Below are 43,081 nucleotides of genomic sequence, written 5' to 3' on the forward strand. Positions count from 1 at the left end.
TCAATTTCAGGTTCTTCAACAGTTTGTTCTATGGTTGGCGTTTCTTCTACCACAGGCGAAGGCAAATCAATAACTTGACGTTCCCCAATTGGAATAGGTTCTTCACCTTTAAGCAATTGCCATGCAGCAACGCTAATTACTACAACCACCAGCACGAGGCCAATTAAATACGGTAATTTACTTTGAGATTGTGTTGTCATATTTTTCACTGCTTAAATATTTATTTTAGATCTAAAGTGCTCTAAATTAAGAATAAAGGGAGAATACAAAGTATCTGATGAATAGTAGCGGTAATAGTTCAAAACATAAAACAAAAATTGCGTTGCTTCTAACCGGAGGCGGTGCGCGGGCTGCATATCAAGTAGGCGTTTTAAAAGCCATTGCACAAAATTTACCACGCAATCAAATAACGCCGTTTGCAATAATTAATGGCACCTCAGCAGGCGCAATAAATGCCACAGCGCTTGGTTGTTATGCCTCGTGTTATCAATTAGCAATTAAAAAGCTCGAATATGTGTGGAAGAACTTTCGCACAGAGCAAGTTTACCACACCAACTTTTCTTCTGTTTTTGGCCATATTTTTGCCAATATGCTGCGCAGTTTTCAGTCCGATTATGAAAACCACCCACCAGCAAGTTTATTTAACAACCAACCACTTAGAAACTTATTACGCTCTGTTCTCGATTTAAAGCGGATTGATAATAATATCCGAAACGATTATTTAGAGGCCCTGTCGATTACTGCTTCAAGTTATTCAAGTGGCGACTCCGTTGCATTTTTTCAGGCAAAACACTCTGAATCATGGCAACGAGCAAAACGGCGCGGTGAAAAAACCACCATTAATATCGAACACTTAATGGCATCGAGTGCGATTCCGATGGTGTTCCCAAGCACTAAAATCCGCCAAGGTTATTTTGGTGATGGTTCAGTACACCAACACGCTCCACTTAGCCCGGCTATTCATTTAGGGGCTGAAAAGATATTTGTAATTGGGGTTGAGCAACCAATTGACAACAAATACTTTGGTTTTCAACCTCATTACCCTGGTATTTCAACAATTGCTGGCCATTTACTTGATACCATTTTTTCTGACACATTACGTGCTGATATCGAGCGCCTAGAACGTATCAACCGTACCCTATCGCTCATTCCAGCACGTGATAAACATAAAGAACTTAAACGTATTGCACACTTCGTTATCAACCCGTCGCAAAACTTTAACGCTATTGCTACCGAATATTACGATTTAATGCCAACCCCAATAAAAATGCTACTGCGTGGCATCGGTGTTAAAAAGCATTCAGAATCATCTTTGGTTAGTTATCTACTTTTCGAAAAAGAATATACCCAACATTTAATTGAAATTGGGTATCAGGATGGTCTTGCTCAACTTGATGAAATTATGGCGTTCCTCGAATTCACCAATATGCAATAGAGCAAAAGGGGTTGATCGTGCTAGCGCCCTTCGAGTAAGTAGCGCTCAGCACGTTCAACTCTTCTAGGTTTACCACGCACAATTAATATATCTTGCGCTAATAGCAGTGTATCTAAGCCTGGTGAACTTATCTCTTTGCCATCGCGCCGCAAGCCGGTAACATCCACTCTTCGTTTGGCTAAATTCAGTTCATTAAGCGATTTCCCCTTGGCAAACGCATCTTCGGTGATTGCGATTGCATGAAGAAATTCGAGGTGCTCTGATGAATCCGGTGATAAGGGGGTGCTGTCCCCAGGGAAATAGCCATGAAGCAAGCCATATCGGTTGCGCCGTTCTGTTTGTACTCGCCTTAAAATACGCCTTACTGGAACGCCTGTTAAAAAAAGTACATGAGACACTAGCATTAAACTGGCTTCTAATTTTTCAGGAACAACTTCAGTAACACCATGTGCCTTTAGTTCAGCTAAATGCCTGTCATCCCGCATGCGAATGAGTACTTTAACGTCAGGTGCCAGCTGTTTTATTGATTTTACGATGGTCAGTGCACTGTCTTTATCTGAAATAGTGATAATTACCAAACGGCTATTCGCTATATTAGCGCCTTTTAATACCTCTTTTTGCTTGGCTTGACCGAAATAAATATTCTCCCCTGCCGCTTGTGCTTCTTTCACACGAATTGTATCGCTGTCAATCGCAACAAAAGGAATGGCTTCGGTTTTCAAAAATCGGGCGATAATCTGCCCTACACGACCATAACCGCAAATCACTACATGTTGGCTTAAACCTTCAAAACGACTGTCGCTGCTATCAATACTCGGTTGTTTATTGTTGAGGTGATTTGGTGCAACAAAGTTAAGAATTTTTAATGCAAGCACCCCGCCGTTATCAACGAGATAAGGGGTAATTGCCATACTCAACACACCAATCGATAACAACAAAGAAGCATTCGCTGAATTTACCAATGAGAATTTAAGCGCTAATGAAATAAGCACAAAGCTAAATTCTCCCATTTGGCAAAGCATTAGCGCGGTAGCGAGCGCATTTTCATGACTTTCACCCACTACTTTGGTAACAAAATAAGTAATGATAACTTTGAGTGTCAATAAACCGACTAAGCCAAGTGCAATCCACTGAGCATTGGTCAGCACAAACGTCATATCAAGCTGCATACCAATAGTGATAAAGAAAAGACCCATTAAAATATCGCGAAATGGGCGAATATCAGCTTCTAGTTGATGGCGATATTCACTTTCACCAAGCATCATACCCGCTAAAAATGCACCTAGCGCCATTGATAAACCAAATGCAGATGTTAAAGCAGCGGCTATCAGCGCAACTAAAATAGTGGTTAACACAAACAATTCGTCGCTGCGAGTTTGCGCAATTTCACTGAAGACTTTAGGTAAAACCCATTTTCCCACTGCCATTAATAGGGCAATAACCACCGCACCTTTAGCTAGTGCAGTTAAAATTGTTAACCATAACGATTGCTCAGTGCCACCAGCTAAGAGGGGCAACGCAATAAGCAGCGGTACAACGGCAATATCTTGAAATAGCAGCACACCAATAGCGAGCTGCCCTTGCCTCGAGCGCAATAAAGGTGAGCCACTTACCTGCTTTACAACAATGGCTGTAGATGACAATGCCACTACACTGCCTATACTAAACGCGGCCACCAATGAAATGCCTGCAGCCCACAGTAATACCATCGCAACTAATGTAGTAAGTACCACTTGCATTACCCCAACGCCAAACACAATATGGCGCATAGCAAGTAATCTAGGAATGGAAAATTCGAGGCCTAAGCTGAACAATAGAAAAACCACACCAAGCTCTGCAATAAAATGGATTTGTTCGCTTTGTTCAAGCCAAAAAAAACCATCTTTGCCAGCTAATATTCCAACGGCCAGATATGCCAAAATAGGCGGTAAATTCAACCTTTTAAACAGCCAAATTAATACCACCGCGGCAATTAAAATATAAAAATAAACACCAAACGAATGCTGCAAATACCACCTCGGTATAAAGTTTAAGAAACGCGACAAGAAAATGTCATCGCATTGGCTAATGCAATTGAGCGTTAAATTAACTATAGCAAGTGGTTGTTTTTCTGCCACTTAGTAATAATGGCTTAGTTTTTGCTTTATCACTGTGTACTTTATATTTTGCGGTAGTATGAGGGTATTAAAGTGGAAAACGTACATGTATTAACGCGCCAACAAGACAATAGCGGCGATTATTTGCCGTATGGGCAACTTTATTCCGACAATAATGAGGTTAGTCAAACCCATGCGTTGGTTACACAATTACAGAAAACGCTTGAATTAACCAAGTTGATTAATATGTTTTCGGTTGAAGCATCACGTCTTGTGCAATTTGCAGGCCTGCAGTTTCATAGCACCGAAGGCGTTATAGAAATGACTGGTAGTAAACCTGAAGGCAAAAATTACGCGTTTGATTTAGTAGCAGACGGCGAACGTCTTGGTCAATTAATCTATTTTTCGCAAAATCTAACACACTACGCAAAACAAAAATTAGCGAAGTTACATACTGTGCTTGTATACCCTCTGCGCAATGCACTGATGTTTTCTCGCGTCAAAAAATTAGCAACCAAGGATGCTTTAACAGGTTTAAACAACCGCAGCATGTTTGATGATAGCCTTTACCGTAAACTTGAGCGCAGCCGTCGTCACCATAGAAGTTTTGGATTGATGTTATTGGATTTAGATAACTTTAAGCAAGTTAACGACAGCCATGGTCACCAAATTGGCGATCAAGTATTAATTGATTTCTCAAATATTTTGACTGACTGTGTTCGTGGTACAGACACTGTATTTCGTTTCGGTGGTGATGAATTTGCTATTCTAATCGACGATGATAATTTCGACGTAAGCCATATTTTGGCTAACCGCATTAAAAAGCGTGTACATAACCACCAACTACTTAAGACCCATGGGGTAACAACCAGTATTGGTTTTTCGTTAAGTAACGCAAAAGATATTCCTTGTAGTATCTTTGAGCGAGCGGATAAAGCACTTTATGCAGCCAAAAAAGACGGGCGGGATTGCTGTAAAACCCTCTAAAAAAAGGAAGCTTAGCTTCCTTTTTTTAATCGATAAACCGTTAAGATAAAACAAAGCCCAACAAAGAAAGCACCGAGTACATTGGCTATTTCAAAAAAGCTGGTTATCGGTGTCACAACAATGCACACCAAAGGGCACATAACTGCCAATACAAAGAATTTACCGCCTTTACCAAGCCAATATACTAAAAGTAACAATGCAGTAACAGCACCAAAAAGGGCGCCATAAGTGACGACAGTTAAATTAAGCGACAGCACAAGGCTAATTGCCAAAACAACTGCAAACACGATTAATCCAATATGTGCCTGCCCAATTAAAGAAAACCCGACTGCTTGACTAGTTTTCATTTTGCTCCTTTTCAATCCAAAGCACGCCATTTTGTGCATATGCGTGTTTATCAACACCAAGACCAATTACTTGCACAAGTTTATCATTATAAAAAACCCCAGCAACATAAGGGCGCAGCCAAGGCGGTACCTTTTCTTCTTTAAGCCACGTATTTACTGACTTAGTGCAGTTACGCTTTTTCAAAGTAAACTGCTCGCTGCCAATATTAAATCGTAAGCTGACACTCTCATTCTCATAAGGTAAACGAATACCATGGTGTGATTGTACGCGTTTATATTTACGCCCTGCCGTGTCAATTTCATCTAGAGAAATATTGATCGCTTCTTTTACGGCAGATGCTTTAGGAAAAACCACATAAAGCGCAGATTGATAGCGGCAAACAAAAAAATCGCCGCAATGTATTTGCACTTGAGCATCCGCTTTTGCATTTAACCCCTGCTCCACAATTTGATTTAATATTTTTTGTGAAGGTAATTGGAGGTGCTGATTTTTAAGCCAAAAACGAATGAGATTTTCAATGCGAGTGCGCGAAAAAGAGTGCAGGTTTTCAAAGCAAATTTTGTTACCTTGCACACACAATTTGGCATCTTCAGCAATATACTCATCCAGTAACTGCTGCTGTGATTGCAATAATTGTGTGACACGTAAAACGGTACGATTAAACCCTTGAAAACGCCCATTCAATAAAGGTAATACCTGATTGCGTAAAAAGTTGCGGTCAAAGCGATCATCGGTATTGGATTCATCAGTAATATGCGACAACGCGTGATCAGTTGCATATTGCTCAATTTCGTTTCGCGTAAAGTCTAATAACGGTCTTACAATAAATAACCCAAAATCATTAGTACTTTCACGTGCCATTGCGCCAAGCCCAAGTAATCCTGCACCGCGTTTTAATCTGATAAAAAACGTTTCTACTTGGTCGTCGATATGCTGCCCAACCAATAAACACGAATCTGCCAGCATACTGTGTTTAATGGCTTGGTATCTTGCATCACGGGCTATGGCTTCAAGGCTTTGCCGTGGGCTAAGATTAAGTGACACTTCTGATGCTTCAAATGGGATTTGCCAACTTTGGCAAAGTGTTTGACAGAACTTTTGCCAATCTGGGGCATTATCACTTAAGCCATGGTTAACGTGCACCGCTTTAAGCTCTATAGTGCCTAATTCATCGCGAAAGCGCTTGGCAAGATGTAGTAATACCACCGAGTCAACTCCGCCCGAAAGCGCAACTGTAAATTTGGTAAACTTGTTTTCAAGTAGGTAGTGTTTAAACGTTTGATACATATCTTTCATAAACAAAAAAAGCCGCAAAATGCGGCTTTTTCCTTAATCTTGAGGTTAACAGTAACCAAAAGACATTAAACGCTCATAGCGCTGCTCTAACATTTCATCTAATGATAAAGCTTTCAGTTCGCTTAAGTCACGCTTAATTTGTGCTTTAAGCGACTTAGCCATCGCATCGTAGTTACGATGTGCACCACCTAGCGGCTCATCAACAATTGAGTTGATTAAGTCTAAGCTCTTAACGCGATCAGCACTTACACCCATTGCTTCTGCAGCTAGTGGTGCTTTTTCTGCACTCTTCCAAAGAATAGAAGCACAGCCCTCAGGTGAAATTACTGAGTATGTGCTGTACTGAAGCATATTAACACGGTCACCCACGCCAATTGCTAATGCACCACCTGAACCACCTTCACCAATTACCGTACAGATCACCGGTACTTTTAGGCCGGCCATCACTTTAAGGTTTTTAGCGATAGCTTCACTTTGACCACGTTCTTCAGCACCAACACCCGGGTATGCTCCTGGCGTGTCGATAAACGTGATGATTGGCATATTAAAACGCTCAGCCATTTCCATTAAGCGCAATGCTTTACGGTAGCCTTCTGGCTTTGGCATACCAAAGTTACGTTTGATTTTTTCAGCTGTATCACGGCCTTTTTGTTGACCGATAACCATTACTGGTTCGCCATCTAAACGCGCAATACCACCAACAATCGCCGGATCGTTAGCAAATGCGCGGTCGCCTGCTAATTCGTCGAACTCGGTGAAAATACGTTCGATATAATCTTTGGTATACGGACGTAATGGGTGACGAGCAAGCTGCGAAACCTGCCATGGACCTAGATCAGAGAAAATTTTATTGGTCAACTCTACGCTCTTATCTTTAAGGCGTGAAACTTCTTCTTCTAGACTCAGATCCAGTTCACCACCGCGACCTACGTTTTTAAGTTCTTCAATTTTTGCTTCCAACTCTGCGATTGGAAGTTCAAAATCAAGATAATTGAGACTCATGCTCTAAACTACCTAATTAAATTCTAGTTCAATATTCTGTGCTACTAAGCGTGAGAGATTAGCAAGTAACTCGTCACTGGGTGTAACACACCACTGTGTTCCTAATGAAAGCTCAGTTGTTGCATCTGGGCGTTCATATTGAATTCTTATCGGGCAAGTACCAAATTTGTACGGGGTGATGGCATGCTCTAAACGAGACAAGAAGTTATCATTCACTTCCTGCATTTTCACCGTCATTTTTATGTTTTTAACCCGTTTTTCGCGAACAGATTCGATACTTGCAACTTCGCGAGCGGTCATTGTAATACCACCCGAGAAGTTATCAAAGCTGACCACACCAGATATCACCAAGATATTGTTCATTTGCAGCAGTTCTTGGTAAGTTTCGAACTGTTCAGGAAATAAACGAATATCAATTCGGGCACTTTTATCATCTAAAGTGAGTAGGCCCCAACGCTTTCCTTTTTTATTAATTAAAGTACGCGCATTAATAACCAAACCAGCCGCAGTTGACGTTACATCACGTTCCGTCGGTTGTAAATCGACTAGGCGCCCTGAAACATAGTTTTTGAGTTCACTACGATACTGATTAATTGGATGGCCAGTTAAATACAGTCCCAGCGTTTCGCGCTCACCTTCTAACCATTCGTTATCGGTAAACTTAGGCGCTTGAACAAACGCAGCTGCGACTTCTTCAGGCTCTGTTGCCAACAAGCCAAATAAGTCACTTTGACCAAGTGCTTCAGCTTTGTTGTGTTGATCAGCTGATTTAAGCGCATCAGGTAAACTAGCAATAAGAACAGAGCGCGCACTTTGCGTTTGCTCTGGCCCTAATTTATCCATTGCACCGGCCATAATGAGCTTTTCAATGACACGTTTATTTAAACGTTTAATATCAACACGCGCACAAAAATCGAATAAATCTTTAAATGGACCACCCGCTTGTCGCGCTTCTAAAATCGCTTCTACCGGGCCTTCACCTACGCCTTTAATTGCACCGATACCGTAGACAATTTCACCTTGCTGATTAACTGTGAATTTATACAAACCCGAATTTACATCAGGTGGAAGCAATGTGAGTTTCATATTCTCACATTCATCAACTAGGGTCACAATCTTATCGGTGTTATCCATATCAGCCGACATTACTGCCGCCATAAACTCTGCTGGATAATGGGTTTTCATCCACAGGGTTTGGTAGGATACTAGCGCGTATGCTGCCGAGTGTGATTTGTTAAAGCCGTAACCTGCGAATTTTTCAACCAAGTCGAAGATCTTCATCGCAAGTTCGCCATCTACACCATTTTGCTTCGCGCCATCTTCAAACGTTGAACGCTGCTTGGCCATTTCTTCTGGCTTTTTCTTACCCATTGCACGACGAAGTAAGTCAGCGCCACCGAGGCTATAGCCTGCGAGTACCTGAGCAATCTGCATTACCTGTTCTTGATACAGAATAATACCGTAGGTTGGTTCCAAAATTGGCTGTAGGCTTTCGTGCTGATACTGCGCATCTGGGTAGGACACTTCTTCACGTCCGTGCTTACGGTCGATAAAGTTATCTACCATGCCCGATTGAAGAGGACCTGGACGGAAAAGTGCAACCAGTGCGATCATATCCTCAAAGCAGTCAGGCTTTAAGCGACGAATAAGATCTTTCATACCGCGCGATTCAAGCTGGAATACTGCGGTTGTTTCGGCGCGCAGTAATAATTCAAAACTCGGTGGATCATCAAGCGGAATAGCGGCGATATCGATATGTTCTTTTTGCTCACGCGTTAAGCGCTCATTGGCCATATCGATAGCCCATTGTAAAATGGTTAAGGTACGTAACCCTAAGAAGTCAAACTTAACAAGGCCTGCTGTTTCTACATCGTTTTTATCAAACTGCGTAACCGGGAATTTACCCTCGTCATCACAATAAAGTGCAGCAAAATCGGTAATGGTTGTTGGTGAAATAACAACACCACCGGCGTGTTTACCCGCGTTACGTGTACAGCCTTCCAAAATACGGCACATATCGATAAGTTCTTTCACTTCATCGTCAGTGTCGTAGGCCTCTGGCAAGCGCGGTTCAACATCAAATGCTTTTGCCAAAGTCATGCCCGGATCGCCCGGAACTAATTTTGAAATACGGTCAACAAAACCATACGGATGACCAAGCACACGCCCTACATCCCGTATTACCGCTTTAGCCGCCATAGTACCAAAGGTAATGATCTGTGATACTGCATCACGGCCATAGAGCTTAGCAACATGGTCAATTACTTCATCGCGGCGATCCATACAGAAATCGACGTCGAAATCGGGCATTGATACACGTTCTGGGTTCAAGAAACGTTCGAAAAGTAAGTCAAATTGTAAGGGATCTAAATCGGTGATTTTAAGTGCATAGGCGACTAATGAACCTGCACCCGAGCCTCGCCCTGGTCCGACGGGAATAATGTTATCTTTACTCCACTGGATAAATTCCATTACAATCAAGAAGTAACCAGGGAAACCCATTTGGTTGATTACATCAAGTTCGATTTTTAGGCGGTCATCATATTCGACACGTTTGACTTTGCGTTCTTCTTCATCTGGGAATAAAAACTGTAAACGTTCTTCAAGACCGTCTTCCGATACTTTTACTAAGAAATCTTCAATCGACAGCGAACCTGTTGGGTAATCCGGTAAGAAATATGTACCTAACTGAATGGTTACATTACAACGTTTGGCAATTTCTACCGAGTTTTCCAGTGCTTCTGGAATATCCGAGAACAACTCACACATTTGCTCTTCGGTTTTTAAATATTGTTGCTCTGAAAAACGTTTTGGTCTGCGTTTATCGTCAAGGGTAAAACCATCGTGAATAGCAACGCGAATCTCATGGGCTTCAAAGTCTTCTTTATTGAGAAACACGACTTCATTGGTGGCAACAACCGGCAAACCTGAATATTGGGCATAAGCAACTGCACTATGAAGGTAATCTTCTTCTTGCTCGCGTTCAGTTCGCGTTAGCTCAATATAGTAATGATCTTTAAAGTGTTCTAAATAGAAGTTACCAATAGATTTTGTAAGGTCGTTATTACCTTTTAATAAGGCTTTACCTAAATCACCATCTTTCGCGCCAGAGAGTAAAATTAACCCTTCTTTATGCTCAACAAGCCAATCTCTATCAACCATTGGGCGTTGCATTATATGACCACGCTTAAACGCTTTAGAAATTAACAGGGTTAAATTTTTGTAGCCTTGATTATCTTTGGCAAGCACTACAAGACGACAAGGTTCATCGGGAAACTCAGGACTGTGTAGCCACAGATCAGCGCCAACGATAGGTTTGATACCAGCACCATGCGCCGCACCGTAGAAGCGCACTAAACCGCACAAATTCATTTGATCAGTAATGGCAAATGCAGGCATTTTTTGCTCTGCAATTTTACCGACAATAGGCTTAGTTTTTGCTAAGCCGTCCACCATTGAATAATCACTGTGAACACGTAAGTGTATAAATTTAGGGTCTTGCATTATCTGCCTAACTTGATTGACCAAGTATTGATTAGCAATTATTGGTCTGTTCTATTATTGTTTTTACGGGCTTAAAGCTTTGTCTATGATGCGGCGTAACACCATGAAGTGCAAGTGCCTCTAGATGTGCTTTGGTTGGGTAACCTTTATGACCTGCAAAGCCATATTGCGGGTATTCTACATCTAGCGCCTTCATTTCATTATCGCGAGTCACTTTTGCTAAAATTGATGCTGCACTTATTTCAGCAACCAAACTATCGCCTTTAACAACAGCTTGTGCTGGTACATTAATATCTGGCAAGCGATTACCATCAATAAACACAAATTCCGCAGGGATTAATAACCCTTCCACTGCGCGTTTCATGGCAAGCATAGTGGCATGTAGAATATTAAGCTCATCTATTTCTGGCACTGTTGCTCTCGCAATATTAAAACACAATGCTTTTTCGATAATTTCATCATAAAGCGCTAAACGTTTTTTTTCTGTGAGCTTTTTAGAATCTGCAAGTCCAGCAATTGGCTTGTTTGGATCTAAAATAACTGCTGCAGTTACCACATCACCAACCAGTGGACCACGGCCTACTTCATCAACACCGGCAACTAACTGTGTATTAGGGCGAATAATCTCAGTCATTTTTATTCTCTATAACGTTACTAACAGCAAGTGCTGCTTGTTTACTTGCATCGAGCCTTAATGCTTTATGCATTTCAAAAAAAGTCTCTTTAAGTGCAGTTTGATCATTCTCAAGTAGTGGTAACAAGGTACTGGCCAAATTTTCAGGTGTCAGATCATTTTGCAGTAGCTCAGGAACTAATTGCTTGCCCGCTAATAAATTAGGAAGTGAAAAATGTTCGATGTTAAATTTAAATAAGCGTGTCACTAAGTGGTATGTCAGGGCTTTTAACTTATAGCCAACCACCATTGGGCGTTTTAATAGCATACATTCAAGCGCAGCTGTACCCGACGCTAATAGTACAGCATCAGCTGCAGTCATTACTTCACGCGATTTGCCATCGACAAGTGTAAATAAATCTTCAGCTTGGTATTGTTTAGCTACTGATAAAAACTCGTCTTTTCGTTTTTCATTGACGAGAGGTACCAGCACTTTTAATTCAGGAAGCTGCTTTTTAACAAGTAATACAGCTTGAATGTATGGCTCGCTCAGTAATGTCACTTCTGAGCCGCGGCTACCAGGCAGTACCGCTAAAACCTTGTCATTTGCCGTTAAATTAAAAAGTGCCCTGCTCGCGTCTTTATCATCTTCAAGTGGTAATTCATCAGCCAAGGTATGACCGACAAATTCGCACGGAATATTGTGTTTATCGTAAAACGCTTTTTCAAATGGCAGGAGTGCAAGCACTAAGTTAGTCGCTTCAGCCACTTTAAAAACACGTTTCTCACGCCACGCCCAGACCGATGGACTGACATAATGCACGGTTTTGATTCCCGCCGCTTTCAGTGGCTTTTCAACACGCAAATTAAAATCAGGCGCATCTATACCAATAAAGATATCGGGCGGATTAGCAATAAAGCGTTCAACAATTTGCTTTTTAATACTCAGTAAGCGAAATAGCTTAGGCAGTACTTCAAATACGCCCATCACCGCCAACTCTTCCATTTGAAAATGGGTTTTAAAGCCTTCAGCCAACATGCGTGGACCACCAATACCTTCAAACGAGGCATTTGGATAATGTTGTTTTAGTGCTTTAATTAATCCTGCACCTAAAATATCGCCGGAGTGTTCCCCGGCGATAAGTGCAATTCGTAATGGCTTATCCGATATCATTATCGGATAAGTCCACGACTTGATGATTTAGCGAAATCGATCATGGTTTGCACTGCTTTAAACTGCTCTGCTTCTTTTTCCATTTCAGCAAGGGCAACATCTAGCTTATGACCTTTACGGTAAAGCAACTTATAAGCACGGCGTAATGCCATAATTTCGTCTGATTCAAAACCGCGACGTTTTAAGCCTTCGGTGTTGATTGCTACAGGGCGTGCAGGTGTACCAATGGTAGTTACAAAAGGTGGCACATCTTGGTTTACACCTGAGTACATACCAACAAACGCATGTGAGCCAATATGACAGAATTGGTGAATACCCGAGTTACCAGCTAGGATAACCCAATCTCCAACATGCACATGTCCCGCTGCACTTGCGTTATTTGCAAAAATACAGTTGTTGCCAATCACACAATCGTGCGCAACATGCGTATATGCCATAAATAAGTTATTTGAGCCAATTTTGGTAATGCCTTCATCTTGAATGGTACCACGGTGAATCGTGGCACATTCGCGGATCACGTTATTGTCACCAATAATCAGCTTGGTCGGTTCATCCTTGTACTTTTTGTCTTGGCACGCTTCACCCACTGAAGCGAATTGGAATATATGGTTACCTGTGCCAATCACAGAAGGCCCTTTGATAACAACATGCGATTCAATGATACAGTCATCACCAATCACAACATCGTTGCCAATATAACTGTAAGGACCAACTTTTACGTTGTTGCCAAGTTGAGCACCAGGCTCAATAATTGCAGTAGGATGGATCACGTATTATAACTCTCTTCTTGCACACATTAACTCAGCTGAACATACAACTTTACCGTCAACTTTCGCTTCACCGTAAAATTTCCACATATTGCGACGCTCTTTTAAGAACTCAACATGGAGGTGCATCGTATCACCTGGTAATACTGGTTGCTTAAAACGTGCATTATCAATGGCTGCAAATAAATATAGTTCATTATCGCCACGATTTTCGGTTGTTTTAAAACCGAGTAAACCAGTTGCTTGCGCTAATGCTTCTAAAATCATTACGCCAGGGAAAATTGGCTGCCCAGGGAAGTGGCCTGTAAAAATTGGCTCATTTGCTGTGACATTTTTAATCGCATGAAGCGTTTTTCCCGGTTCAAAGTCAACTACTTTATCAACCAATAGCATTGGGTAACGATGCGGTAATAGCTTTAGGATTTCTTGAATATCAAAGCTGTTTAATTGTTCTGCCAAAATCTTTTTCCTTAACCTAACTTATATCCTCGTCTCAGCTTTACACTGAAACGATCAATAACACATGACGAAGGTTATTCATCACGCTCCGGCAGTGATTTTTCAACTGCCTTTAATCGCTTATTAATTGCCGATAGTTGACGAAGCTGAGCCATATTGCGACGCCAGTCTTTATTCTCACTGTGCGGCACGCCTGAAGAGTAAACGCCAGGCTTATCAATGCCACTAATCACCATTGACATACCCGTTAACACAACACCGTCGACAATTTCAATATGCCCTGCAATACCCGACAAACCACCTATTTGGCAGTATTTGCCAATCGTGGTACTTCCTGCAATCACAGTACACCCCGCAATAGCAGTTCCCTCTTTAACAATTACGTTATGGGCAATTTGTACTTGGTTATCAATGATCACATTACGTTCGATAATAGTATTATCAATTGCGCCACGGTCGATTGTGGTGCTTGCACCAATTTCAACTTTATCGCCAATAATTACCGAACCCAACTGTGGGATTTTAACCCACTGACCTTGTTCATTTGCATAACCAAAACCATCAGCGCCAATTACAGTATTGGCATGTACTAAGCAAGATTCACCAATCTCAACTTGATGATAAATCGTTACATTAGCCCAAATCTTTGTGTTGGCACCTATTTTAGCACCCTTACCAAGAAAGCTACCAGCACCAATTGATGAGCCTTCGGCAATTTCTACACCCGCTTCAATCACTGCATTTGCACCAATTGTCACGTTATTGCCGATTTTTGCTGTAGCATCTACGACCGCTGTCGCATGAATATCGCTTGCAGGAGATGGCGTTGTATCCATTGCTTGCGCCAATAAGGCATAAGCTAAATAGGGATTTGCAACAATGATTTTGTTACCCGAAAAATGTTCAGCATCTTTCGCTGACAAAATGACAGCACCTGCATTAGTAGATGCTAATTGTGCGCGGTATTTTTTATTGGCAAGAAAACTAATTTCATCGCCTTTTGCATTTTCTAGGGTTGCTATACGAGAAATGCTGAGCGAGTCATCACCGACCAGCTCAGCATTTAAAATCTCAGCAATTTGCTGTAATTTCATAAATTTTATTAGTTAGCCTTTGCTACACGCTCTGCAACTTTATCAGTGATATTATCTACTTTTTTCTCGTTTACATAAAGACTTGCTGCAGCAGGTTTAACTTCGTCATATTTACCTGCTTTAGCTTCTGCTTCAATTGCTTGGAAAATAATTGACTCAAGTTTTTTAGTTTCTTGCGCTTGGCGCATTTGCATTTCTTGTTGTAAAGGCTGACCTTTCTCTTGTAATGCTTTTTGTAACTCTTGAATTTTCTTTTGATGCGCTTCTTTTTGTGCTTTGCTCATCGTCGCGTTTTCACGCTGGTATTTTTCAACTTCAAAACGAATGTCGCCTTGCAGTTTTTCAAGCTCTTGTCTGCGCTCACGGAACTCAGACTCTAGCGTTGCTTTAATTGCAGCCGCTTGAGGAGCACCAGAAAATACTTGCTGTACATTTACAATCGCTACTTTGTGAGCAAAAGAGCTTGCTGAAGCACCCATTAGAAAAGTAGCTAACAAAGTCATGGCGCTTGTTTTAATCATTTTATTCACGAATTTATTCCTTTTAGAATGTGTTACTTATGTTAAAACTAATACCCTTAGTTTTATCATCTTCTTCTTTCTTAAGTGGATAGGCAAAACTAATTACCATAGGGCCCATTGGCGAAATCCACTGAATTGATAAACCTGTTGAAACACGGAAACGACTTGGATCCGAGTAATCTTCAAGTAATGCTTGTTCATCTGGCGTTAGGTTAGCGTAACGATCTACATCGAACTCAGTATCCCATACGTTCGCCGCATCAACAAATAAACTAGTACGAACAGAACTACTGTTCTCATCGTCTAAAAATGGTGTTGGTACAATCATTTCAAGTCCAGCAACAGCCTTTACGTTACCACCAATACGACCATACGGTTCAACATTATCAAACTTAGGATCACTACCAATTTGACCTTGTGAACCATCACCACCTGGTGTGCCTGGAAGCCATGTAGGCCCTACAACGATTGCGCGTGGTAAAATAGTATTTCGCTCAAAACCGCGTAAATCCATTTCTGAAATACGGAAGAACTCTTGTACCGGAAGAATTTGGTCATAGCCATTAGTTTCGCCGTAACCATTACCATAACCAAGCGCGGCTTTAGCAGAAAATGCCCACTTATGATTTGTGCTCAATGGCCAGTAGAAACGTGAATCATAATTAACTTTAAAGTAATTCAGATCCGAATTAGGTGTTGTTGCTTTAAGTGTTAAGCTTTGTTTCGAACCCGCTGTTGGGAACATACCACGGTTAAGCGTTACACGTGACCAACCTGCACTTAATTCAAGCTTTAAGAATTCAAAACCCGCATCTGGATTCTCAGGGTCTAAGAACGTCTCACGCATAATACGTGTTTGTTCGTACTCTGAAAGTTCTGATAAGTATTCTTTTGAAACCGTTGCACCAAAATTTATTCGGTTATTTGCATTAACCGGAATACCTAAGCTTGAGCCAACACCATATTTTTTACTCTTGTAGTCAATTAAGCTGTACTTACTTGCATCAAAGTTCTGGAAGAATACCGAGTTACCTAAGCTAATACCGTCTTTTGTAAAGTATGGGTCAGTATGCGATAAGCTCACATTCTGTGAACCTGTTGCTGTACTGATATTAAACGCAACTTGGTCACCAGTACCTAAGAAGTTAGACTCACTAATACCAATATTAAACTGCAGTTTGTTATACGAGCCATAAGCAAGACCGGCATTAAAGCTACCCGCTGATTGCTCTTTTACAGTGAAATCCACATCTACTTGATCATCTTTACCCGGTACAGGCGACACTTCAAATTCAACGTTTTCCATATACATTAAACGTTGAATTTGTAACTTAGAGCGTTCAAGCGTGCTGTTCGAAAGCCATGCACCTTCAAGCTGAGTTACTTCACGACGAATTACTTCATCAGAAGTGATCTCATTACCACCGATGTTAATACGACGAACGTAAATACGTTTACCAGGGTCAACCGATAGCGTTAGTTTTACTTCTTTGTTTTCTTCGTCAATATCTGGAATCGTGCGCACTTCAGCATTAGCATAACCAAAGCGAGCTAAGTAGTTTTTAATAAACTCTTCAGACGCTGTTACAACAGAACCGTTGTATAACTTGCCCGTTTTAAGTGGAATAACCGCGCGAATAAGCTCTTCACGACCAAGCAAGTCACCCATAAAATCAAATTCTTTAACAGTAAACTGCTCACCTTCGGTAACGTTCACAGTTACGTATACAGATTCTTTATCTGGACTTACTGATACCTGGGTAGAATCTATATTAAATTTAAGGTAACCACGGTCAAGGTAGTAACTACGTACTTTCTCTAAATCTCCTTGTACCGTTTGCTTTTGGTATCTGTCGTTTGACATAAACATATACCAAGGCAAATCTTGACGTGATTCAGCAAGTGCTAACAGCTCTTCATCAGAGAATAATTCGTTACCAACAATGTTGATTTGACGAATTGAAGCTGCCTCACCTTCTTTAAATTCAAGCTTCAGCTTTACTCGGTTACGCGGTAAGCGTGTAACTGAAACATCAATCGCTGCATTGTATTTACCAATGCCGTGGAAAAACTCGATTAGCCCTTTTTCTAAACCATCGACAACAACCATATCGAGCGGCTCACCTTTACGGATACCTTGCCCTTCTAAACTTTCGTTTAGTTGCTCGTCTTTAATATCTTTGTTGCCTTCAAATTCGATTATGCTAATGGTTGGCCTTTCCGTCACTTGGAAAATAACCGTATCACCATCACGTACCACTTTGATGTTATCAAAATGGCCCGAACCATAGAGAGCTTTAATCGTTTTTGAAATTGTGTAACTGTCGAGGTTATCACCAATGTTAATAGGAATGTGTGTTAATGCAGCACCTAGTGCAACACGTTGCAATCCTTCAACTCTTAAATCTTCTACAATAAAGGAGTCTTGTTGGCCGAGAGCTGCAAAGCTTGCTCCCAATAAACTTATTACAGCCAATTGTTTTCTTATAGCCATGTTATTATTTGATTTCCTTTATAACCGCGTAAAATCGTTAAACAGCGCAAGGCAAGTTAACAATATAAGGATTAGCGCACCAATCCTAAAACCTAATTCTTGTGTCTTTTCAGAGACTGGCTTTTTTCTGATAAGTTCAATGATGTAATACATTAAATGGCCGCCATCTAAAATTGGCAGCGGTAACAAATTGAAAAAACCAATGCTCACACTAACAAATACTAAGAATTCCAATAATGGCATGATGCCACTACTGGTGCTGGCTCCGGCGCCGATTGCCACCCCTACCGGACCACTTAAGTTAGCAACAGAAACTTGTCCTGTTATCAAATTTACTACTGTTGCAAAACTTACTTTTATTAATTGAATTGTTTTATCAACACCCAAAACAATTGCATCAAAGACACCGTATTGTTGTGTCGAAATCATCCACGATGGCCAATTTTCAACAAAGGGTATCACACCTAAGTAGCCTTGATTAAGCCCTTGCTCATTTTTTTTGCTGCCCGGCGTAACTTCAATATTGAGCTTTTCTTCACCGCGGCTAATAGTAAGTAATAATGGTCTATTTGGCGAGCGTTGAATTCTGCTTACAAAACTTTGCCAAGAAGTCACTTGGTCACCATCAACAAGATGAATTTTGTCTTCAACTTGAAGTCCAGCATATGCTGCGGGACTGCCCTTTTGTACATGACCGAGGCGCATAGTTTCTGATGGTCTAAATGGTTTGATACCAATATCTACAATTGGATTACCATCATCTTTTAATTGCCAGTCTGATAGGTTGAGGTAGGTTTGTTGATAGCCTAAATCATCGTCTTTAACACTAATACGAACTTGTTGCTCGCCAATGTTTTCCATTAGCATCAACAAGGTTTCACGCCATCCGTAAACTTCTTTATCGTTTATAGCTGTAATTTGCTGCCCTGCTTGCAGCCGAGCTTGCTCCGCTAAGCTGCCAGGCACCACTTCACCTATCACAGGTAATAATGAACGCACACCCACCATATACATAATGGCAGAAACAACAATGGCAAACACAAAATTTGCCATTGGACCAGCTGCAACAACTGCGATACGTTGGTATACAGATTTATTGTTAAAAGCTGCGGCGCGCTCAGAAGGTGAAACATCTTCCACTCGCTCATCGAGCATTTTTACGTAACCACCTAGCGGAATTGCAGCAACAACATACTCGGTGCCGAGCTTGTCATACCACTTAAAAAGGGGTTTACCAAAGCCGATAGAAAAACGAATAACTTTAACGCCACAGCGTCTCGCTACCCAAAAGTGCCCATATTCGTGCACCACAACAATAATGCCAATCACTAATACGAAAGACAGTAGGTTCCACAAAAATTCCACTAACCACTCCCTGTAATCATGTTATTTGCCAGCGCACGAGCTTCACTATCCAGCTGTAAAATCTCATCTAAGTTATTTATTGGCAGGTGTTTGTGTTGCTTAGCAATCTCGTTGAGTACCTGGGAGTTAATGCGGTAAATATCTAAAAAGCTAATCTTATTTTCAAGAAATGCAGCTACAGACTGTTCGTTAGCTGCATTTATCGCAGTAGTCGCATATTGACCTTCACTACATGCGTCGATAGCTAACTTTAAATTTGGATAACGTTCAAAATCAGGTGCAATAAAACTAAAATCGACCATTTGCGTAAAATCGAGTGGCGCAACACCCGCGTCAATTCGTTTTGGATAAGCTAAAGCGTGGGCAATTGGCGTACGCATATCAGGATTACCCATTTGCGCCAATACTGAGCCATCAGTGTATTGCACCATTGAGTGAATAATACTCTGCGGGTGTATTACTACCTGAATATCGTCAGGCTTTGCGTTGAATAACCATTTTGCTTCAATAAACTCTAAGCCTTTATTCATCATAGTGGCTGAATCTACTGAAATCTTTTTACCCATATCCCAATTAGGATGGGCTACCGCTTCATCTACTGAAATATTGGCAAAGGTATTTAAATCGCGTGTTCTGAAAGGTCCACCCGACCCCGTTAAAAGTATTTTGCTTACACCGTGCTGAGCTAAATTTGCATTGAAACAGTTTTCTTGCACACTCGATGGCATCGCCTGAAATATTGCATTATGTTCGCTATCGATAGGCAATAACGTTGCACCAGAGTGTTTAACTTCATTAATAAACAACTCGCCCGACATCACAAGTGATTCTTTATTAGCGAGTAACACGCGTTTACCTGCTTTAATCGCTGCAAGAGTCGGCATCAAGCCAGCTGCTCCAACAATAGCTGCCATAACAGAGTCTACCGACTCGTCACTAGCAACATCACATGCACTTTGTTCACCACTAAGCACAGTAACTGGTAAACCCTGTTGAGCTACAAATTGTGATAATTGCTGCGCAGCTTCTGCATCTTGCATGACGGCATATTGCGGTAAAAATTGTTTGCATTGCTCGGCCATTAACTGCCAGTTTTTACCCGCCACAAGCGCAAAAACTTGATAAAACTCTGGATTTCGTGCAATGACATCAAGTGTGCTTGTACCGATAGATCCCGTTGAACCAAGTATTGTTACACGTTGCATTATGCCACCAAGGTCCAAGCATAAAATGCGGCAAAAAGAGGTGCAGCAGCGGTTAAACTATCAATTCTGTCGAGAATACCGCCGTGGCCAGGTAAGCATGAACCACTGTCTTTTAAGCCAACTTCGCGCTTAAACATACTCTCTAATAAATCGCCAACAGCTGAGAAAAGTGCGACTACCGCAGCCATTGCTGCGTAAATAAACCACTTATCTGTTGGTACTTTGGTGAAATAACAAAAAGCCAGCACAAAAACACCAGAGCAAATTAAACCACCAACAAGCCCTTCAATTGTTTTATTTGGACTGACTAACGGCATTAATTTGTGTTTACCTAAATTCTTACCTGAGAAGTAAGCGCCGATATCAGCACTCCAAACAATACCCAACACCACCATAATTAGCACCGACCCTTGTGTTGCATTGGTAGCGTATTCGCTGCTGCGAAGTACATTAAGTGCTAACCACATTGGAAGAAGCGTTAATAAACCCGCAATGGCACGCATCATCAAACCGCTGTGCCACGCTTTCGCTGTTCTTGGGTAAGTCCATACCAGTGCACAAGCGACTAACCACCATGCAACAGCTAACGTAAAGACATAATTTGCTGAACCAATTAATTTACCATTTTGCCACAAGCTTTCAATTGGCCAGAACATGTTCGCAAAAAATAAAATAACTGCGGTGCCTGCCACATAGCTAATGCGTGCAGCGAACTTCTTAAGCCCCATAAACGCTGACCACTCCCAAGCAGAGAGCAACACAATCAAACCTGCAATTAGGCTAAAAAGCTCAAGAGGAGTGAAAAATACAAGTGCAAGCGCTGCCGGCGCTAACACCAAAGAAGTTAAAATACGTTTTATTAACAAATCAAATTACCCTTTTAAAATCACGATTGAGCAAGTAGTTCTTTTATTTGTTCGCCAGTACAACCAAAGCGACGCTCTCGTGAAACATAACATGCGATTGCATCTGCAAACGCTTGTTCATTAAAATCTGGCCAAAGTGTATCAGTAAAATAAAGTTCAGCATAAGCCGCTTGCCACAGTAAAAAGTTGCTTATGCGTAAATCACCTCCAGTTCGAATCAGCAGATCAAGTGGCGCTTGTTCATGCATGCTAATGTACTGTGATAGTGCATTTTCATCAATATCATCAGCGGATAAGTCACCGGCTTCAACTTGTTTTGCTAGCTGTTTTGCAGCTTGTGCAATATCCCACTGACCACCATAGTTGGCTGCAATATTAAGTGTCAAGCCAGTGTTGTTCTCGGTTAATTGTTCAGCTTTAAGCACACTTTTTTGAAGCTTGTCAGAGAAACGACTAATATCACCAATCACCTTCAACTTAACATTATTTTTATCGAGTTTTTTTACTTCATTGGTCAATACAAACATGAAGAGCTCCATTAAGGTAGTCACTTCTTGTTCGGGACGGCGCCAGTTTTCACTGCTAAATGCAAAAAGCGTTAACGATTGTATGTTCAGTTGGCGACAGAACTTCACCGCATTTCTAACTGACTCAACGCCCTTTTTATGACCAAACACACGAGGCTTACCCTTTGCTTGTGCCCAACGCCCATTACCATCCATAATTATGGCAACATGACGCGGTAAGCTTTGTTGAGTAATAGCATCCTTGGTGATTGTCATTCAGTCTCATTTCCTAAAGTAAAAAGCGCCGTCTAGTATACCCTAGACGGCGCTTTAAAACTAATAATTTAGTTGTTCAATGATTGAGCGCAAAAGTGCTCAAAAATTGTTTTAGATTTCCATTAATTCAGCTTCTTTAGCAGATAAAATAGCATCCATTTCTTTGATGTATTTATCAGTAAGCTTCTGAACCTCGTCGTCACTTTGACGCGCTTCATCTTCTGAAATCTCTTTATCTTTTAACAGTGCTTTAACGTCTGAATTCGCGTCACGGCGAATGTTACGAACTGCAACACGGCCACCTTCAACTTCACCACGTACAATCTTAATAAGATCTTTACGACGTTCTTCAGTAAGCGGAGGTAATGGTACACGAATAACCGTACCCGCTGACATTGGGTTTAAGCCTAAATCTGACGACATAATTGCTTTTTCTACAGCTTGCGTAAGTGTTTTGTCAAACACAGTGATCGCAAGTGTACGGTTGTCTTCAATTGTCACGTTACCCACTTGGTTAAGTGGTGTGTCAGCACCATAGTAAGATACTTGAATACCGTCTAAAAGGCTTGGGTGTGCGCGGCCAGTACGAATTTTTGATAATTGTGAGCCCAGTGCGTCAACACTCTTTTGCATACGTTCTGCAGCATGCTGTTGGATTTCTTTAATCACGTTAATCTTCCTAACTAATAGCTTATTCTGCTGATTTATGTGTAATCAGCGTACCTTCATCTTCACCAAGGATAACACGTTTTAACGCTCCTGGTTTATTCATATTAAATACACTGATTGGCATATTATGGTCACGAGCTAGGGTAAATGCCGCTAGGTCCATCACCTTTAATTCTTTTTCGATTACTTCATTGTAAGTGAGCGTTGGATAAAGCGTTGCCTCAGGGTTTTTCACCGGGTCATCACTGTATACACCATCAACTTTTGTCGCTTTTAATACTGTGTCAGCTTCAATTTCAATGCCACGTAAACATGCTGCTGAGTCTGTTGTAAAGAATGGGTTACCTGTACCTGCAGAGAAAATAACAACACGGCCGGTTTTCAGTAAGCTAATCGCTTCTGCCCAATTATAAGCATCACATACACCGTTTAGTGGAATTGCTGACATCAAACGTGCATTAACATATGCACGATGCAGCGCGTCGCGCATTGCTAAACCGTTCATCACCGTTGCAAGCATACCCATATGGTCGCCAACAACACGATTCATGCCGTTTTCAGCAAGTGTACCACCACGTAGGAAGTTACCACCGCCGATTACCACACCTACTTCAACGCCTAACTCTACAAGCTCTTTAATTTCTTGTGCCATACGGTCAAGAATAGATGGGTCGATACCAAAGCCTTCTTGGCCCATTAGAGCTTCACCGCTTAATTTCAATAAAACTCGTCTAAATACTGGCTTACGATTTGTGTTCATAGTAGTCCTGGCTGAAAAAGTTGCAAAAAATAACCGCGCTAATGATAGCGCGGTTATTCTAAATAATTTTATCTCTTAGCGCAAAAGCAAAAGCCATTTTGCTAAGTGAAAAAAGTCGATTATTCGCCTTTTGCTGCTGCGATTTGTGCAGCTACTTCAGCAGCGAAGTCTTCTTCTTTCTTCTCGATACCTTCACCTACTTCTAGGCGAGTGAAACCAGAGATAGTTGCACCCTTCTCTTTAAGGAATTCACCAACTGATTTCTTAGGTTCCATGATGAACGCTTGACCAGTAAGAGAGATCTCACCAGTGAACTTCTTCATACGACCAACAACCATCTTCTCAGCGATTTCTGCTGGCTTACCTTCGTTCATTGCGATTTCAACTTGAACCGCTTTTTCTTTCTCTACAACCTCAGCAGGTACGTCTTCTGGGTTTAGGAACTCAGGCTTAGAAGCAGCAACGTGCATTGCAACGTGCTTAAGTGTTTCTTCGTCAGCTTCACCAGTAACAACAACACCGATACGGTCGCCGTGACGGTATGCAGCAACTTTGTCACCATCGATGTACTCAACGCGACGAACGTTGATGTTTTCACCGATTTTAGCAACTAGAGCAACACGTGTTTCTTCAAATTGTGCTTTAAGTGTTTCGATGTCAGTTTTTGCTTCAGCAGCAGCATCAAGAACAGTGTTAGCAAAACCTAGGAAGTTTTCGTCTTTAGCAACGAAGTCTGTTTGACAGTTAACTTCTAGAAGTGCAGTGAAACCAGCACCTTGTTTGATAAGGATTGTACCTTCAGCAGCGATGTTACCCGCTTTTTTAGCAGCTTTAGCAGCACCGCTCTTACGCATGTTCTCGATCGCTAAATCGATGTCACCGTTAGTTTCAGTTAGTGCTTTTTTACAATCCATCATGCCAGCGCCTGTGCGCTCGCGTAATTCTTTAACTAGGGCAGCAGTTACAGCCATTAGTATGTCCTCAAATCCAAAATCTATTTAAAATAAGCGGGAGCAAGCTCCCCCTAATCATCAGAATATCAAGCTTCCTATGATACTTTCATGAAAGCTTGATAAGCGCTATTACTCAGCTTCTACGAAATCGTCTTTTTCAGCTTGAACAGCGATGTTGCTTTCACGGCCTTCAACAGCCACGTCTGCTACAGCGTTAGTGTAAAGCTGGATAGCACGGATAGCATCGTCGTTACCAGGGATGATGAAATCAACACCGTCTGGGTTTGAGTTAGTATCAACAACAGATACAACTGGGATGCCTAGGTTGTTTGCTTCTTTAATAGCAATGTGCTCGTGATCAGCGTCGATAACGAAGATAGCGTCTGGAAGACCGCCCATGTTCTTGATACCACCAAGGCTCTTTTCAAGCTTTTCCATTTCACGAGTAAGCATTAACGCTTCTTTCTTAGTTAATTTTTCGAAAGTACCGTCTTGGCTTTGAGTTTCAAGGTCTTTAAGACGCTTGATTGACTGACGAACTGTTTTCCAGTTAGTTAGCATACCACCTAACCAACGGTGGTTTACGTAGAACTGGTCAGAACGTAGTGCAGCTTCTTTAACTGCTTCGCTTGCAGCGCGCTTAGTACCAACGAAAAGGATTTTACCTTTGTTTGATGCTACGCCTTTAAGGAAAGACATTGCTTCGTTGAATAAAGGTACAGTTTTCTCTAGGTTGATGATATGTACGCGGTTACGTGCACCGAAGATGAACGGCTTCATCTTAGGGTTCCAGTAACGAGCTTGGTGACCGAAGTGTACGCCAGCTTGTAGCATATCGCGCATAGAAACGTTTGCCATTTTAATATTCCTCTGTAATTTTGGGTTAGGCCTCCACATATCCCATAGCACCAACAGTTTGCTTAATTTAGCGCCCTGCACCCAAGTGTATGTGCCGATATGTGTGTGTGTTAAAAATTAAAGTTTAAGTGTATTCACTACAATCAACTTAAAAATCCCGAGGAAATTTAAATTTTAATTGTAAAAATACGGCGCGCTTTATACCATATTAACAATCAGAACTCAAATTTTATGAGTGATTTTCAGTCAAACGAACTAAGCAAATCGATGTCGTGTTTGACCATAATTTAAAGAATTTTGGAGCCTAAATGAGTGCAGTGATTAAAACCCCAGCTGAAATTGAAAAAATGCGAGTTTCTGGGCGCTTAGCAGCTGAAGTATTAGAAATGATTGAACCTCACGTGAAAGTGGGCGTAACGACTGATGAACTTAATCAAATTTGTCACGATTATATCGTAAACGAGCAAGATGCTATTCCAGCACCGCTAAACTATCACGGTTTTCCAAAGTCAATTTGTACCTCAGTAAACCACGTTATCTGTCACGGTATTCCAAATGACAAGCCATTAAAAGATGGCGATATCATTAATATCGATATCACGGTAATTAAAGATGGTTACCACGGTGATACCTCAAAAATGTTTTACGTTGGTCAACCATCAATTCAAGCAAAACGTTTATGTGAAATCACACAAAAGAGTTTATACCTAGCGATTGAGATGGTGAAACCTGGTGTTCGCCTCGGTGATATCGGTTCGGCAATTCAAAAATATGCTGAAGGATTCAGCTACTCTATCGTACGTGAATACTGTGGTCACGGTATTGGCGCGGAGTTCCACGAAGAGCCACAAGTAATGCACTATGGCAAGCCTGGTACTGGTGAGGTACTACAAGAAGGCATGTGCTTTACAATTGAACCAATGGTGAACGTTGGAAAACGTCAATGTAAGCTTCTTAAAGACGAATGGACAGTTGTAACTAAAGACCGCTCATTGTCAGCACAATGGGAACACACCTTACTTGTGACTAAAAACGGAGTTGAAATTCTTACGCTACGATCAGATGATGAGCTTCCGAGAGTGATCGAACATAGCGCATAAGAAGGCCATCAATGGCAATAACAAAAAAATTTACACAGTTGCTCGCTAAATGCGAGCAACTCGATGATTACAAACACCTTCTAGAACAATTTTATCTGTGGCTCGAAGAGCAATTTTCCCATCAGCCGGTTGAACGTTTAGTTAAAGCGCGAGCACAGTTAATCGACGCGATTTTAAGTCGTCTCTATCATCAGTATCAATTGCAATCACATGGCGATTTAATTGCTATAGGCGGTTATGGACGCGGCGAATTGCACCCATTTTCCGATATCGATTTTTTACTGCTTGTAAACAAAGAACCTAACAAAGAAACACAAGAAATTATTGCTCAGTTTGTCACATTTTTATGGGACTTACGCCTTGATATCGGTCACAGCGTTCGCACCTTAAAGCAGACCATTGAACAAAAAAAGCAAGACGTCAATTTCGCAACAAGTTTATTAGAATCTCGCCTTATTTGTGGCGATCACGAAAACTATCAAAAGCTACAAAAGAAACTGATTGAAACTTCTGCTTGGAAATCAGATGCTTTCTTTATTGCAAAACGTGATGAGCAAGAACTGCGCCATAAAAAATGCCATGGTACAGCGTATAACTTAGAGCCAAATTTAAAAGAAAACCCCGGCGGTTTGCGCGATGTACAAACCATTATCTGGGTCGCCAAAAAGCACTTTCGTTCAGAGACGTTAGAAGAGTTAGTTGAACATGGTTATTTAACCTTTGAAGAGCACCAAGAGCTGCTCGAATGTATTGTTAACCTTTGGAATATTCGCTTTGCACTGCACCTTGCTGCTGGGCGCATGGAAAACCGTTTACTGTTTGACTACCAACCCATTGCAGCAAATTTACTAGGGTTTGGCGATGATGGTCGCGCCGCAGTAGAACGAATGATGAAACGTTTGTTTCGCATTATGGGACGGGTACGTGAACTCAATCAAATGCTGCTATCGTACTTTGAACAAAGTATTTTAACTGGCCATGTAAATTACAAAATTAGCGATATTAATAACGATTTTGAGCAAATTGGTCATCAGATTCGCGTTAAAGATCCACAAGTATTTTTCCATCGAGAAAAAATTATTGAGCTGTTTTGGCATATTGCAGATAACCCACAGATCACTCATATTTATCCAAGTACGATACGGTTATTGCGCCAAGTAAGGCGTCGTTTGCTTGGTGATTTACAGGATTATTCCCTGTGCCGCACCATGCTGCTTAAACTAATTACGCACCCAAATGGAATGGGGCGCGCTTTTACGTTAATGCATAAGCACGGTATTTTATCTGCATATTTACCGAACTGGCGAAATATTGTTGGACAAATGCAGTTTGACCTATTTCACGCCTACACCGTGGATGAACATACTCACCGTTTAATCCAAAATCTATATCATTACTTCCAGCCAGAGTGTGCAAATACGTTCCCACTGTGTCGCGAAATTGTCATTCGAATGGAAAAGCCTGAGCTATTGTATTTAGCCGGTATTTTTCATGATATTGCCAAAGGTCGCGGTGGTGATCACTCTGAGCTTGGCGCAGTAGATGCTAGAGAATTTGCCAAATTACACGGCTTGACGACCTTTGAAGGAAAGTTTATTGCGTGGCTTGTGGAAAACCATTTGTTGATGTCAGTTACAGCGCAGCGTAAAGATATTAATGATCCTGATGTAATTGCTGAGTTTGCCGCCAAGGTAAAAAATGAAAAGCAACTCGATTATCTCTATTGCTTAACTCTTGCCGATATTCGAGCAACCAACGATAATCTTTGGAACGATTGGAAAAGTACACTGCTTCGTGACTTATACTTACATACTCAACGTGCGCTGCGTCGTGGCCTTGAAAACCCAATGGACTTGCGAGACCAAATTCGCGATAAAAAAGATCAAGTTAAGCAACGATTACTTAATTTAGGTTTTGCTGAAGAACAAATAGATGCCTTATGGCTGCGTTTTAAACCTGACTACTTTACACGTTTTACGTCACAAATGATCGCATGGCAATGTGAACATATTTTAGCAGCCAAAGATCCAAGTAAAGGCATTGTGTTGCTCTCAGGTAAACCAATCAATGGTGGTAGCCAAGTATTTGTATATTGTCCTGATCAAGCAAATTTAGTCGCCCGTTTAGTGGCCGTCTTAGGGGCAAAAAAGGCCAATATTTTGCACGCGCAAATTATGAATACGAAAGATGGCTATGCAATTGATAACTTTGTTATTTTAGAGCAAAACGGTGAACCTGTAACAAGTCAAAGTCGCGCTAGCTCTATCAAGAAGTCAATTCAGCAAGTCATTGATGAACCTCATAAAAAGCTACGTCTTAAGAAAGATCGCAAAAAGCGCTTTAAAGGCTTTAATATCAAGCCAAGAGTTATTGTGTCACCACATGGGCGTAAGGACAGAACCCTTGTGGAAATTCAAGTAGTTGACATTCCAGGCTTATTAACCAAAATAACCGATGTATTTTCTAGTTTAGCGTTACATATTCATGCTGCACGTATCACGACCATAGGTGAACGTGCGGAAGACTTTTTTGTGGTATCTAACGCTGACTACAACGCATTAACTGAACAAGAAGCTGATGATTTAAAAACTCGCCTTCTTGAAAAATTCAATTCCGAAAATGATTAAAGGCACACTATGGAACAATTAAAACTGACCATCGAACAAGCATGGGAAGATCGCGACAATATTTCACCTTCATCTGTTTCTGATGAGGTTTTTAACGCTATTAACGAATCCCTTGCACTGTTAGATTCTGGTAAAGCACGTGTGGCTGAAAAAATCTCTGGCGAATGGGTTGTACACCAATGGCTTAAAAAAGCGGTGTTATTGTCATTTCGTATTCGTGACAACGCGCCAATGAGTGATGGTGTTAACCAGTTTTACGACAAAGTACCACTTAAATTTACTGACTATACGTCAGAGCAATTTAAGCAAGAAGGCATGCGCGTGGTGCCAAACGCTGTAGCACGCCAAGGTAGCTTCGTAGGTAAAAATGTGGTGTTAATGCCTTCTTATGTGAACATTGGCGCTTACGTTGATGAAGGCACTATGGTTGATACATGGGCAACTGTAGGCTCATGTGCACAAATTGGTAAAAACGTTCACCTTTCAGGTGGTGTAGGCATTGGTGGAGTACTAGAACCGCTACAAGCCAACCCAACCATTATCGAAGATAACTGTTTTATCGGCGCACGTTCTGAAATTGTAGAAGGCGTTGTTGTTGAAGAAGGCGCGGTAATTTCAATGGGTGTATATATTAGCCAAAGCACGCGTATTTATGACCGAGAAACGGGTGAAACTCATTACGGCCGCGTACCTGCTGGCGCAGTTGTTGTACCAGGCTCACTGCCATCAAAAGACGGCTCACACAGTCTATACGCAGCAATTATCGTGAAAAAAGTTGACCAGCAAACACGTGAAAAAGTGGGTATAAATGCCCTACTTCGCTATGTTAGCGAGTAATTTAGCAGATTCAATCTTGGATGCTTAATAACTACGCAAGGTGTTATTAAGCATTCTTTTAACGTACTTTTTAAGTTACATTTAAGCTAATTTAACCTTCACTATTCCACTCAAAATTACAATAGAAAAGTATCAATACTTGCTTCAAAAGTATCACTTTGTACCCATAATCACTGCACACTCAAAAGAACAATAATAAATAGCCCATATTTGCAGTTAAGTAGTCGCACTTACGGCTTAACATGGATGACTATAATCATGCAATTCTCAACACCTTCAAAATTGAGCCAAGCCATAGCGCTTGCACTTTGCACCTTACCATTGAGCGCTATTGCCACCGATGAAACACAACAAGGCGATGATGACGGAATCGAAGTTATTACAGTGTCGGCAACAAAAACAAACTCCGGTATCAGTAACAGCGATGTCACCGGAATCTTTAGTACGACAAAATGTGAAAGAACTAAGCGACTTAAGCGGAATGATCCCTAATTTACAACTGGGATTATCTAATAGTGACTCTGGGGTAAAAGCATCCATTCGCGGGGTAACATCAAATAACTTTACCGAAATTGGCGATCCTGCTGTGGGTATTCATATTGATGGAATTTATTCTCCGCGCCCGCAAGGTTCACTCGCCCTGATGTTCGACCTAGAACAAGTCGAGGTGCTTCGTGGTGCGCAAGGAACATTATTTGGTCGCAACTCAACCGCGGGGGTCATTAATGTAATCCCTGCAAAGCCAGTATTTGATGATGACTTTGGCTGGTCGACATTACAACTTGGCAATTACAATGCTAAGCAATTACGCAGCGTATATAACCTCGGTATTTCTGAAGACTTTGCAGTGCGTGCAGCTGTTATGATTGATAAACGTGATGGTTATATTAATCAAAAACCAGACTATACCGACCGAGGTCAAAAACTACCGCACCCTAACGGCGTTTGGGGTGACTATGTTTGGGAGGGGCCTGATGGTCAGCCAGATGTGGATCAGCGGCTCAATAAAGATGTTGACGCCGAAGACTTCTATTCTAACTCAGATCAATGGGGCATTCGTTTAACGTCACTGTGGCAAATCAATAACGATTTAAGTTGGACGCTCGGCTTTGAGCACTACCAAAATAACGGTGCAGGCCATGTAAATATGAAAGACTGCGAAGCCGCCAAAGATACTGTATATGCATGTGATAGCGGCACCGATCATTGGGATCAGAGCATACTGATTAACGTTCCTGGTAAACTCGATATGTCGATCGATACATTACGCAGTATTGTGGCTTGGGATATTAATAGCAACACCACTCTAGAGCACCGCTTTGCCTATGCTAATCAACAACGTGAGCAACACCATGATGACGATACTGGTTTCCATTCATTGATTGAGGAAGTAGATATTCTTCACCCATGGGGTAACTGGGGAAGGCAACCGGTTGATGATCGCGCGACTTACACACTTGATTCTGAGTACAAGTCTTTTGTTAACGAATTACAAATTAAGCAAAAGTTTGAGCGCTGGCAGTACGTTGCAGGATTGTTTTGGTTAAAAGAAGATAATGCCATTGAGTTCGCTCAAGATATGCTTGTAATGGCACCTTGGGGCATGCCTTATGGTCAGTATTATAATCAACCAAATCGTGAAATTGACTCCAAAGCAATTTTCGCGCAAGCAGATGTCGAACTGACGCAGCAACTAACCGCAACCTTAGGCATTCGTTATTCGCAAGACGAACGAACAGATAATAATGGCGAAACCTATGGTAACTGGGATGCATCTGGTTGGTATTACAACGACTTGCATGAACCGACAAACCCAATTGGTACAGGACAAGCACATAATGGAAATGATTTAACCTTTGGTATGGGTGCGTTTGCTGGCGCAAGTGCCTACCCTGGCCCGACTATTAACAGCTATGAAAAAGACTGGAGCCACACTACCTGGCGCTTAGGTTTACAATACGATATTAATCGCAGCCAAATGGTATTTGTTTCAGCCGCAACCGGTTATCGTCCAGGTGGTTTTGGTGATAAGTTTGATACCTGTGGTGGCGGTACTTGTGTTGATGGTTCGACTGAGCAATTCAGCTTTCTTGATTATGACGAAGAGACCACCACTAACTACGAGATTGGTTATAAAGGATCATTACTTGATTCGAAACTTAACTTAACCTCGGTGTTTTTCTTCACTCAATATAACGATATGCATTACACAAACATGCATGCCGTTGGCCAAAAGATTCTTGAAGATGGACGTACTTGCCCAGATTGGGACCCAGCATGTGATGTAGTCAATGCGTGGAAAACCGAGAATATTGGTGACGCTGATATTATGGGCCTTGAATTAGAATTTGACTATATTCCATGGGAAAATGGTCGCCTAACCGGTTTTTATGCATGGCTAGATACAGAGATTACCCAGTACGATACTTATAATGACGATTGGTTTTGCGGCTACCGTGAAGCAAATGAAGCGGAGCCTTGTGCTCCTATATTCATTGACCCATCACAGCCAGAGCTAAGTGGTCGCGCACTCTATGATGTAACCGGTAATCAGCTACCAGGTTCTCCTGAGCACTCTTGGGGATTAAATTATTCTCATTATTTTGAAATGGACAATGGTTATCAATTAGTCCCTTGGCTAGGTTTACGCTGGCAAGACCGCATGTATTTCACTCCACGCAACTTAGATAATGAAGTCATTGGAGACTATCAGGATGACTATTACAACGTAAATGCTTCCCTTAAGTTTAGCCCCATTGATGAGAACTGGTATGTCGAATTATATGGCACTAACTTAACTGATGAAGTAGTTAAAAACTGGATGGGGCAAGGTGCACAAGGCGGCTATCAATTTAACTCGTACAACCCACCACGCATGTATGGTATCCGATTTAATATAACTTATTAGACATTTAGATAAACAAAAGGCAAACACGTAGCGCGGTTTGCCTTTTTTTGTACTCATATTTTGCACTATTAATCCATATATGTTTTAGTATAGAAAACGAACAACTCACAGAGTATCATGTTTCAAACGTTTAACACATTTACTTTCAAAGAGTTACTCAAACCAACTTTTGCTTTATATTTTACTTCTATATTGCTAATTGTCGGGTACTCTGTTCTTTACAACTCGGTTGTAATAAAACCAAACATTAAGCGCGCTGATGAAAATGTATTTAAACAATCAATGAAAGTAAGATTAAGTAGAGAAGACACATTTGTCGCGTTAGAGAAAACAATCAACACGTTATCTCGCCCTGACAGCGTAAGTATTGAGATCAACTGCTTTATCTCTTCAAGCATTTGTGATGTCACCTTTAAAAATAAATTCTTCGATAAATCAAAACATGCTATTGAGGCAAAGGATCTCTTTCTAAGTTATATTCCACAAAATAAAAAGAGCGCTAATTAGCGCTCTTTTTGATTATTTAGAAGTGATTAGTCTTCTAGCAGTGCATCTGTTTTAGCTGCACAAATAAAGTCATTTTTATGAAGACCTTTAATTGAGTGGCTCCACCAAGTAACCGTTACCTTGCCCCACTCGGTTAAGATACCAGGGTGATGACCTTCGTCTTCTGCCATTGCACCTAACTTGTTGGTGAATTCTAGTGCAAGTTTAAAATTCTTGAACTTAAAAACACGCTCTAATTGCATAATGCCGTCAACCACAATTGGTGTCCAATCAGGAATTTGCTTAACTAATACAGCTAACTCTTCATCTGAAACTTTTGGTGCGTCAGCACGACACGCTTCACATTTTTGAGCACTTAATTCAGACATAATAAACCCTTTTCTAACTTGCTTTCTTTTGTTTAGGAGGAAATAGTGGCTCATGGAGCCCTAGCGCTTTTGCTTTTTCTACAAGCGACATAATATCGAGCTGAGAAATATCAAATAAATCTTCAATCGCATTAATGGTGTAATACAACGGTTGCATAATATCGATGCGATAAGGCGTACGAAGCACATCAAGTGGCTCAAGCGGTTTTATTTGAGGCACATCTGAATACACATATTGTGTCTCGCCTGGGCTTGATAAAATACCACCACCATAAATACGTAAACCATCTTTGGTTTGCATTAAGCCAAACTCTACCGTAAACCAGTATAAACGCGCTAAATACACACGATCTTTTTTCTCAGCAGCTAAGCCAAGTTGACCATATTTATGCGTAAATTCTGCAAACGCAGGGTGCGTTAGCATCGCGCAGTGGCCAAAAATTTCATGGAAAATATCTGGCTCTTGTAAGTAATCAAACTCTTCACGTGAGCGAATAAAGGTCGCTACCGGAAACTGTTTATTTGCCAGTAAACGGAAAAACTCATCAAAGTCGATAAGTGCAGGCACAGGTGCACATTCCCAACCCGTTGTTTCACGAAGTACTTTACTTACTTCTTCTAGCTGAGGAATACGGTCAAGCGGCAGGTTTAGCTTATCTAAGCCGTGCATATATTCATCACACGCTTTATTTTTTATACATTCTAATTGACGTGCGATCAGCTCTGACCAAATTTGATTTTCTTCGTCAGTCCAGTTGATAAACCCATTATCATCTGGCTGTTTAGAAATATAGTTACTACTTTTGCCCATAAAATTTACTCTTTAACAGCAAGCGACTCGCTTGCTTAAGCACAACATCCAAACGATTAATTATGTTATTAACCGCCGGATTCAGATGTTCTAGATGTTATGACAAAGTTACATAAAAGGTAATATTCATGGCTCTTTTGGAAATGCAGCACACAGCTTAATTTGTATCATTAGGTTTACGAAGTCGTACATAAAAACAAACCAAGCTTACACCATTTCAGTGTACAATTTTTATTACAAAAATATAATTTATGAACTTATTGCTTTGTTAATGAAGTGTTTTATAAATTTTGTTCGCAAACTTTTTTGAAAAAAAGAGACGCTTTGCGTCTCTTAACTTAGCCACATGTAAAGATAATTTAACTAGATTTGCTCAAGCGCTTGCGCTAAATCAGCAATAATATCGTCAGCTTCTTCAAGACCAACGGAAATACGCACAAGCCCATCTGAAATGCCCGCAGCTAATCGTTCTTCTTGGGTATAAGGCGAATGCGTCATTGATGCTGGATGTTGAATCAGAGTTTCGGCATCACCTAAACTTACAGCTAAAGTACACAGCTTAGTTGCATTGATAAACTGCGCTCCCATTTCAAGTGTGCCTTTTAGTTCAAACGCAATCACACCACCAGCCGCTTTCATTTGCGTACCAATAAATTTGTTACCTGGGTGAGATTTTAGGCCTGGGTAATATACTTGTTCTATTTTGTCGTGCTGTGCTAAAAACTCTGCCACTTTTTGTGCATTACTACAGTGTCTTTCCATGCGAACACTGAGAGTTTTCATACCTCGAATAATCAACCAAGCATCGTGCGGGCTTATAGTTGCGCCAATATCTTTAAGCACAGTAAATTTAATTGTCTCTATGTGCTCTTTGCTACCACACACTAGACCAGCAACCACATCGCCATGACCATTTAAGTACTTGGTTGCACTGTGTAGCACTATATCAATGCCAAAGTGCTTTGGTTTTTGCAAAAGTGGCGTCATAAAGGTGTTATCAATCACCGAAATTAAATTATTGCGTTTGGCAAAATCACCAATAAAGGCAAGGTCAATCACCACAAGGTTTGGGTTGATTGGAGTTTCAGCGAAGATCATTTTGGTATTTGATTTTAGTGCTTTTTCAACAGCGCTATGATCTTCCATATCAACAAACGTTACTTCGATACCAAACTTTGGCAACATGTGAGAAAACAACGCAAAAGTACAGCCATATACCGCTTTAGAGGCAATGAGATGATCGCCCTTTTCTAAAAAGCTAAGCACCGACGCAGAAACTGCTCCCATGCCGGTGGCCGTGGCAGCGCCATCTTCCATTTCTTCTAATGCCGCTATTTTCAGTTCTAATTCACGCGTAGTTGGATTGCCAAGGCGCGAATAAATATAACCTGCTTCTTCGCCAGCAAAGCGCGCTGCGCCTTGCTCTGCATTATCAAAAACAAAGGTGGATGATTGATAGATTGGGGTGCTTAAAGGGCCATGTGCATGATCATGCTGTTTGCCACCATGAATGCATAAGCTCTTATCCGAAAGTTGTGATTTCATACTACTTGCTTAAATTGTTGTCATAATTATTAATTACATAATTAATGCACAACTGAAAAAACAACAAGCAAGCTAGATTGTTAGACGGCTAAAATTGTATACAAAAGCCCAAAAATGCGTAAAGTTTATTTTCCACCTTGGCTATTATCTTTTGTTTTAACACTGTCGATTGCAAGTTTAACGCATGATGTTAACAAGTTTTTCTTGCTAGGTAAGCCAGGTAACGGACGGCTTAATTCCATTGCTTTATATCCAATACGTGCGGTAAAGATACTTACACTGACCCCTTGTGCTGCACGTGCAGATAATTTTCCTGCAAGCTCGGCACTGAGGGCTGTTGTGGCAAAATCGCTAATCAATTCGGCGCTGCCTGCAAACAGCATTTGTTTTAAGGTCATTCGATACAACTTTATGCGGCTAACATAGCCTAACGGCAAACCATACACTTTGGTTATGTCTTCTATCATTTTAGTGCTGCGCCATAGCACTACTGCCATATCTACTAATGCAATAGGTGATATGGCCACCATCACCCCTGAAGTTGATGCATATTTTTTAATGATATCTTGAGCCTGTTTATCTTGCTCTGCTAAAACAGTATTAGCATAAAGCGACATCACTTCTTTATCGGTATGGTGCTCATCTATTTGAGACAACATCATCGCTAATTTATCAGTGCTTACATGCTGATTAATCGAGGTTATAAAATGTTTAGCCTCGCCAATTTGCACCGACTCCATCAAGCGAGCACCAGCTAACTGTTGATTTTTTGTCGATTTAAGTTTGCGTAACAAAGTAAATTCACGAAAAACAACCTTGCCTATCAAAGCAAGTGCCGTTGTTATTGCAACGCCATAAACCCCTGCAAGTACAGGCGAAGAGTTTATTGCATCAATCAGTGAAAAAATAACTTCGCTAAATACTAAAACCAACAAAGATAAAACAAAAATTCGTCCAAGCCAATTTGGCTTGGAAGATGTAGCAAGGGCATCAAGTTCATTCTCAAATTGATGTTCATCTTCTAAAAGCTCAATCTCAGTCGGTTCAATCACTTTGCCTTGCTGTAGTGTTTCTACATTCTCCAAGATTGACTGTAATTGTTGATCTTGCTCTTCAGCAAATTGATTAATTACACGCCCTTTTTGCAATTCACTCATAGCACTTTATCCCCAATTAAATACTCAATGGCATGATCTAGCCTGACATGTTCAAGCGTGTTTTGTTTTGACAATAACGGATAAAAACTAGGAAACGAAAACCCATTCTCTGGCCATTGTTCCTCTGATAACAATCGCATCGGTGGTTGTGATGGCAAATAGGTTAGCAACTGCTCACTTTCAACTGACTTACCAAAAATACAATTAAGTGCTTGACCATTTTCAGTCACTTTAACCTGCTTGGTTGCCTTGACTGAGCTCATCGCCATGGTTTCAACAGTTACACCTTGGTAATTTAAATCATTTTGCGCATCAAGAATTAAGTTGTTTAATAGCAGCGCTAAATCTTTATGATGCTCAACACTTAAATGGTCAACTTTATTAGCAGCAAATAAAATTTTATCTATTTTTGGAGAAAATAAGCGACTTAAAAAACCACTCTTCCCGTAATCAAAATGCTTAAGTAAAGACTTTAAAACATCACTTTGTTCTACTAATGCATCACGCCCTTTATCCAGCGCACCCAATAAATCAACTAAAATAATTTGCCTATCAAAACCACCAAAAAAATTACTGTAAAAGGTTTTCACCACATCTTTTTTATATTGTTCGAAACGTTGTTTTAAGGTGAATAAATAACTATTTTCAGGAGCATTTGCCAGCGCTTGGTGATCAATGGTTTTCACCGGGAAAAACAGCGTAATCGGAGCGTCTTCCAATTCACCAGGCATAATTAAACGGCCCGGTTGTAGCTCTGTTAACTGACATTGATTTTTAAATAGCAAAAGTAAATCACGGAATTCTAGTGCTAGAGCTTTTAATTGGCTGTAATCAACTTCTTGTGACCAATCAAACTGATTTAGTTTTGCTAAAAATGCTTCACTATGCGGGTATCTTGGCGATTTTTTTAACAATGCAAATTGGCGGTTATTCCACTCTATAAATGATTCATCGAGCATGGGTAAGTCGAGCAACCATTCGCCAGGATAATCAAAAATATCAATTGTAAGTGTGGCAACATCCGTTAAGTGCGAGCGCAAACCACTACTTGGCTTGTACTTCAAATTTAGTCGCAACGTATTTAACCGGTTAGTGGATTCAGGCCATCTACCAGCCTGCAGTTCAGAAAGTGCATGCGCATAGTCAAACGTTGCAACACTTAAATCATCTTGGCCAACTAATTTACCAGCTATAAAACGCTCTTGTTGCTGCAGTGAAAAAAATGGCATCTGACTTTTTGCGTTTGTCAGATGATGAATAAGTGAAGTGATAAAGGCTGTTTTACCGCTTTTACTGAGTCCAGTAACCGCCAGCTTAACATGTTGATCTAATCCACGCTTAACTAGCTTTGTGGCTTTTGCACGCAATTTTTGCAATTGGTCTGAATGCTTAATAACCCTCTCCTTGCATATAAAACGGGTAAGTTATTTTCATAAACTTACCCGTTTCAATTGTTCGCTGAGTGACTATAGTTTGTTGATTTCACGGCTCACTGTAAACTCCGGTGAAGTAACGTACTTTTCCATCGCTTGTAAGCGGCCATCAATACGATCAAACTGTTCTTTCAAATCGTGTAGTGCACGACGTGGTGGTTCACCCGCTTGCCACACTTTCGATTTAACTTCGATTGGTCTTTCGGTATCAATCGTTTCGGTTTTACCTTGATGAGGTAAGGTTTCCGGCTTTACCTCCAAAATAAACCAACATGCAATATAAGCAACAATAAAGAATGGGCCACCGAGCAAGAGTACTGCTGAAATAAAGATAATCCTTACTAGCCACAGCTCCATATTGAAGTAATCACTTAACCCTGCGCACACACCTGCTAACTTGCCGCGTTTCGGGTCGCGATATAACTCACCTCTGCGTCTACTCATACTTTAGCCCTCCACTCAGGCGCCTCCGCATCTAAAATTGCTTCTAGCGTTTTAACGCGATCAGCCATTTTTTCTGCTTTATTCGCTAATTCAATTAGCTGGCGGTGCTCATGTTCGCTTAATCCTTGACTGACTTGTTTTTTGCTACGGTAATGTAGAATTAACCACAATGGTGCAACAAATATCATAAACAAGATTGTTGGAACTGCTATAACTTCAAACCCACTCATAGTGCCCTCCTGCTCTCCCAAGCTTTAATTATTACTTATCTTTTTTAGCCATGCTTTTTTTAAGAGCAGCTAGTTCATCATCAATTTTCTCTTCGTCTTGAAGACTTGCGATTTCATCTGATAATGACTTTTTACCCATTTCATACGATTCAATTTGTGACTCTAAGCCATCAATTTTGTTTTCGTAATGTTCAAAGCGACTTAACGCATCTTCAACTTTAGAAGAATCTAGCGCTTTTTTAACACCTAAACGAGATTCAGCAGAACGTTGACGAAGAATAATCGCTTTTTGACGTGCTTTTGCATCTGCGAGTTTGTCTTGCAGTGCAGCCACTTCATGTTGCAACTTTTCAATATGCGCTTCCACTTGAACAAGTTCATGTGCAACAGCACTTGCCGCTTCTGTCGATTTTTTCTTTTCAACTAACGCTGAACGCGCAAGATCTTCACGATCTTTACTTAACGCAAGTTCTGCTTTAGCTTGCCAATCCGCAGATTCTTGTTCAAGTTTCTCAACACGACGAGCTAGTTCTTTCTTTTCAGCAATGGTTTTCGCTGAAGTTGAACGCACTTCTACAAGCGTGTCTTCCATTTCTTGAATAATCAGACGAACCATTTTTTCTGGATCTTCTGCCTTATCTAAAAGTGCATTAATGTTCGAATTCACAATATCTGCAAAGCGTGAAAAAATTCCCATAATACTTTCCTCAAATTTAAAATTTATGACTGACCGATATTACTTTATCAAGATGCTTGCCAACTTTTAAATAACAGCTAACCAAATGTTTTTAAATAGAAATATTTTGAAATATAAAAAACTTTAAACACAGTTAGAATTAAAATACACTAGATGTTAGCAAATTTGACCAAGAGTTAGTAAAAATGAGTCGAACTAATCAACAGGACAATCTTTTAGGCCAGTCTAACAGCTTTTTAGAAGTATTAGAGCATGTTTCTCAGGTGGCACAATTAAATAAACCAGTACTGATTATTGGCGAGCGTGGTACAGGTAAAGAACTAATAGCAGCACGTTTACACTTTCTATCCAGTCGCTGGGATCAGAACTATGTAAAACTCAACTGTGCAGCACTGAATGAAAACTTGTTAGAGAGCGAACTATTTGGCCACGAGTCGGGCGCATTTACCGGCGCAAGCAAACGCCATGAAGGCCGTTTTGAACGCGCGGATGGTGGCACACTGTTTTTAGATGAATTAGCCAATACATCAGGGCTTATTCAAGAAAAGCTGTTACGCGTTATTGAATATGGCGAATTTGAACGTGTAGGTGGTAAGTCTACCGTTCGTGTTAACACACGCTTAGTGTGTGCAACCAATGAAGATTTACCCAGTCTTGCTGAACAAGGCGAGTTTCGCAGTGATTTACTCGACCGCTTAGCCTTTGATGTAATTACTCTACCGCCGCTAAGGGAGCGCAAAGAAGACATTATGCTACTGGCAGAAAACTTTGCAATTAATATGGCACGGGATTTAGAGTGGGAATTATTCAGCGGGTTTACACGTAAAGCCCAAGAAACTCTATTGGAATATCATTGGCCGGGCAATATCCGTGAACTCAAAAATGCTGTGGAGCGCAGTGTTTATCGCGCAGCAAATCCGCACGTGCCGGTGCATGATATTATTCTTGACCCCTTTGTTAGTCCATTTAGACCAAAACATAAGGTCAAAACTAACGATAGAATTTCATCGCCTTTAGTTGAGTCAAATGAAACACCCACTGAAGCTGTGAGTGAAAATATCGTCACTACGAAACCCGAATTTAGCTTCCCATGTGATTTAAAAGCACTGTCAAATCAGTACGAAATTGATTTAATTAATGACGCACTTAAATATTGCCAATATAATCAAAGAAAAACAGCTGACAGTTTAGGGTTAACCTATCATCAGCTGCGGGGCTACTTAAAAAAATACAACCTATTAGATGCCAGTGCGCGAATGCTATAAAGCAGCAAAATCAACTTATAATAAAAGAAGTAACTTGCTAAAAATAAAAGAATTACTTCTAAGCAACGGTAAAAAGGTGTCGGCTATTATTGCTTGCACTTTTCTTGCTGCCTGTTCGTTTGAAGAACAAAAAAACATCAACGGTTTGGTTTATTGTTCCGAAGCAAACCCTGTTTCGTTTAATCCGCAATTAACCACTACCGGTTCAACCATTGATATTATCTCACATCAACTCTATAACCGTTTACTCTCTATTGACCCTTCAAATGGTGAATTTATTCCTGAACTGGCGACCAGTTGGTCATTTGAAGATGATGGCAAAAAAGTCGTTTTTAATTTACGGGATGATGTCGATTTTCATCAAACGGATTACTTTACCCCTTCGCGAAAATTAAATGCCGATGATGTGGTTTTTACCTTTACCCGTTTATTTGATGTATATAACCCCTTTCACTTTGTTGGCGGTGGCAATTACCCTTATTTTCAAAGTATCGGGTTAGATCAATCATTTCGTTCGGTCACTAAAACTGGTGAATACCAAGTTACTTTTGAACTTTTCAGTTCAGATAGCAGTTTTTTATCAAATATGGCTACTGATTTTGCCATTGTGCTTTCAAAAGAATACGCTGATAAATTAACAAAAAACGAGTCGCTAGAAGATATTGATCGCTTGCCTGTTGGCACCGGCCCCTACAAATATAAACGTTTTAAACGCGATGCGTTTGTTCGCTTTTATCGTAATGAACATTACTGGCGCAGTGACGTCGCAATTGAACAACTGGTATTTGATATCACCTCTGACTCCAACACGCGAATTGCAAAAGCACTTACAGGCGAATGTGATATTGCGGCTCACCCGAGCAGTGCACACATTGAAGTATTAAATAACCGCGAAGATATTGATGTGGAAAAGCTGGCAAATTTAAATGTTGGCTATCTGGCATTTAATACGCAAAAACCGCCATTTGATAAAGTGGAGGTTCGCCGCGCTATTTCTCATGCCATCGACAAACAAAAAATACTGCAAGCGGTTTATTTTAATAATGCAGATCTTGCCCAGTCGATTTTACCTCCAGAATCTTGGGCTTATCAGGCACAACCGAATTACCCTAGTTACAACCTAGATTTAGCTAAATCGTTACTTGAAACCGCAGGCTACAAAGACGGTTTTACTATGGACTTATGGGCCATGCCAGTGAGCCGTATTTACAACCCAAATGCGCGAAAAATGGCAGAGCTTATTCAAAGTGAATTAAAACAAATTGGCATTAAGGTAAATATTGTTGAGTATGAGTGGAATACGTTTTTAGAACGCTTGACGCTTCATCAACATGACTCTGTATTAATTGGTTGGGCTGCGGATTCGCCTGAGCCTGATAATTTTCTAAACCCAATTCTTAGTTGTGCCTCTGTGTTTAGTGGTAAAAACCCGTCAAATTGGTGTAATGCTGCATTTGATTTATTGCTAACCAAAGCACATGACACGAATGATATTGATGCGCGTAAAGAAGTGTATTTTGCGGCCCAACAAATGGTTGCTCAAGAGCTTCCTTTATTACCCATTGCCCATGGGTTGCGATTACAAGCAAAATCAACCCATATTAAAGGGGTTGAAGTTCCGCCATTTGGTGGTATTTCACTGGCCAATGCGAGGAAAGATTGATGTTACGTGATTACCTTGCAAGACGCTTGACGCTATTCTTTTTTATGCTGTTATTGCTTAGTGCGTTTACCTTTTCGTTAGCGTATTTGTTCCCAGGTGAAGCAGTTTCTAATTTAAGCGGTGTGCAATCGCCAAATTCGTTCGAACGCGATGCGTTAGAACAAAAGTACGCGCTGGATAAGAGTTATTTTTCTCAATATATTAAGTTTATAACACATATTTTCCATGGTGATTGGGGCGC

General features: G+C 40.8%; 38 protein-coding genes and 1 pseudogene. 10 read left to right on the top strand and 29 right to left on the bottom strand.

Going from position 1 to position 43,081, the window contains the following annotated elements:
• Positions 1-200, bottom strand: a 200-nt coding sequence (locus tag ON073_RS10210) for a hypothetical protein (protein WP_274761790.1), incomplete at its 3' end; no start/stop codon positions are given.
• 77 nt (positions 201-277) lie between these two features.
• Between ON073_RS10210 and ON073_RS10215 the strand changes: the two genes are divergently transcribed.
• Positions 278-1,435 carry a patatin-like phospholipase family protein gene (locus ON073_RS10215; RefSeq protein ID WP_274761791.1) on the top strand — a complete coding sequence of 386 codons (1,158 nt, stop codon included), beginning with the start codon at positions 278-280 and terminating at the stop codon, positions 1,433-1,435.
• Positions 1,436-1,455: 20 nt separating this feature from the next.
• Here ON073_RS10215 and ON073_RS10220 read toward each other — a convergent pair whose 3' ends face one another.
• Positions 1,456-3,444, bottom strand: a complete 1,989-nt coding sequence (locus ON073_RS10220) for a cation:proton antiporter domain-containing protein (RefSeq protein ID WP_274761792.1) — start codon at positions 3,442-3,444, stop codon at positions 1,456-1,458.
• Between the two features lie 180 nt (positions 3,445-3,624).
• On the opposite strand from ON073_RS10220, the gene ON073_RS10225 reads away from it, so the two are divergent.
• Positions 3,625-4,518: a GGDEF domain-containing protein gene (locus tag ON073_RS10225; protein ID WP_274761793.1), complete on the top strand. Its 894-nt coding sequence runs from the start codon at positions 3,625-3,627 to the stop codon at positions 4,516-4,518.
• A gap of 11 nt (positions 4,519-4,529) precedes the next feature.
• Here the strand turns inward: ON073_RS10225 and ON073_RS10230 are convergent, their stop codons facing one another.
• The 19 genes from ON073_RS10230 to rpsB all read right to left on the bottom strand — a co-directional run bounded on the left by ON073_RS10230 (position 4,530) and on the right by rpsB (position 25,248).
• Entirely contained in the window at positions 4,530-4,865 is a 336-nt protein-coding gene (locus tag ON073_RS10230; protein WP_274761794.1) for a hypothetical protein, read from the bottom strand.
• Complete coding sequence (tilS, locus tag ON073_RS10235) at positions 4,855-6,153, bottom strand: tRNA lysidine(34) synthetase TilS (protein ID WP_274761795.1); 1,299 nt, start codon at positions 6,151-6,153, stop codon at positions 4,855-4,857. The genes ON073_RS10230 and tilS overlap by 11 nt, the downstream gene beginning before the upstream one ends.
• 54 nt (positions 6,154-6,207) lie before the next feature.
• The gene (gene accA, locus ON073_RS10240; protein ID WP_274761796.1) at positions 6,208-7,164 is read right to left on the bottom strand and encodes an acetyl-CoA carboxylase carboxyl transferase subunit alpha; all 957 of its coding nucleotides are present in this window, start codon (positions 7,162-7,164) and stop codon (positions 6,208-6,210) included.
• A gap of 12 nt (positions 7,165-7,176) precedes the next feature.
• On the bottom strand, positions 7,177-10,668 hold the full coding sequence (gene dnaE / locus ON073_RS10245; RefSeq protein WP_274761797.1) for a DNA polymerase III subunit alpha: 3,492 nt from the start codon (positions 10,666-10,668) through the stop codon (positions 7,177-7,179).
• 31 nt (positions 10,669-10,699) lie between these two features.
• Entirely contained in the window at positions 10,700-11,302 is a 603-nt protein-coding gene (gene rnhB, locus ON073_RS10250) for a ribonuclease HII (RefSeq protein WP_274761798.1), read from the bottom strand.
• On the bottom strand, positions 11,295-12,455 hold the full coding sequence (gene lpxB, locus ON073_RS10255; protein ID WP_274761799.1) for a lipid-A-disaccharide synthase: 1,161 nt from the start codon (positions 12,453-12,455) through the stop codon (positions 11,295-11,297). The genes rnhB and lpxB overlap by 8 nt, the downstream gene beginning before the upstream one ends.
• Positions 12,455-13,225 carry an acyl-ACP--UDP-N-acetylglucosamine O-acyltransferase gene (gene lpxA / locus ON073_RS10260; RefSeq protein ID WP_274761800.1) on the bottom strand — a complete coding sequence of 257 codons (771 nt, stop codon included), beginning with the start codon at positions 13,223-13,225 and terminating at the stop codon, positions 12,455-12,457. Before lpxA ends, lpxB begins: the two co-directional genes overlap by 1 nt.
• A gap of 3 nt (positions 13,226-13,228) precedes the next feature.
• A complete protein-coding gene (gene fabZ, locus ON073_RS10265; protein WP_038642235.1) occupies positions 13,229-13,681 on the bottom strand; it encodes a 3-hydroxyacyl-ACP dehydratase FabZ in 453 nt (150 codons plus the stop codon).
• A gap of 74 nt (positions 13,682-13,755) precedes the next feature.
• Complete coding sequence (gene lpxD, locus ON073_RS10270) at positions 13,756-14,784, bottom strand: UDP-3-O-(3-hydroxymyristoyl)glucosamine N-acyltransferase (RefSeq protein WP_446728525.1); 1,029 nt, start codon at positions 14,782-14,784, stop codon at positions 13,756-13,758.
• The gene (locus ON073_RS10275) at positions 14,784-15,305 is read right to left on the bottom strand and encodes an OmpH family outer membrane protein (RefSeq protein WP_274761802.1); all 522 of its coding nucleotides are present in this window, start codon (positions 15,303-15,305) and stop codon (positions 14,784-14,786) included. The genes lpxD and ON073_RS10275 overlap by 1 nt, the downstream gene beginning before the upstream one ends.
• Positions 15,306-15,318: 13 nt before the next feature.
• Positions 15,319-17,790 (bottom strand): outer membrane protein assembly factor BamA, encoded by a 2,472-nt coding sequence (bamA, locus tag ON073_RS10280; protein WP_274761803.1) that lies wholly within the window; start codon positions 17,788-17,790, stop codon positions 15,319-15,321.
• A gap of 18 nt (positions 17,791-17,808) precedes the next feature.
• Complete coding sequence (gene rseP / locus ON073_RS10285) at positions 17,809-19,155, bottom strand: sigma E protease regulator RseP (protein WP_274761804.1); 1,347 nt, start codon at positions 19,153-19,155, stop codon at positions 17,809-17,811.
• Positions 19,155-20,360 (bottom strand): 1-deoxy-D-xylulose-5-phosphate reductoisomerase, encoded by a 1,206-nt coding sequence (ispC, locus tag ON073_RS10290; protein WP_274761805.1) that lies wholly within the window; start codon positions 20,358-20,360, stop codon positions 19,155-19,157. The genes rseP and ispC overlap by 1 nt, the downstream gene beginning before the upstream one ends.
• Positions 20,360-21,226: a phosphatidate cytidylyltransferase gene (locus tag ON073_RS10295; protein ID WP_274761806.1), complete on the bottom strand. Its 867-nt coding sequence runs from the start codon at positions 21,224-21,226 to the stop codon at positions 20,360-20,362. The genes ispC and ON073_RS10295 overlap by 1 nt, the downstream gene beginning before the upstream one ends.
• Positions 21,227-21,246: 20 nt before the next feature.
• Positions 21,247-22,008: a polyprenyl diphosphate synthase gene (gene uppS, locus ON073_RS10300; protein WP_274761807.1), complete on the bottom strand. Its 762-nt coding sequence runs from the start codon at positions 22,006-22,008 to the stop codon at positions 21,247-21,249.
• 111 nt (positions 22,009-22,119) lie between these two features.
• A complete protein-coding gene (frr, locus tag ON073_RS10305; protein ID WP_274761808.1) occupies positions 22,120-22,677 on the bottom strand; it encodes a ribosome recycling factor in 558 nt (185 codons plus the stop codon).
• A 22-nt stretch (positions 22,678-22,699) separates the two neighbouring features.
• On the bottom strand, positions 22,700-23,437 hold the full coding sequence (gene pyrH / locus ON073_RS10310; RefSeq protein WP_010559694.1) for a UMP kinase: 738 nt from the start codon (positions 23,435-23,437) through the stop codon (positions 22,700-22,702).
• A 119-nt stretch (positions 23,438-23,556) separates the two neighbouring features.
• Complete coding sequence (gene tsf, locus ON073_RS10315) at positions 23,557-24,408, bottom strand: translation elongation factor Ts (protein WP_274761809.1); 852 nt, start codon at positions 24,406-24,408, stop codon at positions 23,557-23,559.
• A 111-nt stretch (positions 24,409-24,519) separates the two neighbouring features.
• Entirely contained in the window at positions 24,520-25,248 is a 729-nt protein-coding gene (rpsB, locus tag ON073_RS10320; RefSeq protein ID WP_010559692.1) for a 30S ribosomal protein S2, read from the bottom strand.
• Positions 25,249-25,556: 308 nt separating this feature from the next.
• Here rpsB and map point away from each other — a divergent pair, with 308 nt between their 5' ends.
• The 5 genes from map (at position 25,557) to ON073_RS10345 (ending at position 33,227) form a co-directional block, all read left to right on the top strand.
• Positions 25,557-26,348 (top strand): type I methionyl aminopeptidase, encoded by a 792-nt coding sequence (gene map, locus ON073_RS10325; RefSeq protein ID WP_274761810.1) that lies wholly within the window; start codon positions 25,557-25,559, stop codon positions 26,346-26,348.
• An 11-nt stretch (positions 26,349-26,359) separates the two neighbouring features.
• The gene (gene glnD / locus ON073_RS10330) at positions 26,360-28,975 is read left to right on the top strand and encodes a [protein-PII] uridylyltransferase (RefSeq protein ID WP_274761811.1); all 2,616 of its coding nucleotides are present in this window, start codon (positions 26,360-26,362) and stop codon (positions 28,973-28,975) included.
• 9 nt (positions 28,976-28,984) lie between these two features.
• Positions 28,985-29,812 (top strand): 2,3,4,5-tetrahydropyridine-2,6-dicarboxylate N-succinyltransferase, encoded by an 828-nt coding sequence (dapD, locus tag ON073_RS10335; RefSeq protein ID WP_274761812.1) that lies wholly within the window; start codon positions 28,985-28,987, stop codon positions 29,810-29,812.
• 340 nt (positions 29,813-30,152) lie between these two features.
• Complete coding sequence (locus tag ON073_RS10340; RefSeq protein WP_274761813.1) at positions 30,153-32,720, top strand: TonB-dependent receptor; 2,568 nt, start codon at positions 30,153-30,155, stop codon at positions 32,718-32,720.
• A gap of 117 nt (positions 32,721-32,837) precedes the next feature.
• A complete protein-coding gene (locus ON073_RS10345; RefSeq protein ID WP_274761814.1) occupies positions 32,838-33,227 on the top strand; it encodes a hypothetical protein in 390 nt (129 codons plus the stop codon).
• A 26-nt stretch (positions 33,228-33,253) separates the two neighbouring features.
• Here ON073_RS10345 and ON073_RS10350 read toward each other — a convergent pair whose 3' ends face one another.
• The 8 genes from ON073_RS10350 to pspA form a co-directional block, all read right to left on the bottom strand.
• Complete coding sequence (locus tag ON073_RS10350) at positions 33,254-33,595, bottom strand: 4a-hydroxytetrahydrobiopterin dehydratase (protein ID WP_010559688.1); 342 nt, start codon at positions 33,593-33,595, stop codon at positions 33,254-33,256.
• 13 nt (positions 33,596-33,608) lie between these two features.
• Positions 33,609-34,406 carry a phenylalanine 4-monooxygenase gene (gene phhA / locus ON073_RS10355; protein WP_274761815.1) on the bottom strand — a complete coding sequence of 266 codons (798 nt, stop codon included), beginning with the start codon at positions 34,404-34,406 and terminating at the stop codon, positions 33,609-33,611.
• Positions 34,407-34,769: 363 nt separating this feature from the next.
• Positions 34,770-35,951: a methionine gamma-lyase gene (gene megL, locus ON073_RS10360; RefSeq protein ID WP_274761816.1), complete on the bottom strand. Its 1,182-nt coding sequence runs from the start codon at positions 35,949-35,951 to the stop codon at positions 34,770-34,772.
• A gap of 125 nt (positions 35,952-36,076) precedes the next feature.
• Positions 36,077-37,108: a TIGR01620 family protein gene (locus ON073_RS10365; protein WP_274761817.1), complete on the bottom strand. Its 1,032-nt coding sequence runs from the start codon at positions 37,106-37,108 to the stop codon at positions 36,077-36,079.
• Complete coding sequence (locus ON073_RS10370; protein WP_274761818.1) at positions 37,105-38,484, bottom strand: YcjX family protein; 1,380 nt, start codon at positions 38,482-38,484, stop codon at positions 37,105-37,107. The genes ON073_RS10365 and ON073_RS10370 overlap by 4 nt, the downstream gene beginning before the upstream one ends.
• 90 nt (positions 38,485-38,574) lie before the next feature.
• Positions 38,575-38,985 carry an envelope stress response membrane protein PspC gene (pspC, locus tag ON073_RS10375; RefSeq protein ID WP_274761819.1) on the bottom strand — a complete coding sequence of 137 codons (411 nt, stop codon included), beginning with the start codon at positions 38,983-38,985 and terminating at the stop codon, positions 38,575-38,577.
• The gene (gene pspB / locus ON073_RS10380) at positions 38,982-39,215 is read right to left on the bottom strand and encodes an envelope stress response membrane protein PspB (protein ID WP_274761820.1); all 234 of its coding nucleotides are present in this window, start codon (positions 39,213-39,215) and stop codon (positions 38,982-38,984) included. Before pspB ends, pspC begins: the two co-directional genes overlap by 4 nt.
• 31 nt (positions 39,216-39,246) lie before the next feature.
• A complete protein-coding gene (pspA, locus tag ON073_RS10385; RefSeq protein WP_274761821.1) occupies positions 39,247-39,912 on the bottom strand; it encodes a phage shock protein PspA in 666 nt (221 codons plus the stop codon).
• Positions 39,913-40,097: 185 nt separating this feature from the next.
• Here pspA and pspF point away from each other — a divergent pair, with 185 nt between their 5' ends.
• The 3 genes and pseudogenes from pspF to ON073_RS10400 all read left to right on the top strand — a co-directional run.
• Complete coding sequence (pspF, locus tag ON073_RS10390; RefSeq protein WP_274761822.1) at positions 40,098-41,177, top strand: phage shock protein operon transcriptional activator; 1,080 nt, start codon at positions 40,098-40,100, stop codon at positions 41,175-41,177.
• On the top strand, positions 41,155-42,840 hold the full coding sequence (locus ON073_RS10395) for an ABC transporter substrate-binding protein (protein WP_274761823.1): 1,686 nt from the start codon (positions 41,155-41,157) through the stop codon (positions 42,838-42,840). Before pspF ends, ON073_RS10395 begins: the two co-directional genes overlap by 23 nt.
• Positions 42,840-43,081 (top strand): annotated as a pseudogene (locus ON073_RS10400) (ABC transporter permease); the annotation flags it as partial. The gene ON073_RS10395 and the pseudogene ON073_RS10400, both read left to right, overlap by 1 nt.

This window comes from Pseudoalteromonas sp. G4 (assembly GCF_028875915.1).
Classification (GTDB): Bacteria; Pseudomonadota; Gammaproteobacteria; order Enterobacterales; family Alteromonadaceae; genus Pseudoalteromonas.

Coding starts and splice junctions, on each gene's coding strand:
- megL (WP_274761816.1), bottom strand. CDS start 35,951: ATGAAATCACAACTTTCGGATAAGAGCTTATGCATTCATGGTGGCAAA.
- phhA (WP_274761815.1), bottom strand. CDS start 34,406: ATGGGCAAAAGTAGTAACTATATTTCTAAACAGCCAGATGATAATGGG.
- map (WP_274761810.1), top strand. CDS start 25,557: ATGAGTGCAGTGATTAAAACCCCAGCTGAAATTGAAAAAATGCGAGTT.
- dapD (WP_274761812.1), top strand. CDS start 28,985: ATGGAACAATTAAAACTGACCATCGAACAAGCATGGGAAGATCGCGAC.
- tsf (WP_274761809.1), bottom strand. CDS start 24,408: ATGGCTGTAACTGCTGCCCTAGTTAAAGAATTACGCGAGCGCACAGGC.
- dnaE (WP_274761797.1), bottom strand. CDS start 10,668: ATGCAAGACCCTAAATTTATACACTTACGTGTTCACAGTGATTATTCA.
- pyrH (WP_010559694.1), bottom strand. CDS start 23,437: ATGAACACAAATCGTAAGCCAGTATTTAGACGAGTTTTATTGAAATTA.
- pspA (WP_274761821.1), bottom strand. CDS start 39,912: ATGGGAATTTTTTCACGCTTTGCAGATATTGTGAATTCGAACATTAAT.
- pspB (WP_274761820.1), bottom strand. CDS start 39,215: ATGAGTGGGTTTGAAGTTATAGCAGTTCCAACAATCTTGTTTATGATA.
- bamA (WP_274761803.1), bottom strand. CDS start 17,790: ATGGCTATAAGAAAACAATTGGCTGTAATAAGTTTATTGGGAGCAAGC.
- ON073_RS10230 (WP_274761794.1), bottom strand. CDS start 4,865: ATGAAAACTAGTCAAGCAGTCGGGTTTTCTTTAATTGGGCAGGCACAT.
- pspC (WP_274761819.1), bottom strand. CDS start 38,985: ATGAGTAGACGCAGAGGTGAGTTATATCGCGACCCGAAACGCGGCAAG.
- accA (WP_274761796.1), bottom strand. CDS start 7,164: ATGAGTCTCAATTATCTTGATTTTGAACTTCCAATCGCAGAGTTGGAA.
- uppS (WP_274761807.1), bottom strand. CDS start 22,008: ATGACAATCACCAAGGATGCTATTACTCAACAAAGCTTACCGCGTCAT.
- ON073_RS10345 (WP_274761814.1), top strand. CDS start 32,838: ATGTTTCAAACGTTTAACACATTTACTTTCAAAGAGTTACTCAAACCA.
- tilS (WP_274761795.1), bottom strand. CDS start 6,153: ATGTATCAAACGTTTAAACACTACCTACTTGAAAACAAGTTTACCAAA.
- ON073_RS10215 (WP_274761791.1), top strand. CDS start 278: ATGAATAGTAGCGGTAATAGTTCAAAACATAAAACAAAAATTGCGTTG.
- ispC (WP_274761805.1), bottom strand. CDS start 20,360: ATGCAACGTGTAACAATACTTGGTTCAACGGGATCTATCGGTACAAGC.
- pspF (WP_274761822.1), top strand. CDS start 40,098: ATGAGTCGAACTAATCAACAGGACAATCTTTTAGGCCAGTCTAACAGC.
- ON073_RS10365 (WP_274761817.1), bottom strand. CDS start 37,108: ATGAGTGAATTGCAAAAAGGGCGTGTAATTAATCAATTTGCTGAAGAG.
- glnD (WP_274761811.1), top strand. CDS start 26,360: ATGGCAATAACAAAAAAATTTACACAGTTGCTCGCTAAATGCGAGCAA.
- lpxB (WP_274761799.1), bottom strand. CDS start 12,455: ATGATATCGGATAAGCCATTACGAATTGCACTTATCGCCGGGGAACAC.
- ON073_RS10395 (WP_274761823.1), top strand. CDS start 41,155: ATGCCAGTGCGCGAATGCTATAAAGCAGCAAAATCAACTTATAATAAA.
- rnhB (WP_274761798.1), bottom strand. CDS start 11,302: ATGACTGAGATTATTCGCCCTAATACACAGTTAGTTGCCGGTGTTGAT.
- rpsB (WP_010559692.1), bottom strand. CDS start 25,248: ATGGCAAACGTTTCTATGCGCGATATGCTACAAGCTGGCGTACACTTC.
- ON073_RS10350 (WP_010559688.1), bottom strand. CDS start 33,595: ATGTCTGAATTAAGTGCTCAAAAATGTGAAGCGTGTCGTGCTGACGCA.
- ON073_RS10340 (WP_274761813.1), top strand. CDS start 30,153: ATGAAACACAACAAGGCGATGATGACGGAATCGAAGTTATTACAGTGT.